Annotated in this window: 36 protein-coding genes (2 of these 36 cut by a window edge); 10 read left to right on the top strand and 26 right to left on the bottom strand. The window is 55.9% G+C overall.

What is annotated here, in order from left to right:
- The 4 genes from RCI20_RS03830 to icmF form a co-directional block, all read right to left on the bottom strand.
- Window positions 1-3,427: the 5' portion of an EAL domain-containing protein gene (locus tag RCI20_RS03830; protein WP_306603224.1), read on the bottom strand. Its footprint begins 605 nt before the window's first position; only the first 3,427 of its 4,032 coding nucleotides appear in the window; its start codon is at window positions 3,425-3,427; its stop codon lies beyond the left edge, outside the window.
- Window positions 3,428-3,433: 6 nt separating this feature from the next.
- Entirely contained in the window at window positions 3,434-4,582 is a 1,149-nt protein-coding gene (locus RCI20_RS03825) for an ABC transporter substrate binding protein (protein WP_306603223.1), read from the bottom strand.
- A 7-nt stretch (window positions 4,583-4,589) separates the two neighbouring features.
- The gene (locus RCI20_RS03820; protein WP_306603222.1) at window positions 4,590-6,677 is read right to left on the bottom strand and encodes a TonB-dependent siderophore receptor; all 2,088 of its coding nucleotides are present in this window, start codon (window positions 6,675-6,677) and stop codon (window positions 4,590-4,592) included.
- 171 nt (window positions 6,678-6,848) lie between these two features.
- Complete coding sequence (icmF, locus tag RCI20_RS03815) at window positions 6,849-10,112, bottom strand: fused isobutyryl-CoA mutase/GTPase IcmF (protein WP_306603246.1); 3,264 nt, start codon at window positions 10,110-10,112, stop codon at window positions 6,849-6,851.
- Between the two features lie 209 nt (window positions 10,113-10,321).
- On the opposite strand from icmF, the gene RCI20_RS03810 reads away from it, so the two are divergent.
- From RCI20_RS03810 to RCI20_RS03800, 3 genes are all read left to right on the top strand, one after another.
- Complete coding sequence (locus RCI20_RS03810) at window positions 10,322-11,338, top strand: AraC family transcriptional regulator (protein WP_306603220.1); 1,017 nt, start codon at window positions 10,322-10,324, stop codon at window positions 11,336-11,338.
- A gap of 119 nt (window positions 11,339-11,457) precedes the next feature.
- On the top strand, window positions 11,458-13,182 hold the full coding sequence (locus RCI20_RS03805) for a bifunctional diguanylate cyclase/phosphodiesterase (protein ID WP_306603219.1): 1,725 nt from the start codon (window positions 11,458-11,460) through the stop codon (window positions 13,180-13,182).
- Window positions 13,179-14,822, top strand: coding sequence for a PAS domain S-box protein (locus tag RCI20_RS03800; RefSeq protein ID WP_306603218.1), 1,644 nt, complete (start codon window positions 13,179-13,181; stop codon window positions 14,820-14,822). The genes RCI20_RS03805 and RCI20_RS03800 overlap by 4 nt, the downstream gene beginning before the upstream one ends.
- On the opposite strand, the gene gpmI is transcribed toward RCI20_RS03800, so the two are convergent.
- On the bottom strand, window positions 14,819-16,474 hold the full coding sequence (gene gpmI, locus RCI20_RS03795) for a 2,3-bisphosphoglycerate-independent phosphoglycerate mutase (protein ID WP_306603217.1): 1,656 nt from the start codon (window positions 16,472-16,474) through the stop codon (window positions 14,819-14,821). The two genes, RCI20_RS03800 and gpmI, sit on opposite strands and share 4 nt — an antisense overlap.
- 163 nt (window positions 16,475-16,637) lie before the next feature.
- On the opposite strand from gpmI, the gene RCI20_RS03790 reads away from it, so the two are divergent.
- Genes RCI20_RS03790 through RCI20_RS03770 form a run of 5 tightly spaced genes read left to right on the top strand, consistent with a single transcriptional unit; the run spans window position 16,638 to window position 25,823 of the window.
- Window positions 16,638-19,595, top strand: a complete 2,958-nt coding sequence (locus RCI20_RS03790; protein ID WP_306603216.1) for an EAL domain-containing protein — start codon at window positions 16,638-16,640, stop codon at window positions 19,593-19,595.
- Window positions 19,592-21,862 carry a PAS domain S-box protein gene (locus tag RCI20_RS03785; protein WP_306603215.1) on the top strand — a complete coding sequence of 757 codons (2,271 nt, stop codon included), beginning with the start codon at window positions 19,592-19,594 and terminating at the stop codon, window positions 21,860-21,862. Before RCI20_RS03790 ends, RCI20_RS03785 begins: the two co-directional genes overlap by 4 nt.
- Window positions 21,859-23,175 carry an HD domain-containing phosphohydrolase gene (locus RCI20_RS03780; protein WP_306603214.1) on the top strand — a complete coding sequence of 439 codons (1,317 nt, stop codon included), beginning with the start codon at window positions 21,859-21,861 and terminating at the stop codon, window positions 23,173-23,175. Before RCI20_RS03785 ends, RCI20_RS03780 begins: the two co-directional genes overlap by 4 nt.
- The gene (locus RCI20_RS03775; protein WP_306603213.1) at window positions 23,172-23,729 is read left to right on the top strand and encodes a response regulator; all 558 of its coding nucleotides are present in this window, start codon (window positions 23,172-23,174) and stop codon (window positions 23,727-23,729) included. Before RCI20_RS03780 ends, RCI20_RS03775 begins: the two co-directional genes overlap by 4 nt.
- Before the next feature lie 48 nt (window positions 23,730-23,777).
- Complete coding sequence (locus RCI20_RS03770; RefSeq protein WP_306603212.1) at window positions 23,778-25,823, top strand: ATP-binding protein; 2,046 nt, start codon at window positions 23,778-23,780, stop codon at window positions 25,821-25,823.
- On the opposite strand, the gene RCI20_RS03765 is transcribed toward RCI20_RS03770, so the two are convergent.
- The 3 genes from RCI20_RS03765 to RCI20_RS03755 all read right to left on the bottom strand — a co-directional run bounded on the left by RCI20_RS03765 (window position 25,799) and on the right by RCI20_RS03755 (window position 30,481).
- Window positions 25,799-26,875 carry a diguanylate cyclase gene (locus RCI20_RS03765; RefSeq protein WP_306603211.1) on the bottom strand — a complete coding sequence of 359 codons (1,077 nt, stop codon included), beginning with the start codon at window positions 26,873-26,875 and terminating at the stop codon, window positions 25,799-25,801. The two genes, RCI20_RS03770 and RCI20_RS03765, sit on opposite strands and share 25 nt — an antisense overlap.
- Before the next feature lie 180 nt (window positions 26,876-27,055).
- The gene (locus RCI20_RS03760; protein ID WP_306603210.1) at window positions 27,056-28,699 is read right to left on the bottom strand and encodes an electron transfer flavoprotein-ubiquinone oxidoreductase; all 1,644 of its coding nucleotides are present in this window, start codon (window positions 28,697-28,699) and stop codon (window positions 27,056-27,058) included.
- 3 nt (window positions 28,700-28,702) lie between these two features.
- A complete protein-coding gene (locus RCI20_RS03755; RefSeq protein WP_306603208.1) occupies window positions 28,703-30,481 on the bottom strand; it encodes an acyl-CoA dehydrogenase in 1,779 nt (592 codons plus the stop codon).
- 275 nt (window positions 30,482-30,756) lie between these two features.
- On the opposite strand from RCI20_RS03755, the gene RCI20_RS03750 reads away from it, so the two are divergent.
- Window positions 30,757-32,421, top strand: coding sequence for a PAS-domain containing protein (locus RCI20_RS03750; protein WP_306603207.1), 1,665 nt, complete (start codon window positions 30,757-30,759; stop codon window positions 32,419-32,421).
- Window positions 32,418-33,155, top strand: coding sequence for a response regulator transcription factor (locus RCI20_RS03745; RefSeq protein WP_306603206.1), 738 nt, complete (start codon window positions 32,418-32,420; stop codon window positions 33,153-33,155). Before RCI20_RS03750 ends, RCI20_RS03745 begins: the two co-directional genes overlap by 4 nt.
- A 71-nt stretch (window positions 33,156-33,226) precedes the next feature.
- Here RCI20_RS03745 and fusA read toward each other — a convergent pair whose 3' ends face one another.
- The 18 genes from fusA to RCI20_RS03655 form a co-directional block, all read right to left on the bottom strand.
- Window positions 33,227-35,278 carry an elongation factor G gene (gene fusA, locus RCI20_RS03740; protein ID WP_306603205.1) on the bottom strand — a complete coding sequence of 684 codons (2,052 nt, stop codon included), beginning with the start codon at window positions 35,276-35,278 and terminating at the stop codon, window positions 33,227-33,229.
- Window positions 35,279-35,395: 117 nt separating this feature from the next.
- Window positions 35,396-39,382 carry a pilus assembly protein gene (locus RCI20_RS03735; protein ID WP_306603204.1) on the bottom strand — a complete coding sequence of 1,329 codons (3,987 nt, stop codon included), beginning with the start codon at window positions 39,380-39,382 and terminating at the stop codon, window positions 35,396-35,398.
- 20 nt (window positions 39,383-39,402) lie between these two features.
- Complete coding sequence (locus RCI20_RS03730; protein ID WP_306603203.1) at window positions 39,403-39,951, bottom strand: hypothetical protein; 549 nt, start codon at window positions 39,949-39,951, stop codon at window positions 39,403-39,405.
- The gene (locus RCI20_RS03725; RefSeq protein WP_306603202.1) at window positions 39,948-41,159 is read right to left on the bottom strand and encodes a PilW family protein; all 1,212 of its coding nucleotides are present in this window, start codon (window positions 41,157-41,159) and stop codon (window positions 39,948-39,950) included. Before RCI20_RS03725 ends, RCI20_RS03730 begins: the two co-directional genes overlap by 4 nt.
- A complete protein-coding gene (locus tag RCI20_RS03720; protein ID WP_306603200.1) occupies window positions 41,134-41,565 on the bottom strand; it encodes a hypothetical protein in 432 nt (143 codons plus the stop codon). The genes RCI20_RS03725 and RCI20_RS03720 overlap by 26 nt, the downstream gene beginning before the upstream one ends.
- A 1-nt stretch (window position 41,566) precedes the next feature.
- Window positions 41,567-42,223, bottom strand: a complete 657-nt coding sequence (locus tag RCI20_RS03715) for a GspH/FimT family pseudopilin (RefSeq protein WP_306603199.1) — start codon at window positions 42,221-42,223, stop codon at window positions 41,567-41,569.
- Window positions 42,223-42,654, bottom strand: a complete 432-nt coding sequence (locus RCI20_RS03710; RefSeq protein WP_306603198.1) for a type IV pilin protein — start codon at window positions 42,652-42,654, stop codon at window positions 42,223-42,225. The genes RCI20_RS03715 and RCI20_RS03710 overlap by 1 nt, the downstream gene beginning before the upstream one ends.
- A gap of 140 nt (window positions 42,655-42,794) precedes the next feature.
- Window positions 42,795-43,109: a hypothetical protein gene (locus tag RCI20_RS03705; protein WP_306603197.1), complete on the bottom strand. Its 315-nt coding sequence runs from the start codon at window positions 43,107-43,109 to the stop codon at window positions 42,795-42,797.
- A complete protein-coding gene (glmU, locus tag RCI20_RS03700) occupies window positions 43,109-44,467 on the bottom strand; it encodes a bifunctional UDP-N-acetylglucosamine diphosphorylase/glucosamine-1-phosphate N-acetyltransferase GlmU (protein WP_306603196.1) in 1,359 nt (452 codons plus the stop codon). The genes RCI20_RS03705 and glmU overlap by 1 nt, the downstream gene beginning before the upstream one ends.
- A gap of 4 nt (window positions 44,468-44,471) precedes the next feature.
- The gene (locus RCI20_RS03695) at window positions 44,472-45,215 is read right to left on the bottom strand and encodes a YEATS-associated helix-containing protein (RefSeq protein ID WP_306603195.1); all 744 of its coding nucleotides are present in this window, start codon (window positions 45,213-45,215) and stop codon (window positions 44,472-44,474) included.
- 90 nt (window positions 45,216-45,305) lie between these two features.
- On the bottom strand, window positions 45,306-46,775 hold the full coding sequence (locus tag RCI20_RS03690) for a glutamate synthase subunit beta (RefSeq protein WP_306603194.1): 1,470 nt from the start codon (window positions 46,773-46,775) through the stop codon (window positions 45,306-45,308).
- Window positions 46,775-51,412 carry a glutamate synthase-related protein gene (locus RCI20_RS03685; protein ID WP_306603193.1) on the bottom strand — a complete coding sequence of 1,546 codons (4,638 nt, stop codon included), beginning with the start codon at window positions 51,410-51,412 and terminating at the stop codon, window positions 46,775-46,777. Before RCI20_RS03685 ends, RCI20_RS03690 begins: the two co-directional genes overlap by 1 nt.
- A 153-nt stretch (window positions 51,413-51,565) precedes the next feature.
- Window positions 51,566-52,648, bottom strand: coding sequence for a 3-dehydroquinate synthase (aroB, locus tag RCI20_RS03680; RefSeq protein ID WP_306603245.1), 1,083 nt, complete (start codon window positions 52,646-52,648; stop codon window positions 51,566-51,568).
- A complete protein-coding gene (locus RCI20_RS03675) occupies window positions 52,648-53,160 on the bottom strand; it encodes a shikimate kinase (protein ID WP_373691468.1) in 513 nt (170 codons plus the stop codon). Before RCI20_RS03675 ends, aroB begins: the two co-directional genes overlap by 1 nt.
- Before the next feature lie 81 nt (window positions 53,161-53,241).
- On the bottom strand, window positions 53,242-54,702 hold the full coding sequence (locus tag RCI20_RS03670; protein ID WP_306603192.1) for a hypothetical protein: 1,461 nt from the start codon (window positions 54,700-54,702) through the stop codon (window positions 53,242-53,244).
- Between the two features lie 30 nt (window positions 54,703-54,732).
- Window positions 54,733-56,967, bottom strand: coding sequence for a type IV pilus secretin PilQ (pilQ, locus tag RCI20_RS03665; protein WP_306603191.1), 2,235 nt, complete (start codon window positions 56,965-56,967; stop codon window positions 54,733-54,735).
- A complete protein-coding gene (locus tag RCI20_RS03660; RefSeq protein ID WP_306603190.1) occupies window positions 56,964-57,497 on the bottom strand; it encodes a pilus assembly protein PilP in 534 nt (177 codons plus the stop codon). The genes pilQ and RCI20_RS03660 overlap by 4 nt, the downstream gene beginning before the upstream one ends.
- Before the next feature lie 8 nt (window positions 57,498-57,505).
- Window positions 57,506-57,671: the 3' portion of a type 4a pilus biogenesis protein PilO gene (locus RCI20_RS03655; protein WP_306603189.1), read on the bottom strand. 545 nt of this gene lie beyond the right edge of the window; 166 of the gene's 711 nt are visible here — the last part of the coding sequence; its start codon lies beyond the right edge, outside the window; the stop codon is at window positions 57,506-57,508.

Genomic DNA, 57,671 nt, shown 5'->3' with positions numbered 1-57,671 from the left:
GGATCAGGCCGGTTTCCTCGGCGACCGGGATGAACTCAGCCGGAGAGACGATGCCGTGCTCCGGGTGGAGCCAGCGGACCAGTGCCTCGACGCCGGCAATCTCGCCACTGGCGGTGTCGACCACCGGCTGGTAGAAAACGGTGATTTCGTCGCGTTCGAGTGCCCGACGCAGATCGTTTTCCATCTTCAGGCGATCCGAAATAGCCGACTCCATCGCCGCTTCGTAATAGCAGAAGCCACTGCCGCTGTGCTTGGCGCGGTACATCGCGGTGTCGGCATGGCGCAACAGGCGGCTGATGTCCGGTCCATCTTCGGGGTAGAGGGCGATACCGACACTGGCAGTGACGACAATTTCCTGACCGGCCAGCATCATCGGCGCCGACACCGTGCGACAGATGTTCTGGGCGACGCTGGCAGCAACGCCTGGGTTGGGCAGTTCGTCAAGCAGCACGGTGAATTCGTCGCCACCCAGGCGGGCGACACAGTCGTCGGTGCGCACGCAGCCCTTGATGCGTTGGGCCATGGCAGCCAGCAACTGGTCGCCGGCTTCATGGCCGAGGGTATCGTTGATGAACTTGAAACGGTCAAGGTCGAGGAAGAGCACGGCCAGCGTGCCGTTACGGGCATTGGCGCGCTCAATCGCGCGATTGAGGAATTCCATGAAGAGCAGGCGATTGGGCAAACCGGTCAAGGTATCGTTGTAGGCCAATTGGCGGACATGGCGTTCGGCTCGGGTCGCATCGATAACCCGGCGCACCCGCTGATTGACCACCGACAGGTGGATCGGCTTGGGGATGAAGTCACTGGCCCCGACTTCGAAGGCACGCTCAATGGACTGGCGGTCTTCGAGCGCGGTGATCATCAGGATGGGGATATCCTTCCAGCGCGGATGACGCTTGAGCTCGGCGCAAGCGTCGAAGCCATCCATGATCGGCATCAGCGCATCCATCAGGATGGCGTCGGCGACGTTGTTTTCCAGCCAGTCGACCACTTCGCACCCATCCCCCGCCTCCTCGACCCGGAAACCACTGCGGTAGAGCGCATGGCGCAACGCCGAGCGGGTGCTGCGGTCATCGTCGACGACCAGCACGACCGGTGCATCGTCGCGCAAGGGCGGCAAACTGGGGGCAGGTTCGTCCAGCTCGCCAAACAGGGCTGGCTCAATGATGGCGAATTCGGTACGCAGGTGCAGCAGCAACTCGTTGGCTTCGCCGAGCGCTCCGGCCTCGGCATGAAGTTCCAGTTCGCGTGCCACGCCAGCTACCGCAACGGCCCCCAGGTTGCTGGCCGCGCCCTTGATCACATGGGCAACCTGACGCAGCGTGCCAGCATCGTTGTTGGCAATGGCACTGTCCAGTTCGTGCAGATAGCGCGGCATGTCTTCGAGGAAGGGGCGGATGGCTTCGCTGACCGAGGCGCCGAGAATTTCCCGCAGGCGGCTGATGATGCCACTATCAAGCGGCTGCTTGCCGAAAGTGTCATCAGGCGCTTCGCTGGGCTGCGGGGTGGGCGGCTGCCAGTTGAGCCATTGCTCAAGGCTGGTCGACAGATTTTCCAGCGTCAGCGGTTTGGCCAGATGCGCGTCCATACCGGCACTTTTGCAGCTCTCAACATCGGCCGGCAAGGTATTGGCGGTCATCGCAATGATCGGCGTATGGCGACCGGAACCGGCCTCCAGGCTGCGAATCGTGGCGGTGGCCTGAAAACCGTCCATTTCCGGCATCGAGCAATCCATCAGGATCAGATCCCAATCACCGTCGCGCCACAGGCTTACCGCTTCGACACCATTCCGGGCAATGCCACTAGTGCAGCCGAGCAAACGCAACATACCGGCGGCGACCAACTGGTTGGTCGTGTTGTCTTCGGCAATCAGAATGCGGCCGCTCCGGCTGATCGCATGCTCGCTGGCCGGACGAACTGCCGGCAAGCTGTTACCTGGCGTACAAGGTGTGGTGAACCAGAAATGGCTACCCACACCCGGCGTACCATCGACGCCGATTTCACCGCCGAGCAAACGGACGATCTGCTTGCAGATGGACAGGCCCAGGCCACTGCCACCGTAACGGCGGGTGGTCGAGGTGTCAGCCTGGGTGAAAGAGTCGAAAATGACCGACTGCTGTTCCGGGGCGATACCGATGCCGGTATCGCGCACACCGAAACACAACTGGCGCCCACCATCAATACACGCAACACTCAGGCTGACCGAGCCGCGCTCGGTAAACTTGAGCGCATTGCCAAGCAGATTGATCAGCACTTGCCGGATACGTGCCGGATCGCCGTTCAGGACCTTCGGCACGTCCGGGGCGATGTCGGCGCTCAGCAACAGTTTTTTGCCGACAGCCTGCGCCAGAAACATATTCATCACGCCGTCGACCAATGACTGCAGGGAGAAATCACCGGCATCGACCTCCATGCGCCCGGCCTCCAGGCGCGAGAAGTCGAGGATGTTATTGATCAGTTCGAGCAGGTATTGCGAAGAATCCCAGGCCAGGCCGAGCAACTCCTGCTGCTCACGTTTCAATTTGCTGGCCTTGAGCATGTCCAGCGTACCGATGACGCCATTGAGCGGCGTGCGGATTTCGTGACTGACCGTAGCCGCAAAATCCGCTTTCAACTTGGCAAAGCGCAGGGCGCTATCGCGCGCCGTGCGCAATTCCTGCTCACGCAGTTCCAGCGCCTCCATCATGCTATTGAAGGCATGGGCCATGTCGACCAGGTCGCGCGGACCGGAGAGTTCGGCGCGCAAACCATTTTCGCCTTTCTCCGCGCGAGCCATGGTGGCCGACAGCCTGGCCAGTGGCTGGGTCAGACGCCGGGCAAGCAGGCGCAGGCCAAAACCGAAGAAAGCGGCGAAGGCAATGCCGGCGGCAAAGTTAACGAGGAAAACCTCCTGCACCAGTGCCTTTAACGTAGCTTTGCTCTGCTCAATGACGACGAAGCCGAGCAGGATGTCCTGAGGCTCCGTCGTTTCGAACTGCGAATCCGGACCGGCAACTGACCAGACCGGTGCAACGAAGCGCCAGCCGGCACTGGTTTCGCTGTCGAGGTAAGCCTCGCGCACTTGGCGCAAATTACTGCGGTCAACCGTGTCAATCGACGGATTTCCCTTTTCGAGCAGCACCCGGCCGTTGGTATAGCGGATTTCAACCCGGGTCACATCGGGGACAGCCGACGTGGCAGCCAAGGCTTCTGCGACATTTTCGCCGGAACCGAATGCCAAGGCCAGACGACTCTGGGCTGCGAGGTTGCGGGTAATGCGCAAACCGTCGTTGAGTTTGCTGGTGTGCAACTGGCGGCTACCCTGCCAGGAGGTGGCCAGTGCGGCAAGGAGCGACATGCACAGTACCCCCACCGAGAACAGGATGGCCAGTTGACGGCGGAAAGTGGTTTCCCTGAACCGTTGTCGCAAGTCGGGCAACCGGCTCATGTCGCGCTAGCGCTCCGGGAACAGCAGGTCGAAACCCTGTTGCTGAGCCGGCGATAGTGCCAGACCGAGATGGCTGGCCGTGCGGGTGTTGAAGGCGGTCAACACGTCGCGCAACGGCAGCAGCCCGCGCACGGCGGGATTGCCGACAGCCAGACCGAGCGCCGTGGCAGCAAGATTGCGGCCCAACTCCATATTATTGGGGTAGAGCGCAAAGAGCGCGCCACGCTTGACGTGCGAAACGTTGCTGGAAAAGACGGGAAGACTCTTGCTCCACGACTCCTGCAACACCAGCGGCAGGACCAGGGATTCGTCGACGGTGGCGCTGTCCTGCGGCAGCCAGAGTGCATCGCGCCGGGCATCCGCATTGGCAAAGATGTTCTGGTAGATGCCCAGTGCACTTTTCAGGTCAGCGGCTTCCTGGGCGATCAGTTCGATCCCCTCGTGACGAGCCGCTTCTCTGGCCAACTTGATCAGCCAAGCGTTCTGACGGGGTTCGAAGACGACAAAGACCCGCTGGGTTTTCGGCGATAGCACCTTGAGGCGGGAAAACAGCAGGGCCGGGTCCGGGGCCAGGCTGAGAATGGCACCGCCACGAGCATCGGCCTCAGGGACGGAAACCACGCCGCCGGCAATGACACCGATTTCCTTGTCGAGGGTACTGGCAGCCTTCAGGCCATTGCGGCCGAGGGCGATGACGACACGGATATCCTGACGCTTCAATTCGCCGGAAATAGCCTCGGCATTGAAATTTTTACCGACTGCATAGCTGGTAACCTTGGCCTGAGCGTTTTCCTCGATACCTTCGATGATTTTCGAGAAAACACTGCGGTACGGTTCACCGATATCCGGGTAAAGCACGGCAATCGGGCCAATCGACGCACCGCCAGCGGCCGCCAACCGGACGGGAGTACCACGCTGAGCCGCCGCCAACAACAACTGACTGACGCGGGGCTCGGCTAGGTCTTTCAGGCTGAGCCGGATGACTTCGACACCGGGCGTTGCTTCGATACCGCCGAGCAGACCGGCAAAACCACTCGGGCTAGTGTCATCCGCTTCGGCAAAGATGACGGCAATACGCGTCACATCGGCTTCGGCCCGAACCATGCCCAGAGCCAGAAGCAGCGCCAACAGGAAATGCTTGAAACGCGGTGTCATAGAAGCATTATAGGCTGTAACGCCCCTGAAGCCAGAAGGTTCGACCGGGCATCGGCAAGTCGTAAATGATACCGGAGCCGCTTTGGCTGGGTTCGCGCACGTCAGCATCGAAAACATTGCGTACCGATGCGGCAAAATCCCAACCTTTTTTGGTCTGCTGGGTACGCAGGGTCAGGTCTACGGTGGTGTAGTCGGGAATATTCGGACGATTGTCACCCCAGGCACGTTTGCGGTCGGCGATGTAGTTAACTTGTCCATGAAGCTGCCAACCTGGGGTAAAGCGCCAGTCAGCCCGGGCATAGAGCATGTGGTGCGGCGCGTAGCCGGCATCCTGTTTGGTCGCCTGGTCGATATTCTTCTGGTAGGCATAGTTGCCGGAAAGACGCAGTGTTTTAGTTGCCTCCCAGATGAGTTCAAGCTCCCCACCATTGCCGGTTTGTTCACCGGTATTCTGGTAGGTTTTCCCGGTGGCAGCCACCGGGTTGGTGGTCAAGCGGATGATGTCGGTCAACCGGTGGGTGAACAAGCTCAGGTTAACCTGGGTATCCTGGCGAGGCTGCCATGAAATGCCGGCTTCCAGTGTTTCGATCGTCTCGGCCTGGAGACTGGGGTTGCCTACAGCAACCGGGTTGTTGATTGAGGCAGATTCGCTGATCGAAGGCGCCCGGAAAGCAGTGCCGTACATCAACTTGGCCGTCAGGTCGTGCCGGGCATTCCAGACCAGGGCCAGACGTGGATTGGTGGTGGCACCGAAATCGGAATAGTGGTCGTAACGAACCCCGGCAGTCAGGGCCCAGTCTTGGGCAAAAGTCCATTCATCCTGAAGGTAGACGTAGTTCAGGCGGCGCTTGTGGGGGAAGACATACGGACTACTGTCGGACACATCGACAACCGAGGGCAAGGGGCTGGGCACCAGCCCGACGAAAGTGAAGTTTTTCGCCTCCCGGGTTTTGTAGAGATCGAGGATGTCGTGGCCGGCCCCCATGCGCAGAATGTGATTTTTGAATCCAGTGTATTGCGCAGTACTGGAAATTCCATACTGCTTTTCCCAGCGGGATGGCGTACCGATCATCCCATTGGGAAATATTCCTGTCGCCAGTCTGGTCCCAGGAGGATAGATGGTCAGACTGGTTTCTTCGGAAAGATGCAGGAAACGGGTATCGAACGACAAGCTCCAGTCCTTGGCGAAACGGGGGTCATGCCAGGAAAGCTCAGCCGTCAGCCGGCGACTCTCATTGGTGCCATATGGGTCCAGTGCATGCGAAACACCAGCCCCGGTTTCCATGTTCAAGCGATTCTTGACACCCAGGCGCACTCGCCATTTGTCGTAACCAAGATCGAGCCCGGCATCCAGTGACTCACGACCAAGATTGACCGATCCCGGAGCAAGGGAAGCATTCGTGCCAAAGGCCCGGTCAAGCACCGAGGATTGGTAATCCTGGCGGATGATTCGACTCTGTCCGTTGGTCGCACCTATCTGGACATAGGCAGCAACATCGACAGGACCGACGTTGCCACCACTCTGCACCCAGCTTGTCCAGGTATCGAAGGAACCCGCACGGACACCAAATTGCGTACCGGCGAGTTCGGCCGCTGTCTTGGTGACCAGATTGACAGTGCCAGCATAGGCATCCGCGCCGTAAAGTGCAGAACCGGGACCACGGATCACTTCGATACGGGAAATGTTTTCCAGCGGCAGTCCCCCCCAGAGATTCCCGCGGTTGCCGGTGAATATTTCGGTGACCGGCTTGCCATTGACCAGCATCAACACCTGTGGGTTATAGGTCGAGAAGATGCCGCGGAATATATAAATAGGGGGATAAGTGTTCGGTGAGCGGCTGACATGAACACCTGGAATCGTTTCCATGACCTCATCCAGATCGGTTGCCCCCATTGCCGCGATTTCTTCAGCGGTAATGACGGAGGCGGTCGATGGGGCATGGCGCAGGAGTTGTTTGTTGCCAGTGGCAATATGGACAAATCCTTTGTCGCCGTACGCCAACGCCAGATCCTCTTCCTCCAGCACGGGGTCAGCAGAAGCATAGCCTGCCGAGCAGGCAATCAGGATAGCCAGAAGGCAAGGTGACGAACGCATGGAATCCCCGAGTGATATGTTTTTTTTCGAAGCCTAGGGTAAATGTGCATTTGGAGCAACCAATGCCACATCCAAAATGGAAAAGCGGCGAGGTACATAGCCTCGCCGCGTTGTCGCTCCTCCGCCCCATCGGGTTCAGGCGCGCTTGCCATTCCCCTTGCGGGTCTTGCGTTACATGCTTCTGCGGTACTGACCGCCAACTTCGTACAATGCGCCGCTGATCTGGCCGAGCGAACAGTACTTGACCGCATCGACCAGCACGGCGAAGACATTGCCGTCTTCGATCACCGTCTGCTTGAGCTTCTCCAGCATGGCCGGCGCCTTGTCCGCATTACGAGCCTGAAAATCGCGCAGGCGCTGAATCTGCCCCTGCTTTTCTTCCTCGCTCGAACGGGCCAGTTCGATTTCCTGCTGCGCCATGCCCTTCGGATTCAGGAAGGTATTGACGCCGATGATCGGGTACGAGCCGTCGTGCTTCTTGTGCTCGTAATACATCGACTCTTCCTGGATCTTGCCGCGCTGGTAGCCGGTTTCCATGGCGCCGAGCACGCCGCCGCGCGAGGCGATGGCTTCGAATTCCTTGAGCACGGCCTCTTCGACGAGGTCGGTCAGTTCGTCGATGACGAAGGCGCCCTGATTCGGGTTCTCGTTCTTGGCGACGCCCCACTCGCGGTTGATGATCAGTTGGATGGCCATGGCGCGGCGCACGGACTCCTCGGTCGGCGTGGTGATCGCTTCGTCGTAGGCGTTGGTGTGCAGGCTGTTGCAGTTGTCGTAGATGGCGATCAGCGCTTGCAGCGTGGTGCGGATGTCGTTGAAGTCCATTTCCTGCGCGTGCAGCGAGCGGCCCGAGGTCTGGATGTGGTACTTGAGCTTCTGGCTGCGCTCGTTGGCGCCGTACTTGTTCTTCATCGCCACCGCCCAGATGCGGCGGGCGACGCGGCCGATGACCGAGTATTCCGGGTCCATGCCGTTGGAGAAGAAGAAGGACAGATTCGGCGCGAAATCGTCGATGTGCATGTCGCGCGCCAGGTAGCTTTCCACGTAGGTGAAGCCGTTGGACAGCGTGAAGGCGAGTTGACTGATCGGGTTGGCACCGGCTTCGGCGATGTGGTAGCCGGAGATCGACACCGAATAGAAGTTCTGCACCTGGTTATGGACAAAGAATTCCTGGATGTCGCCCATCATCTTCAGCGCGAATTCGGTGCTGAAAATACAGGTGTTCTGGCCCTGGTCTTCCTTCAGGATGTCGGCCTGGACCGTGCCACGCACGGACTTCAGCACCCATTCGCGAATCTTCTCGGCTTCGTCTTCGGTCGGCTGGCGACCGTTGTCCTTTTCGAACTTGGCCATCTGCTGATCGATGGCGGTATTGAAGAAGCAGGCCAGGATGATCGGCGCCGGGCCATTGATCGTCATCGACACCGAAGTGGTCGGGCAGACCAGATCGAAGCCGTCGTAGAGCACCTTCATGTCGTCGAGTGTAGCAATCGAGACGCCGGAATTGCCGATCTTGCCGTAGATGTCCGGACGCTCGTCGGGGTCGCAACCGTACAGCGTCACCGAGTCGAAAGCCGTCGACAGGCGGTGTGCCGGCATGCCTTCGGAAACGCGCTTGAAGCGGCGGTTGGTGCGGAAAGCGTCGCCTTCGCCGGCGAACATCCGGGTCGGGTCTTCGCCCTCGCGCTTGAAGGCGAAGACGCCTGCTGTGTAGGGGAAGGAGCCAGGAACATTCTCGCGCATCAGGAAGCGCAGGATCTCGCCGTCGTCGGTGAAGGTCGGCAGGATCACCTTGCGGATTTTCGTGCCGGACAGCGACTGGCTGGTCAGCTGGGTGCGGATTTCCTTGTCGCGGATCTTCACGACGTATTCGTCGCCGCTATAGGCTTCGACAGTCTGCGGCCACATGTCGAGCAGCTTCTTCGCCTTCGGGTCCTGCTGGGCGTCCTTGGCCGCGGCCATTTCGTCAAAATCTGCGGTCGACTTGTCGCAGGCGGCAAAAATACCCTTGGCGATGCGCAGCGACTGACGTTCGCGGGCAATCTTCACCTGTTCGCCGGTATGCGCGTGGTAACCGCGGACGGCGTCGGCAATTTCGGCCAGGTAGCGCACGCGCTGGGCCGGCACGATGGCGCGCTGGCTGGACGACTGTTTGACGGTGACCAGCGGCAGCTTGCCCTGGCCAAGTTTCAGGCCCTTTTCCGAGAGCGCCGGGACCAGTGCCTGATACAGCGCAGTCACGCCATCATCGTTGAAGCGGGCGGCCTGCGTGCCGAACACCGGCATCTCATCGGTCGACTGGTTGAAAGCTTCGCGGTTGCGCTGGTACTGCTTGCGCACGTCGCGCAGCGCGTCCTCGGCACCTTTACGGTCGAACTTGTTGATGGCGACGAAATCGGCGAAGTCGAGCATGTCGATCTTCTCGAGCTGTGATGCGGCACCGAACTCTGGCGTCATGACGTACAGCGACAGGTCGACGAAAGGCACGATGGCGGCATTGCCCTGACCGATACCGGAGGTTTCGACGATGACCAGATCGAAACCGGCCAGCTTGCTGGCGGCGATGACTTCCGGCAAGGCGACGGAAATTTCGCTGCCGGTATCGCGGGTGGCCAGCGAACGCATGAAGATGTTTGGATGTTCGATGGCATTCATCCGGATGCGGTCGCCGAGCAGCGCGCCGCCGGTCCGTTTGCGCGACGGATCGATGGAAATCAGGCCGATCTTGACGCTGTCGTTCTGGTCCAGACGGAAACGGCGGACCAGTTCGTCGGTCAAGGACGACTTGCCGGCACCACCCGTACCGGTAATGCCGAGGACCGGCACCGACAATTCGGCTGCCGCCTTGAGCAAAGGCTCCTTGAGCCCCGGCGCTTCGCCATTTTCCAGCAACGTGATGACGCGGGCCAGCAGGCGACGGTCACCGGCCTTCAAGCCGGCCAGCACCTGCTCGACACTCGGTACACCTTCGCTGGCCACATCGAAGTCGGATTTCTCGACGACTTCGTTAATCATGCCCTGCAGGCCCATATGCACGCCGTCTTCCGGTGCATAGATGCGGGTCACGCCATAGTCGTGCAGTTCGCGGATTTCCGCCGGCACGATGACGCCACCGCCGCCGCCAAACACCTTGATGTTCTCGCCGCCATTGGCCTTCAGCAGATCGATCATGTACTTGAAGAACTCGACGTGACCACCCTGGTAAGAGGTGATGCAAATGCCCTGCGCATCTTCCTGCAACGCGGCATTGACGATTTCCTGCACCGAGCGGTTGTGGCCGAGGTGAATTACTTCGGCGCCGGTCGATTGCAGGATGCGCCGCATGATGTTGATCGAGGCATCGTGGCCATCGAACAGCGAGGCTGCGGTGACGAAACGCACCTTGTTCTTCGGCTTGTACGGGGACAGTTTTTTGGCAATGGAAAGATCGGTCATGACGTCTGCCTTGTCGTTAGCGGTATCGGTTAGCGGGATAAGTCCTGCCATCGTAAACCCCGGGCGAGATGCCGCGATTGCCCTGCATGACGACAATCGTGCAAATTCCGCCAGAATGTTAAGCTACTACGGTCAACCGCCCCCGCGAGGCAAAAATGCTGCACCGCACCACAAACCATTCAGCAAATAGAACGCAAACCACTGTTGCAATGGGGTTTGTTACCGGCATGCTGGCCGGCATCGCCCGTCACGGCGGTGATCCCGGCCCCCTTCTCAGCGCCACCGGCATTGATATTGCAGACACTGCCAAGCGCGTTCCCATCGAACGTTACGCGGCACTGTACAACCGGATCAATCACGAACTCGACGACGAAGCCTTCGGGCTGTTCGGCCAGCCGATGCGCTGCGGCAGTTTTGAATTCCTCTGTCGGGCCTGCATCAGCGCGCCGACCTTGGCCGAAGCCCTGCAACGGGCCAGCCGTTTCCTGCGTCTGGTGCTGCCGGAAATGGTGATCAGCGTGCGCCGCACGCAAGGCCGGGCCGAATTGCGCATCGCCGAAAACCGCCGGGCGCCCGACAATACCGACGATCCGGGGCGCATCTTCGCTTTCGAGTGGCTGTTGCGCCTGCTGCACGGGCTGTCCTGCTGGCTGGCTGGGCGCGGCATCGCGCTGGACAACGTGATTTTCCCCTACCGCCGGCCGGCACACGCCACCGACTACGCGCTGATTTTCACCGAGGATTCACGTTTCGCGCCGACCGTACCGGGTGGCACCGGCACGCTAGTCGCCAGTTTCAACGCCAACCTGCTCGACCTGCCAGTACGCCGAGATGAGGCAGCATTGAGCAGCTTCCTCGATGGCGCCCCCGGCAAGCTGACCACGCTGTACCGGCGCGACCGGGAAATGGTCATCCGCGTGCGCGACCTGCTACGCGCCGCACTGCCCGATACACTCACCCTCGATGACATTGCCGACCGCCTGCACCTGTCACCGCGCACGCTGCACCGCCGACTGGACGAAGAAGGCTCAAGCTTTCGCGCCATCAAGGATGCGCTGCGCCGCGATCTGGCACTGGCCCGCCTGAGCAAGAGCCAGGACCCGATTGCCCGGGTCGCCGCCGATCTCGGTTATGCCGACACCTCGGCTTTTTACCGCGCCTGCATCGAGTGGACCGGCATGGCGCCAGCGCATTACCGGCGCCAATGGGAAGCCAGCCAGCAATAGACCAAGCAAATACCGTTGCAAGCAAAATTTGCTACCTCGATGGTCGACATATGCATAAAATAAATCCCACTTCAATAGCATGGGATTTATCGACCTAGCCCGGTCGACCGCAAGAAGAGATGAAAAAAATTCTGGTGGTAGAAGATGAAACAGCCATTCGCAACAACCTGCAGATCATGCTGCGGGTCGAAGGCTATGAAGTGTTCACGGCAGCAAACGGCTTGGCCGGACGCATTGCAGCCCTGGAACATCAACCCGATCTGATCATTTCCGACATCATGATGCCGGAGCTGGACGGTTTTGAATTGCTGGCTGCGTTACGTAACGAAACCTTGACCATGCATACCCCGGTCATCCTGCTGACCGCCCGAACCGAGCGGCAGGATTTCCGCCAGGGCATGGCCTTGGGGGCAGACGACTACATCCCGAAACCTTTCGAGCACCAGGATTTGCTCAATGCAGTGCGCACCCAACTCGACAAGGCCGAACGCCATCGCCAAACCACCGCGCGCCTGGCCGCTCAAGCGCAGCGCCTGCTTCATTACGACAAACTGACTGGCTTACCCAACCAGAACCTGCTCAAGGAACGCCTGCAGGTAGCCATGGCCTCGGCACGTAGCCAGAACCTGCGTCTTGCCGTCATTCTCATCGGGCTGGATGGCTTTTCCCGGATCAACGACAGCCTCGGTCGCGCCCGTGGAGATGAGCTGTTAAGCCAGGCCGCCCAGCGACTTCGCCATCACCTCGAACAGACCTTCATCGTCGGCGTCCACGACTCGCTGGCCCGTCCGGAAAGCGACGTTTTTGCCCTGCTGATCAGCGAACTGGCCGATCCGGAATATGTTGCCGAACGGGCATTGATTCTGTCAGAACTTTTTTCTCAACCTTACATGACCCCCGCCGGAGAACAATTTGTCGGCGCCAGCCTGGGCATATCCCTCTATCCCGGCGATGGGGACGACGCCGAAGCGCTGCTGACCTCGGCAGGTACAGCATTGCGCGCCGCCAAATCCGCTGGCGGCGGTCAGACCCGTTTCTACGAACAGGCAATGAACGTGGAGGCCAGCGAACGACTGGCCCTGCACAACGATCTTTTCCGGGCACTGGAGCGTGGCGAAATCTCGCTTTTCTATCAGCCGCAGATTGCCTTGCACAGCGGACAAGTTGTCGGTTTCGAAGCCCTCATGCGCTGGCAGCACAGCACGCGCGGGTTCGTTTCCCCCGCCAGGTTCATCCCGATCGCCGAATCCGGCGGGCACATTCTGCAACTGGGCGCCTGGGCCATTGATGAGGCCTGCCGGCAACTCGCCGAATGGCGGGAACATGGCTACGCCCCGGTGCGTGTTGCGGTCAACCTGTCGGCCCGGCAATTTTTGCAACCCGGCCTGACCGATTGCGTCGCCGCAGCACTGGCCCAGTACAAGATCCCGCCCGCCTGCCTCGAACTCGAAATCACCGAAGGCACCGCGATGCAGAACGGTGAAGGCACTATCGATATTTTGCACAAGCTCAAACAACTTGGCGTCAAGCTGGCACTTGATGACTTTGGCACCGGCTATTCCTCGCTAGCCTACATCAAGCGCTTCCCGCTGGATGTCCTGAAGATCGACCAGGCCTTCGTCCGCAACCTGCTGACCGACCCCGGCGATGCCGCCATCGTACGGGCGGTTGTCGCGCTGGCCAACAGCTTCGGCATGTCGGTCATCGCCGAGGGGGTTGAATTACCGGAACAACTGGATTTCCTGAACGCACTGGACTGTGCCGAATACCAGGGCTTCCTGTTCAGCAAACCACTCCCGGCACACGAGGCTGCACGCTTTCTCTTCAAAGAGATCGCCCGATGACCACAGTCGATGAACTTTTTTCGGCAATTCTCGAGGTCAGCCCGGTGGGTATTGCAATTGCCGACGATTGCGGTCGCTACATCGACGTCAATCCCGCCTACTGCGAGATGTTCGGTTACACCCGGGAATTTCTGCTCGGCAAGACCTTCGGCCTGATCCTTCTGCCCGAGCAAAAAGCGCTGGAAAGCGACATCCTGGCCATGGCACTGGCCAACGACGGCGGCGCACCGAACGAATGGCAGGTGATGGCCAGCGATGGCACATACCTCACCGTACGCTCGAACTTCCGCACCCTGGAACTGGCCGACGGAAGGCGCCGGATCATTACCGCCCTGCACGACATCACGGCACTGCACGACACGATCAAGCAGTTGAAAGATAGCGAAAGCCGGCTGCAACAAACCAACGAAAGTCTGGAATCCATCGTTGTCGCCCGCACGGCCTCGCTCGCCGCGGCCAACCAGGAATTGCTCGAGGCCATCGGGCAACTGGAAGATACCCGTCGAGCGCTGGAAGAAAGTGAGCGCAGTCATCGTCGGCTGATCGAGACCGCACATGATGCAGTAGTCACCATTGACGCCAATGGCGCGGTCCTTAGCTGGAATCAGGCAGCCGAACAAATGTTTGGCTGGAGCACCGAAGAAGCCATGGGTGGCAATCTCGGCGACATGATCATTCCGGAAGGCTATCGCCAACGGCATGCCCAGGGACTGAGGAATTTCCAGAATGGCAAACCCTCGCAAATTCTCAATCGCACGGTGGAGATTTTTGCCTTGCGGCGGCATCGCGGCGGTTTCCCGGTTGAGTTGTCGATCTGGAACCATCAACGCGATGGACAAACCGTGTTCTCCGCTTTCATTCGCGACATTACCGCGCGCAAACAGGCTGAGCAGGAGGTTCTGGAAGCGCTGGAACGCGCACAGGAACTCGCCATGTTGAAGAGTCGTTTCGTTTCGATGACCTCGCACGAGTTCCGCACACCGCTCACCATCATCAAATCCTCGGTAGACCTGCTGCGTGACTACCGCGAGCACCTCGATCCGACTGAATACTGCCGCATCATCGACGATATCGATTCAGGCATCCGGCGCATGGCGAACATGCTCGATCAGGCACTGACCCTCGGCCGCACCGACGAGAACCCGGGCGGCATGAATCCTGCAGCGCTGAGTGTCACGAAGTGGGCCCATGCGCTTGTTGATGAACTCCACCTGGGCAATCTCGGCGGCGAACGTATCCGCCTCGAAATTCAGGGAACGCAGGATTGGCGCATGGTCGACGAGCGCCTGCTCCGCCAGGCCACAGTAAACCTGCTAACCAATGCCTTGAAGTATTCCCCTGACAACAGCAGTGTCGAATTCACCATCGCGCTGCAAGCCGACGCGCTACTGGTCGAGATCGAGGACCACGGCATCGGCATCCCGGACAAAGACCAGGCAAAACTTTTCCAGTCTTTCTTCCGCGCCAGTAATGTCGGCCAGATCGCCGGCACCGGGCTGGGGCTGTCGATCGTGCAAAAATCAATCGAGTTGCACGGCGGTCGTCTGGACTTCCGCAGCATCCCCGGCACCGGCAGTCGCTTCTGGTTCAACGTCCCGGCGCTGGCCGCGGTCGACGCCCCCCCGGCCGAGCCCGCTTAAGCGCGCAAATCCAGCACGCTGTCGTCCCAAGCGGCGTGTTTTTCATAGCCCAGCAAGTTGGCCACGGTTGCCGCGATGTTCGACAAACCGGCCGTTTCCGTCTGTTTCAAGGCCAACCGACCGCCAGTCGCGCTATCAAACAGGATCAAGGGCACCGGGTTCAGCGTGTGCGCCGTCTTGGCCTTGAACGAACCATCCTTGTTCTGGGCCGGTTGCTTCGTTTTCTTGTCCAGCTCGAACATTTCATCGGCATTGCCGTGGTCGGCCGAGATCAGCGCCACACCGCCGGCCGCCTCGATGGCCTTGAGCACGCGCCCGAGCGACAGATCGACGGCTTCGACGGCAATGCGTGCGGCCTCGAAATTACCGGTATGGCCAACCATGTCGCCATTGGCGAAATTGCAGCGCAGCAGTTTGTACTGGCCGGACTGGATCGCCGCAATCATCGCATCGGCAATCTCGGCGGCCTTCATCCACGGCCGCTGCTCGAAAGGCACGACGTCGCTCGGCACTTCCTGCCAGGTTTCACCGTCGAACTTGCCGGAGCGGTTGCCGTTCCAGAAATACGTGACGTGGCCGAACTTCTGCGTTTCCGAGCAGGCAAACTGGGCAATCCCCATCTTGCTGAACCATTCGCCGGACGTGTCCTTGATCGCCGGCGGCGCGACCAGAAAGCGTTTCGGCAACTGCAGGTCGCCGTCGTATTGCAGCATGCCGGCATAGGTCACTTGCGGATAACGCACGCGCTCGAACTTGTCGAACTCGGCTTCGACGAAGGCACGAGTGATTTCGATGGCACGATCACCACGGAAATTGAAGAAGACGACCGAATCGCCATCCTCGATGGTGCCAACCGGTTTTCCATTTTCGGCAATGACGAACTCCGGCAAATCCTGATCGATGGTGCCTGGATTTTGCTCGCGCAGGCCGTTGACCGCAGCAGTGGCATTCGAAAACTGCGCCCCTTCGCCCAGCACATGGGTTTTCCAGCCTTTTTCCACCATCGCCCAGTTGGCATCGTAGCGATCCATCGTGATGTACTGGCGGCCGCCGCCGGAAGCGATGCGGGCGTCAAACGCGGCGTCGCTGATCTCGGCGAGGAAGGCCTCGAACGGCACGACATAATCCAGCGCGCTGGTTTCCGGCACATCGCGCCCGTCGAGCAACACATGGATGCGCACGGTCGTGATTCCCTCGTCCTTGGCACGTACGACCATCGCTTTCAGGTGGTCGATATGGCTGTGCACATTGCCATCCGAAAACAGCCCCAGGAAATGCAGCACGCCGGCCTTGCCTTTCTCTCCGGTCTTCGCCCCGGCAACAATCTGCTGCCAGGCCTCGCCTTGCCAGATAGCGCCGGAGGCAATGGCATCGGCGACCAGTGCAGCGCCCTGGCTGTAAACCTGACCGGCGCCAATGGCATTGTGGCCAACCTCCGAATTGCCCATGTCGTCATCCGAGGGCATGCCAACCGCTGTACCGTGGGCGCGCAGGCGAATGTTCGAACAGGAGGCAAACAGCCGGTCAAGCGTGGGCTTCTGTGCGGCGGCAATGGCGCTGCCGACATCCGATTTCGGCAAACCGTAGCCATCCATGACGATGACAACGACAGGGCCTGACACCCCGGAAAAAGAAGATGATTTTTGCAGCATGGGCCGCTCCCCGCAAAGAATGGAACAAGCGTATCGTTAAGCCAGGTAATCACCGGGCATGTCCGGACACAGAAATTCCAGACATTTTAACCGTTAGCGCTTGCCTCACCTTGAACACGGTGCCAAGATTCGAAATCTGACAAATTTGCAAGGCGGCCAAAATATGGCGAACCTGGATTATTCAAACGACACACCGCAGCGCCCTGTCGTCCTTGCGGTTGATGACCAACCAATCAATCTAGGAGTTGCTTCGGCGATGCTGGAAGCACTCGATGTCGATGTCCGGCTGGCCGAAAATGGCCCCGAAGCGTTGCGTTACGCTGAGTTGGCACCACAACCCGACCTCATCCTGCTCGATGTCATGATGCCGGACATGGATGGTCACACCGTACTCGCCAAATTACGGGCCAATCCCCGTACCAGCAACATCCCGGTCATGTTCGTTACGGCACTCAATTCAATGAGCGACGAACGCACCGGACTGCTCGAAGGTGCGGTCGATTACATCACCAAGCCCCTGCAGGCTGACATTTTCCGGGCGCGTGTTCAGACGCACCTCGCCCTGAAACTAACCCGTGACCGCCTGGCCCGGCAGAATGCCAACCTGGAACAGGAAGTCGAGCGCCGCCTGGCCGAAAACACCCAACTTGCTGCCCGCCTGCAAATGACGCTTTCAGCATCCGGCCTCGGCATCTGGGAATACCACCACGCGAAAGACCGCATGGAATGGAACCAGGATCTCTGCCTGATGCTGGGTCTCTCCAGCGCACCGCCTGACCTGGCCAGCACACTCAAGCTGATCCATCCAGAAGAACGCCCCAAAATCGAACAGATCCTGCAATCGCCACCGCCCCCCGGCGCCGATATTGCTGTAGCCGAATTCCGCATGCACCATGCCGATGGACACTGGCTCTGGCTGGAAGGACGAGGCCAGGCGCTATCGCTGGATAGCCACGGACAAGCGGTAACGACCGCCGGTACACTGGCTGATATCAGCCGACGCAAACAGGTCGAAATCGAACAGCAACTCGCTGCGGTTGTCTTTACCGGCATCAACGACGGCATCTGCATTACCGATCCGGAAGCCCGCATCCTGCTGGTCAATGATGCGTTCTTGCGGGTCACCGGCTATTCTTCCGAAGAAGCCATTGGCCAAACGCCAGCCTTCCTGAAATCGGGAATACATGGCGATGCGTTTTACCACACGCTCTGGGACACCCTGATCCGCCAGAACAACTGGCAGGGCGAAATTACCAACCGGCGCAAAAATGGCGAACTGGTCACCGAATGGCTGACCATTTCGGCCGTGCACGACAAAGCCGGCCGCCTGACGCACTACGTCGGACTGTTCAGTGATCTGTCAGAACGCCATGAGGCGGCGGAACGCATCCAGTACCTCTCCAGTTTCGATCCGCTGACCGACATGCCAAACCGCAATTTACTCGCTGACCGGTTGGCACAGGCACTGATTACCGCCCACCGCTTCGAGCGTCAGACCGCGCTCATCCTGCTTGACCTTGATCGTTTCCGCATGGTCAACGAAAGTTTCGGTCCTCCGACGGGCGATGCACTGCTGCAGGAAGTGGCCCGCCGCCTGAAATTGCAGGTACGCGATGGCGATACGGTAGGACGGCAATCAGGCACCGAGTTCGGTTTCGTAATGGCCAACCTGGGACAAGAACAGGACGCCATCTCGCTCGCCCAGCGCATACTCGAATCAATCGCCGTACCATTCACGCTCAACGAACAATCGCTGGCCCTGACGGCCAGCATCGGTATCAGCCTGTCGCCACGCGATGGACAAACGGCCGATGAATTGCTGAAATCTGCGGATATTGCCTTGGCCCGTGCCAAACAAGCCGGACGCAATACCTTCCGGTTCTATTCGCCAGAAATGGATGCCAACGCCGCCCGTCGACTCGGCCTGGAATCTGCCCTGCGCGAAGTCTTGCAACGCGACGAACTGGCGGTCTACTACCAGCCGCAAGTCAGCCTCGACAGCGGCAAAATCATCGGCATGGAAGCGCTGTTACGCTGGAACCACCCGCAGTTCGGCAATATTTCACCGGCTGAATTCATCCCGCTGGCGGAAGAAAACGGCCTGATCATTCCGATTGGCGAATGGGTACTCAATACCGCATGCCAACAGGCCCGACGCTGGCACGACCTGGGCATTGCCTCGCCCTTGCGTCTTGCGGTCAACCTTTCCGCCAGGCAATTTCGTCAAGCCAACCTGGAACAGATGGTCGCCAGCGCACTGGCCAACAGTGGCCTGCCGGCCAACGCACTGGAACTGGAAATTACCGAAGGCGCCTTCATCGACGATGCAGAGCAAGCGATCACCATGTGCCGCAGCCTGAAAAAGCTTGGCATCAAGCTATCGCTCGATGACTTTGGCACGGGGTACTCTTCACTCTCCTATGTGTCGCGCTTCCCGTTCGACAAAATCAAGATTGACCAGAGCTTCGTGCACGACATCATCGAGAACCCGGTCAATGCAGCCATCGCCACTTCGGCCATCCTGATGGCGCGCAGCCTGAATCTGTCGGTGCTGGCCGAAGGGGTTGAGACCGAAGCACAAGCCAACTTTCTGCGCGGTCGTCGCTGCGATGCGATGCAGGGCTTCCTGTTCAGCCGAGCCTTGCCGGCCAGCGATTTTGAACAACTGCTGGCTGGCCGGACCAGCCTGCCGATGAGCGCCCTGCCAAGCGCCGGGACTCAAACACTGCTCATCGTCGATGACGAGCCAAACATTCTCAACGCCCTGTCCCGCCTGCTACGTCGTGAAGGCTTCCAGATCCTGACCGCAACTTCACCGCTGGACGCCTTCGAACATCTTGCCAAGCAACCCGTTCAGGTCATACTTTCCGACCAGCGCATGCCGGAAATGTCAGGTACCGAATTCTTCTCGCGCGTCCGCCAACTCTACCCGGATACCATACGCATCGTGCTCACCGGCTACACGGATCTCGACTCGGTAACCGGCGCCATCAACCGTGGGGCCATCTACAAGTTCCTGACAAAACCCTGGGATGACGATCAGTTGCGCGAAGAAGTACGCGACGCATTTCGCCTGGCCAAGGACAACCAGTTACGCAACCGTGGAGCGGAAACCGGATGACCCTGCCACACTTGTCCGCCTTTGGTTTCGAACATCCCTGGCTCGACCCGGTGTTGGTCGCACTGTTGCTGATCGGCCTGCTGGCCGGTTTGTTCCTGGTCACCAAATTACTGATACGCCTGCAACGCGAGCAACGTCGCTTCCGCACGGTATTCGAACATGCCATGGTCGGCATGGCCCGAGCCTCGGTAGACAAGCGCTGGATCGAGGTCAACCCGGCCCTGTGTCAAATGCTGGGGTATTCTGCTGATGCCCTGCTCCAGCACTATTGGGACGAAATAACCCACCCCGATGACAAAGACATCAGCAACCAGTTATACGATTCGGTACTGCGCGGTGAGCGGGATGGCTACACGCTGGAAAAACGCTATTTGCGCCAGGATGGCAGCGTGCTCTATGCGAATCTGGCCATTCAGGCGATTCGTTTGAATAACGGTCAGGTCGACTATTTCGCTGCCGTTATCGAAGATGTAAGCCAGCGGCAACTGGCCGGCAAACAATTGCAAGATCAAGTGAATCGCTCCATGATCCTGATCGATTTGCCGAAAAAAGCCGAACTGCTCGGCGAGCACGATTTCATGCAGCATGCCCTCGAACAGGCAGAGGCACTGACCAAAAGCAATATCGGCTTCATGCACTTCATCAACCAGGATGGCGACAGCCTCGAATTCATCACCTGGTCACGAAAAACGCTGGAGAAATACTGCACCGCCGTTGCCGATACGCACTATCCGATCAGTCAGGCTGGCCTGTGGGCCGAAGCAGCACGAACCCGTGAACCGCTGGTCGTTAACGACTACACAAACGAACCACGACGCGGCGAATTACCTGCCGGCCACTCCCTGATGACGCGTCTGCTCTGTGTGCCGGTGGTTGAAGCGGACAGTGTGCGCATGCTGACCGGCGTCGGTGACAAAGCGGAGAATTACTCGGCATACGATATTGAAACGCTGCAACTGATTGGCAACGAAACCTGGCGCATTGTTTGCCGGCAACGCACCGACAAGGCGCTTCGACTGGCCATGCAGGTGGTGAATGCCAGCCCCGTCGTGTGCTTCCGCTGGGCAGCAACGGATGGCTGGCCGGTTATTTTCGTTTCAGAGAATGTCCGACAGTGGGGATACACACCGGAGCAACTGCAATCCAGCCAGCCAGCTTTCGCCAGCATCGTTCATCCGGACGATCTTGCCCGGATCGCCGAAGAGGTCCTGAAAAATGTTGCCGCCGGCATGACTGGCTACGAGCAGGAATATCGGCTGATCACGGCGGAAAACAAGGTGATTTGGGTCGTCGACCGGACCCAGGTCACCCGCGACCAATTATTACTGCCAATCTTCTATGATGGCGTACTCACCGACATCACCGAGCGCAAACGACAGCAATTGCTGGTAGCAGACACACTGGCCCACCAACAACAATTGAACAAACGCCTGGAAGAGGCAAACAACCAACTGCTGCAATCGGAAAAAATGGCCTCCATCGGTCAACTGGCAGCCGGCATTGCGCACGAACTGAATAACCCGATTGGCTTTGTTCATTCCAATTTAGGCACCCTCGACGGTTACCTGCACGACCTGATGACGATCATTGATGCCTACGATGCCGCCACCTCAAGCCAGGGCGAAAGCTGTCCACACCTGAAATCCATCCAGCAACTGCGCGAAGAACACGATTTTGAATTTGTCCGCGAGGATATTTTCAAATTGTTGAGTGAATCCAAGGATGGCCTCAGCCGGGTGCGCAAGATCGTGCAGGATCTGAAAACTTTTTCGCGTGTCGGCGAACAGGAATGGCAGGAGGCCGACCTGCATCAAGGCATCGACTCGACGCTGAACATCGTCTGGAACGAGTTGAAATACAAATGCCAGGTCATCAAGGAATACGGCGACATTCCGCCGGTTTACTGCCTGATTTCCCAGCTCAACCAAGTGTTCATGAATTTGCTGGTCAACGCCGGACACGCCATCGACGTAAAAGGCACGATCACCATTCGCACCCGCCGCCTGGGGGAAGACAAGGTTTGTATCGAGATTGCCGACACCGGCAAAGGCATTCCGCCGGCCAACCTGAATCGTATTTTTGAACCATTTTTCACCACCAAACCCATCGGAAAGGGGACCGGCCTCGGCCTGTCTGTCTCCTACAATATCGTACGGCGCCACCAAGGCGAGATTACCGTTGAGAGCGAACCCGACAAGGGCACGACTTTCCGGTTGATATTGCCCATCCATCCGGTTGCCCAGACTGCCCTGGAGAATTCACCATGACCGAGGCGAACGACGCGCCTACCCTGCTGCTTGTCGACGACGAACCGAGCATCCTGTCCGCCTTGCGCCGCCTGTTCCGCCCGCACGGCTATCGCATCTTCGTTGCCGAAAGCGGTGCCGCCGGGCTGGCGGTACTGGCCGAAGAACACATCGACCTGGTGATTTCCGACATGCGCATGCCGGAAATGGACGGCGCCACCTTCCTGCAGCAGGTTCGCGAACGCTGGCCCCTGGTCATGCGCATCCTGCTCACCGGTTATGCCGATATCACGTCCACCGTCGCGGCAATCAATCAGGGCGAAATCTACCGCTATATCGCCAAGCCCTGGAACGACACCGAAATGCTGACCCTCGTTCGGGAAGCGACGCAACGTTTGCGCCTTGAAGCCGAGAACCGGCGACTGACCGAGCTTACCCAGACGCAGAATGAAGCACTGAAATCACTCAATGCCAGCCTGGAACAAAAAGTGGCCGAGCGAACCAGCGAGTTGCGCAAGGCCCTGAGCCAGGTAGAGCTAGCGCATGGCGAATTGAAAAAATCCTTCGTCACCAGCGTCCAGGTCTTTGCGGGTCTGATCGAATTGCGTAGCGGCCCGGTCGGCAAACAACTGGCCGGTCATGGCCGGCGCGTTGCCGAACACGCGCGCAGCACTGCCCAGCGCATGGGACTGCCCGATGCCGAAGTACAGAACATCATGCTGGCCGGCCTGTTGCACGACATCGGCAAGATCGGCCTGCCCGACGAATTGCTGGGCAAACCCTATAACATGCTGAGCGCCGAACAGCGGGCGCTGGTCATGAAGCACCCGAGCATCGGCCAGAACATTCTGATCGGCATCGACAAATTCAAGGACGCCGCACTGATTGTTCGCCACCATCATGAGTGTTATGACGGCAGTGGCTACCCGGATCGTCTCAGCGGCATCACCATTCCGCAAGGAGCGCGCATCCTGACCGTTGCCAACGACTATGACGCCCTTCAGATCGGCACGCTGGTTCAGCGTCCGCTTAAGCCGAACGAGGCACTCGATTTCCTGATCGAGAATCGGGGCAAACGCTACGACCCTGCTGCGGTCGACGCCTTCGTACGCCTGATTTCCGAAACCCTGAAAACCGGCCCGATCGAACTGCCGCTACGCACCATGCACCTCAAACCGGGCATGGCCGTCAGCCGCGACTTGATGCATCGTGACGGCTATCTGCTACTCGCCACCGGTAGCATCCTGAATGCCGAAATCATCGGCCAGCTACTCCGCATGGAGCAGGCTGAACAACAAAATCTTACGGTCTACATCCGCCAGGAGGAAAAATGAACCGAATCCTGATCGTCGATGACGAAGCCTCCATTTTAAAATCCCTGCAGCGCCTGCTACGTGCAGCACCTTGTGCCTATGGCGGCAAGCAATTTTCCCTTGACGTGCGTGTCAGCAGCTCGCCGACGGAAGCACTGAGAATGGCGCAGCACGAAGACTTTGATCTATTCATCAGTGACTACCGCATGCCGGAAATGGATGGCATCGAGTTCCTCAAGGCCGCAAAAACCATCCAGCCTGATGCAGCCCGGCTGATTCTCTCCGGTTACGCCGACTTGAATGCACTGGTCCGCGCGGTCAACGAAGTCGGTATCGAACGTTTCATCGGCAAGCCGTGGAATGACTACGACTTGCTGTCCGCCATCGGTCAGGCGCTCTCCCATCGCGAGTTACTCCTGGAAAACCGTCAGCTGGCCGATCTGGTACGACTGGAAATGGGTGACAAGACGGCCGAGGAACTTGAAGCCGAGCGACTGGAGCGCATCGAACCGGGCATTACCAAGGTTGACTGGGGGCCGGATGGCTCGGTCATCCTCGACCCGACACTGGACTGAACCGTCACGAACCAGAAAGCCTGAGCGGCAGGCAAGAACAGGACAATCATGGATGCATTCATCTGGGACCAGCGCTATATGACCGGCGAATTGCTCGTCGATAGCGAGCATCAGGAACTGGTGCGCATGATCAACTCGGTCATCGACCCTGGCGATGGGCAATTCGATAAAAACCAGATTCCCGAGGTGCTGAATCGACTTGTTGAATATGCTGCCGTGCACTTCAAGCACGAAGAAATCTTGATGGCCGACGAGGGCATCGATCCACGCTTTCTGGCGCAGCACACAAAAGTACATCAGGATTTTGCCGCGCAGGTCACACAGATGCTGGCGGACGGCGAGCAGAACAGCGACCTCGAATACCTGCTGAATTTCCTTACCACCTGGCTGGCCCAACATATTTTGGGCATGGATCAATCAATGGCTCGCCAGATTCGCGCCATCCGCTCGGGACAAGCCGCCAGCGCTGCCCTCGCGACCGAGCGTCAGCTATCCAGTGACTCGGCGACATCCAGCTTGCTCGAAGCAATGGGTTCGCTGTATCGCATCATCTCGGCCCGCAACAATGCTTTGGGCGAGTTGAACCGCTCACTTGAAACCCAGGTAAAGACCCGCACACAGGAATTATCGACAGCAAACGATCGCCTGACGCAGGAGCAAAACCAGTTGCGGCAGGCAATACAACAACTGGAAGTGACACAGAAAAAGCTGCTGGAATCGGAGCATCGACGTTCGATGGAAGCCAAACGCAACCTCGAACGCTTTCTCAACCAGATCATTGACGGCGACCCGGTTCCCACACTGGTGATCGACGAAAAACATCGCATCACCCACTGGAACCGGGCTTGCGAGGCAATCAGCGGATTATCCGCCGAAAAAATGATCGGCACCGATGAGCAGTGGCGAGCCTTCTATCCGGCGGCACGTCCCATCATGGCCGACCTGATCGTCAATGGCAGCCTGGAAAACAGCTTCGAAACCTACTATCGCAACATTTTTCACCGTTCACTATCGATTGCCGATGCCTTTGAAGCAGAAAGTTTTTTCCCGCACCTTGGAGGTACGGGACGATGGCTCTTTTTTACGGCCGCTCCGATCCGCAATAGTGACGGCAAAATCATTGGTGCGATAGAAACCCTGCAGGACGTGACCGAGCGACACAAAGCCCAGGAAGCATTGCTGCAGCACCAGGAACAACTGGAAGCACAAGTTGCGGCACGCACGCAGGAATTGGCGCGCGCCAACCACGAACTGGAAAGAGAACAGCAGGAACTGACCTTGCTGTTGAAAAAAGTAGAGGAAGCACAGCAACAACTGCTGCAGTCGGAAAAAATGGCTGCCATCGGCCAGTTGGCGGCGGGCGTGGCCCACGAAATCAACAATCCGATCGGTTTCGTCAATTCCAACCTGGGTTCGCTGAAAACCTACATCGCCCACCTAATGCAATTAATCGATGCGCTTGAAAGCAGAGAACCGGAGGCCATTACCCAGGCCCGGAAAATTGCCGATCTGGATTTTCTGCGCGAGGATCTGCCTTCCCTTCTCGCCGAATCCCAGGATGGCTTGAACCGGGTGACCCGGATTGTGCAGGACCTCAAGGATTTCTCTCGCGTCGATCAAGCAGCACACCAGTACGCAGACCTCAATGCGGCAATGAACAGCACCCTGAATGTCGTGCGCAACGAGTTGAAGTACAAAGCGGATGTCATTGTCGAACTGGGGGAAATTCCGGAGATCGAGTGCGTCCCGGCCCAGTTGAATCAGGTATTCATGAACCTTCTGGTCAACGCGGCACAAGCCATTCCGGAGCGCGGCAAGATTTACGTTCGTTCAGGGGTTGACCGCAATAATGTCTGGTTTGAAATCGAGGACACCGGCTGTGGGATGAGCGAGGAAACCCGACGCCATATTTTCGAACCGTTTTTCACCACCAAGCCGGTCGGCCGGGGAACAGGTCTCGGGCTATCGATCTCCTACGACATCATCGTCAAAAAACACCATGGCATGCTGGATGTACGCAGCGAACCCGGCCGGGGAAGCTGCTTCAGGATAACGCTGCCGATCAACGCTCAAAAAAGCTCGGCATCACCATAATTGGTATTCTGGAAAATGCCACGCTCAACCAGTTCGCGGAAGTCATAAACCAGATTTCTGCCATCCTGTTTGGCCTGATAAAGACTGCGGTCGGCCCGACTCAGTACTTCAACCGGCAAGACTTCGGGATCGACTTCGGCGTAACCGATGCTGACCGTCAGATGTTCGACGCGTGGGAACATATGTGCCTCGATCGCCAAACGCACTCGCTCGAAGACATTCCTGGCGATCAACTCATTCTCGGCCGAAATAATCGAAACAAACTCTTCGCCGCCGTAGCGATAAAGCAAATCTGACGAACGGAAGGTTTGCTGCATCAGGCGCGAGACCAGCAGCAGGATTTCATCGCCAACCATGTGACCGTGCGTATCGTTGACCTGTTTGAAGTAGTCGATGTCGATAAAAGCCAGCCAGTACTTTCCATGGTGTGCAGTACGCCGCCCCGAAGTTTTCTCATTGAAACTATCCGGACGAGCCATCGCCGACCATATCCGCTCAAAATTGCTTTCCAGCGCCTGGCGGTTGAGCAAACCGGTCAGACGATCACGCTGGCTCATATCAAGCAGGGCGTAATAATTGGAAAAGACCTCCAACACCCCCCGAATCGTCGCATCTTCGTTGGGCGCAACCTCACGATCCCGACGAAACACGAAATAGCCACAGACCTCGTCGCTGCCCACCAACGGATAACCGATCAGCATTTCACCGTCTATCGACCGCGTGCATGGCTTGCCCAGCAAACGGATATTGTCGGTCAAGGCCGCAACCTCAGGACAAACATCGGACGGACGGGCAATTTCCTCGATGCGCTCGACCATGCGCCCCATGCCCTGAGCGTCAATCTCCTTGGAGCGATGGTAATGAATAATGCGCTCCAGCAACTGCTCGTCATCCAGCCGATAAAGCGAGGTATCAAGCACACCAAGCAACGGCCCCAGCGTACGCAACAGACTCTGCTCAACCAACTCGGTATCGCGTATCGACGTCATGGCGCCCAGCTTGCCGAGCAATCCGGGGGCTCTGAACTGACTGGCGTTATTCAACATACGCATAGGGTTTGCTACGAAGATGATCAGGTCAGCATATTAGCGCCATCCTGCGGCGAGGTGGCAACTTACTGACGACAAAAGAAAATGGATAAAGCTGAATAAAAAGAAGGGGCCAGAAGGCCCCTTGAAGGAAAGAGACACCGGTCGTTTGCTGTTCTCCCAGGTCTCTAACGCAGAGTCGAATTACATATTCGGATAGTTCGGCCCGCCACCACCCTCCGGAACCGTCCACACGATATTCTGGGTCGGATCCTTGATGTCGCAGGTTTTGCAGTGCAGGCAGTTCTGGCCGTTGATCTGCAGACGCGGCTTCCCCTCTTCCTCGCCAAGAATTTCATAAACACCGGCCGGACAGTAACGGGTTTCCGGTGCGCCATAGCGCGCGTAGTTGATGCTGATCGGCACCGACTCGTTCTTCAGGCGCAAATGGCATTGCTGATTTTCTTCGTGGTTGGTCGCCGACAGGAAAACCGACGACAAGCGGTCGAAAGTCAGTTTGCCATCCGGTTTTGGATAGGCAATTTTCGGGTAAGCCGATTTGTCACCCAACTGCGTATGATCGTCGTGATGGGCCAGGGTCCACGGCGCCTTGCCGCGAAAAATGAAGGTATCGATGGCACCGTAAGCCAGACCGGCCCACAAGCCCCACTTGAACGCTGGACGAATGTTGCGCACGCCGTGCAACTCGCTGGACAACCAGCTCTGTTTTACCTGATCGCCATAGCCGACAGCCTCGACGCCCCAGTCTTCCTTGTCGAGCATGGCGAACACGCTGTCGGCAGCCAGCAGGCCGGACTGCATGGCCATGTGTGTTCCCTTGATCTTGGGTACGTTCAGGAAACCGGCCGTATCCCCGACCAGCAGACCGCCGGGGAAGGAAAGCTTGGGCAAGGACTGGAAGCCACCTTCGGACAACGCTCTGGCACCGTACGAAATACGCCGGCCACCTTCGAAGAAGCCGCGAATCGCCGGATGCGTCTTGTAGCGCTGGAACTCTTCATAGGGCGACAACCACGGATTCTGGTAATCGAGGCCGACCACGAAGCCGACAGCCACCAGGTTGTTTTCCAGGTGATAAAGAAAGGAACCACCGTAGGTATCGCTCTGCAACGGCCAACCGACGGAATGGACGATCAATCCCGATTGATGTTTTGCCGGGTCGATTTCCCACAACTCCTTGATCCCGATGCCATAGGTTTGCGGATCGACACCGTCACGCAGATTGAAACGCTCGAACAATTCGCGCGTCAGCGAACCCCGGCAGCCTTCGGCAAAAATCGTTTGCTTGGCCAGCAACTCCATGCCCGGCTGGAAATTATGGCCGGGCTGGCCGTCCTTGCCGATACCCAGATCACCGGTTGCCACACCTTTGACCGAACCATCTTCGTGGTAAAGCACTTCGGCTGCCGCGAAGCCGGGATAGATTTCGACGCCCAGCGCCTCGGCCTGCTCACCCAGCCAGCGACAGAAATTACCCAGGCTGACGATGTAATTGCCGTGGTTCGACATCTGCGGTGGCGTCGGCAGCTTGGTCGAGCCATTTTCCGTCAGGAACAGGAAACGATCTTCGCCGGCTGGCGTATTCAGTGGCGCACCACGTTCCTGCCAGTCGGGGAAAAGCTCGGCCAGTGCCCGGGTCTCGATGACGGCACCCGACAGGATATGGGCACCAATTTCCGAGCCTTTTTCCAGCAGGCAGACCGAAACTTCCTTGCCAGCCCGCTCAGCCAGTTGTTTGACGCGGATCGCCGCCGACAGCCCCGAAGGGCCGCCGCCGACGATCACGACATCGTATTCCATCGCATCGCGATCAGTACGCATGGTCATGCCTTAGAACAGGTTTTCCGGCAGGGCAAAAGTAGCCGCGCTGCCGCCGGTCACCTCGGCTGCATAGGCTGCAGCGAAGGGCAACTGGTGGGTCGCAAAGTACTCGGCAGTTGCCAGCTTGGCCTTGTAGAAATCATCGCTGCTACCTGCCGCCAGATGCTGTGCGGCCAAAGCGGCCGACTTGGCCATCAGCCAGCCGCCAACGACAATGCCGGTCAACTTCAGGAAAGGCACGGAACCCGCGTGAACATCCTGCGGTGCGCTTTCGTAATTGGCCAGAATCCAGGCAACTGCGGTCGACAAGGATTCGATGCCATTTTTCAGGTTGACCGCAATATTGGCCGTTTGTGCGTTGCCGGCAACCGCGACAGCATCAGCCGACATCTCGGCCAACAAGGCCTGCATGGCTGCACCCGGAACTTTTTCGCGGGCCAGCTTGCGGCCGACCAAGTCGTTGGCCTGGATCGCCGTCGTACCTTCGTAAATGGTCGTGATGCGTGAATCGCGGTAGTACTGTGCCGCACCGGTTTCTTCGACAAAGCCGACACCACCGAACACCTGCAGCGCGGTCGACGACAACTCGACACCCTGCTCGGTGCTCCAGCCCTTGACCACCGGCGTCAGCAAGTCGATACGCGCCTTGGCCACGGCATCGCCGGCGTGTGCCTTGTCGATCTGTGCGGCGGCGTAATAGGCCAGCGTACGCATGGCTTCGGTCCGCGACTTCACTTCCATCAGCAGACGGCGAACATCCGGATGATGCAGGATAGGCTTCTTGACGCCGGACTTGTCACCGATGATCGCCCCTTGAACACGTTCGCGGGCATACCACAGCGCATGCTGGTAAGCGCGTTCGGCAATGCCGACGCCTTCGAGGCCGACGTTGACGCGGGCATGGTTCATCATCGTGAACATGTAGCCGACGCCCTTGTTTTCTTCACCGATCAGGTAGCCGACAGCACCTTCGTTTTCACCGAAGGACATCACGGCCGTCGGGCTGCCGTGAATACCCAGCTTGTGTTCGATCGAGGCGCAGATCAGGTCATTGCGTTTGCCCAGCGAACCGTCATCATTGACCAGGAACTTCGGCACCAGGAACAGCGAAATGCCCTTCAGTCCCGGCGGCGCATCCGGCAGACGGGCCAGCACGAGGTGAATGATGTTCTCGGCGCAGTCGTTCTCGCCCCAGGTAATGAAAATCTTGGTCCCGCTGACCAGGAAAGTGCCATCGCCAACCGGCTTGGCTTTGCTGATGATCGCGGCGAGGTCGGAGCCGGCATTCGGTTCGGTCAGGTTCATCGTGCCGGACCAGGTGCCTTCGACCATTTTCGGCAGGTACTTCTGCTTCAGTTCGTCAGACGCATGGTGGGCGATGGCTTCAATAGCGCCGCCGGTCAACATCGGGCACAGCGCGAACGCCATGTTCGACGACTTCCACATTTCGTTGACCGCCATCGTAACCACCGCCGGCAAGCCTTGACCGCCGTATTCCGGGTCGAACGGCATGGCGTTCCAGCCGGTTTCGCAGAACAGTTTGTAGGCATCCTTGAAACCCGGCGCCGTGGTGACCACGCCGTCCTTGCAGACGGAACCGACGGTATCGCCAGCCCGGTTGATCGGGTCAAGCACGCCGGTGGCAAATTTGGCCGCTTCGTCGAGAATCGACTCGACCAGATCGACCGAGCATTCTTCATTACCTGGCAGGGCGCAAATTTCATCCAGGCCGGCAATTTCGTTGAGAACGAACTGCATGTCGCGCAGAGGGGCGATGTAAGTACTCATTTACAGCTTTCCTTTCACAATGGACGGCACCCGGCGAACAGGCGCCTCAAAGCCCGCCAGTGCGGACATGGCAACGACAATGGAAAACGGGAAGGCCGGCCCACAGGGCCGGCCGATCTCCTCGCGATACTTGCCGGAGTGCTGTTCCCCTTTTACGCAAGCATTCTTTTTTATTGACAACAAGCATAGCGGAAGACTTTTGCGTAACCATTGGCACAATGTAACGAATGATTGCAAACCTGATTCAATGAGCCGGCATGTTCTAGAATCTGCCGATGCCGTATTCACCAATCAACGCCAATGATGCCCGCTGTCAGGACATGCTGCAAACCGGTCTGGATTTACTCGACCAGGGAATCAGTGTCTTCGACAGCGAATTGCGATTGGTTGCCTGGAACCGTCCATTCCTTGATCTTCTCGGCTTTCCCGAACCTCTCGCCCGGGTAGGCACACCCTATACAGACTTTATTCGTTACAACGTCGAACATGGTGAATACGGCCCGGGCGACCCGGAAGAACTCCTCGCCGAGAGACTGTCCGCCGCACAACGCTTCCAGCCAGAAATTCGCGAACACCGGCGCCCCAACGGCAAGCTCTTGCTACTCCGCGCCGAACCGCTGCCTGGCGGCGGCTTCGTTACTTTGTACAGCGACATTACCGAGCAACGCTACCTCGAACATCTGACCGAACATCAGAATATCCAGCTCGATGAACGCGTCCGCCGCCGCACCGCCCAGTTGGAGAATGCCAACGCCAACCTGCGGCGGGCGCTGGCTGAAAATGAACGGATGCAAGCCGCATTGCTACAAGCCCAGAAAATGGAGGCGATCGGGCAGTTGACCGGTGGACTGGCGCATGACTTCAATAACCTGCTGACCGTCATCATCGGCAACCTGGCCGCCCTGCAGGACCACAGCCCGAAGCATTCGGCAATCGGCGAATACGTTGAACCGGCATTGCAGTCGGCCCGCCGTGGCGTCCATCTGATCAAGCGCCTGCTGACCTTTTCCCGGCAACAGGCGCTCGAACCGCAGGCCGTGGACATCACCCAACTGATCAACGAATTGGCCCGCCTGACCCGACGCTCATTACCGGAATCGATCCGAATCGATCTTAGTGCGGTCCACGCCCCGCGCGATGGAAATTCCCTTCACGCACTGGTCGACCCCGCTCAATTGGAAAGCGCCCTGCTCAACTTCGCACTGAATGCCCGGGATGCCATGCCGGATGGTGGCGAACTGCGCGTTGCCGCACGCGCCATCGCGCTGCAAGGCGATGCACTGGATTTCGATGTTGCACCCGGCGATTACGCGCTGATCGAAATCATCGACAACGGGTGTGGCATGGATGCGACAACACTGGCTCGGGCATGTGAACCTTTCTTCACTACCAAGCGACTCGGCCTGGGCAGCGGGCTGGGGCTGCCGATGGCCTACGGTTTCGTCCGCCAATCCGGCGGTGGCATGCTGATGCACAGCAAACCGGGCCTTGGCACCCGTGTCCAGATCGTTCTGCCACTCACCACAGCGCCGATCATTGGCGATTCGGCCAATGAACCCGATCTGCCTGCCGCAAGTGGCGAACTGGTCTTGCTGGTCGAAGACGAACCCAATGTCCGGCGTGTCGTACGCCAGCAATTAGTCGATCTCGGGCACCCGGTCATCGAAGCGGAAAACGCAGCCCAGGCAATTGAAATGGTGGCGCAGATTCCGGATATCGCCATCGTGGTCAGCGATATCCTGATGCCTGGCGAATTGAATGGCCGGCAACTGGCCGAACACATATTGCACAAACACCCCCGCATGCAGATTATCTTGATGAGCGGTTACACCGACGAGAGTGACGACGCTAACAATGAACGTCTGCCGGTTTTGGCCAAACCCTTTATCCGCCAGGATCTAGCCAGGGCATTGCAATTCGGCAAGAAGGAGAGGTCATGAAAGAGCACGACAACGGCAAACTGATTGCCATCGTCGAGGATGATCCCGATGTCGCCAAAATCATCGAGCAGGTGCTGGCTGATTTCGGCTTTCGCACCGTCTGGTGCCGCAGTGCCAGCGATCTGCTGCGCCGATTGCGTACCCTGGCCCCCGAGCTTTGCATCATTGACCTCGGACTACCGGACATGGACGGCATCGAGGCCATGCAACGAGTTCGCAGCCAAACCCCTTGCGGCATCATGATCCTGACCGGTCGCGCCCATGTCAGCGACCGCGTCATGGGATTGGAAATGGGGGCCGACGACTACATGCTCAAACCCTTCGAGCCGCGCGAACTGGTCGCCCGCGTGCGCAGCATCCTGCGCCGCCGGGAAAACGTGGCGGATAACCCGCCGCAACAGTTGGCCTGTTTTGCTGGCTGGCAATTCAATCTGGCCAACTACACATTGCTCGGACCGGGTGGCGCCGAACAGGTGCTGAGTACCGCCGAGGCCGAATTGCTCAAGGTCTTCGTACACAATCCGAACCGGATTCTGCAGCGTGAGAAACTGATGGGCAGCCGGGACGTCAGTCCGAGCGACCGGGCCATCGATGTGCGCATTTCGCGCCTGCGGCGAAAGCTGGAGCCGGATGCACAAAGTCCTTCGTTGATCAAAACAGTTTATGGCGCCGGCTACCTGTTTCTTTCTGCGGTCGACTGGTCTGGCGAAGAAAATAAAGCACCACAGAAATAGCCGTCAGACGATGTAAAAAAGGGCTGAAATTCAGCCCTTTTTGCTTGTCGACCGGAGAAATCCGCCGTTCGTTATTCGTCCTCGTCGTGTAACTGGAACTTGCTGGCCAATTGCTGCTGAATGTTCGGCGGCACAGCAGCATAACGGGAGAATTCGATGCTGTAGCTCCCCAGGCCGCCGGTCAGCGACTTCAGGCGCGACTGGTAATCATTGAGTTCAGCCAGCGGCACTTCACCACTGATCGCCGCCATGCCGCGCCCTCGTCCGTCGGTGCCGGTAATGTGGCCACGTCGGCTGGAAAGATCACCGGACAAATCACCAATGGAAGCTTCCGGTACAACAATCTCGATATTGACGATAGGCTCCAGCACAATCGGCTTGGCGTTACGAATCGCGTCAATCGTGGCCTTCCGGCCGGCAATGGCAAACGCAATATCCTTTCCATCGACTGCATGCGTTTTACCGTCAAAAACCGTCACTTTCAGGTCGTCGACCGCATAACCCGCCACAACACCACCCTCCAATGCCTGGCGCACCCCCTTTTCAACCGCCGCCATGAAAACCCCTGGGATGACGCCGCCCTTTACTGCATCGACAAATTCAAATCCTGCACCACGATCCTTCGGCTCAATACGTAGATGTACCTCCCCAAATTGACCGGCACCACCGGACTGCTTCTTGTGGCGATGCCCCCCCTCAGCCGAAGTGGTGATGGTTTCACGATAAGGAATGCGCGGTGGCTTGGTATCCACTTCCAGCTTGTACTGGCTGCTCATCTTGGCCAACTTGGCTTTCAAGTGGATTTCACCGAGACCGCGAATAACGGTTTCGTTGCTGCTTGGATGGCGCTCGACAATAAAGGTTGGGTCTTCAACGGCCAGTTTGCCGAGAATTTCGAACAGGCGCTGCTCGTCACCCTTCTTTTTGGTTTCTACCGCCAGACCAGCCATCGGACGCGGAAACACCAGCGGCACCAGATGAATGTGATCTTCATCATGCGAATCGTGCAACACACAGTCAAAATCGATTTCTTCAACTTTGGCAATAGCCCCGATATCGCCCGGCAGCAAGGTATCAACCTCAACGCTCTCCTTACCCTGAAGCTGATACAAATGCGCCACCTTGAACGGCCGCTTGCCATCACCCACAAACAGTTGCATGTCCTTCTTCAACGTCCCCTGGTGCACCCTGAAAATCCCAATCTTGCCCATGTAAGGATCAGAAACCACCTTGAAAACATGGGCCAGCACATGCTTTGTCGCATCGGGCACGGACTGAAAAGCTTCGGAAACATCACCTGGTGCCCCCTTGTAGAAAGCTTGCGGATTGCCTTCAAGCGGGCTGGGTGCCAGCGAGCTCAGCACATGCAATAGTTCCTTGATACCAGCACCGGTCTTCGCCGAAGTAAACAAAATGGGAATCAGGTGGCCTTCGCGCAAAGCTTTTTCGAAAGGGGCGTGCAGGTCGGTAACTGCGGGATCGCTACCGTCCTCCAGATAGCGGGCCAACAGGTCCTCATCCTCCTCGACGATCTGATCAATCAGCGCACGATGTGCCTCGGCCACCGAAGCAAAATCGGCATCACCCACCTCATGCTCCAACACCTCAACCACATCCGCCGAACCATGGGCCGGCAGATCCAGCAACATGCAAGCCTTGCCGAAACGCTCGCGAATTTCCGCTACCAAGCCAGGCAAGTCGATATTCTCAGCATCAATCTTGTTGATGACAATCATTCGACATAATTTTCGCTCGGCAGCAAGGTGCATCATGCGCTCGGTCATTACTTCAACACCGGCCTGCGCGTTGATCACGATCAACGCCGTATCTACAGCGGCCAAGGCCGCAATCGACTGACCGGCAAAATCCGGATATCCAGGCGTGTCGAGCAATTGAATTCGGGTTTCGTCGTAAGTCAGATTAGCCATTGCAGAGTTCAGTGAATGACCTGCGTCTTTTTCCTGCGCGTCGAAGTCGGAAACCGTATTTCCACGGTCAACACTGCCTTTGGCGGAAATTTGACCGGCGGCATGCAGCAACGCCTCAACCAAGGATGTTTTCCCGGCAGCACCATGGCCTACCAGAGTGACACTACGGATGGATTCGATCGATTTGCTGGACATGACGCCCTCTCCTGTTTCAATAAGCTATAAATCTATGGGACTTCGCACGCCAACTCAAGAAAATTACGCCCCTTTCGGGGCGTAATCTCGATAAGACCAGTTCAGCGTTATCGGTACTTAATCACGAATCAACTCGCGCCAATTGACGCGTCGTGCACCATAGGGTGGCGTTGTCTGCTGTCCGCTATCCGATGTCTTTAAGGTACCGTCGGAACCCGTAACCAAAATCTTGACTTTGCCATCCGGCAGCTTGATTCGCTGAATACCCACCACCAGACTGTTACCCAGCGAGGTCAATGTCCCTGCATGAATCTTTGGCGTCGTATCATTAACGGTACAGGTACCAATCGGCAACTGATAAATATTGCTTCGACCGCTTGCAAGGCAGATACCGCTTTCCGGGATATTGGTAGCAAAAGTCAAAATATTCCCTTCCAGAACCGGGTCCACCAAGGACACCCGTTCAGCGCCACCATCGGCGGGAATATCCGGAAAATCCAGGTACCAACCCAATTGCGCGTCCGATACCGAGCTAGCAGAAACCGAACTTCCCGAGACCGTCAATTTCTGCAACTTGCTCTTGGGTGAGCTCAGCGTCCCCTGCTCTTCGTAATCGTCGATGATTCCATAAAACGACTGTCCAGTTTTATCCGTCATATCAGCCGCTTCGATGAATTTTCCGCTGCCGATATAGACGGTAGTCTTGTCGTTACAAACAGTCAGTTCAGGTTCGGTAGTAAAAGGCTGTCCCATATTGGCAAGCTTTACGACATCCCCAGTATTCGGGTTGATACGCCACAGATTGCCATCCAGGTCGCCACCGTACACTTTGAGAATGGTATGGTCATACCCCCCTTTGACCACCTGCGGCGAGAAGCGGGAGAAACCATTGGCAGTGCTACTGACCGCAATATCTCGAATCACAGCCCCTGTGTAGGCATTAAGGACAATCAACTTTGAGCTACCGCCCGCCGGATTGATACCGGAGGAAATCAGGGCCGCCCAAGTTGAATTACCGGAAGCATCAAGCACCTTGCCCAACCAGGGCCGAGCCAGCGCATAACCAATACTGGAACCGACAGAGGCTGTTTCACTAGTTACTTCCCACAACAACGATGGAGAAGCCGGTGAAGTAACATCCAGCGCAAAAAATCCGGAGACAGGAATCAGCGCATCCACATCATCGCCTTTAGCAACACCACCACCGAGCGCGGCAACCAAGATTGTTTTCCAGACCGCTGCATCAGTATCGCAAGCGCTGACACAGATATCATCAACGGTAATAGAACCATCAACGAAGAAGCGGTGGTTATTACCGTAAGTCGTATCAGCCAAACGCCACATTTCACGCAGCGCTGGCGTCGGTACAAAGGCCCACAACTCATCACCTGTGTTTGCATTGAAGGCGTGCAACATGCCATCGTTAGCACCCACATACAGAACAGGCGTACGCGAACAACTCGTACCAGACTTCAAACCATTCGCAAAAGTTTCGTACCCAGGATCACTATAGTTCCCACTGGCCTTGCAAACGAATTTTGGCGCAGAACCAACAAAATCCCCCAAGACGGCCTCGCGCTGACGGAACAGGCGAAACTCATTAGCATCACGGGTATCAAACCCGGTTTGCCCGCGCAAGTAGTCGATCAAGCGAGCCGTCGTAGCCTGCGCTTTATAATCGGTGGACCATGTCGGATATTGATTTAATTTCGTGACATCAAATTTGCTGGCATGCGAAGAGAGGTTGCCACTGCTAAAAGCTGTCAGCGCGCCGCCATTGTTAAAATAAATCGTTCGGGTATCGGTCGTTGCATCAACCTTGTCGGCCATTTTTCCGGTACAAGCAGTAATATTTCTCGCCGGATCAGCCAGTATGCTTTCTGCACACCAAGTCGCTTGCAAACTGACATTACCGGTATTGATATCAATCTGCCGAGCTTCCATATTGCCCGTCCATTTACCCGTGGTATAGGTTGCAACGTAAGCGTAATTGTCGCCATTCACCGGCTCCGCAGTACTGGTCGCTGCAGCAGAACCGGAACCATATTGAGCGGAAATATTCGCCAACGCATCCTTCAAACTGGAAACCAGAACAGCAGGATCTTGTGCCGAAAAATACTGCCCTCTGCCGTTGACCGCAGCATGCCAAAGGTCATCGATTGCCGTCGGGGAATCGTTGGTTGGTGCTGTCCAATTAGCAGAAGCATTCTTGATATTGAAAAAATCACCACTGGTTGCTGTTTTGTAATCCCGGCGATAGCGCAAATCGCCATCAATGCCCAAACCCAGCGTGAAAGTACTCATATGCTGCGTGCTGTTTTTATCATCCGCAGATACTGGAACATTATTTTCACACACGTCCGCCCCTGTTAGCGGCGAGGTGCAATTACCCAAATCAGTCGTACGCAAATCGGTGTTGTAGTAATACATGGCAACGTCGGCCAATGAGGGAACGGTCCCAGCAGAAGTTCCCTGGTAGTAGGGACGTGGCGTGTTACCACCATCCTGATCACCAATCACGCTTCCTTCGAGGTCAGTTACGCCACTACCACTGGAATTACCATTCCAATAACCATCAGTCGTCAGCAAGGCAAAATTTTGCTGGCAAGAATACTGCATTGGATCATCGATACTTTCCTTGCCGGCAAAAACCCGCCCGGCAAATGCCAAAGCACCGCGCAATGGCGTCCCCCCCGATGTCTCGGCTGCCAATAACTTTGAATACCAAGTGGTACGCTGACTGGCATTGAAATCACGAATCTTCACGTAAGTGGACGTGCTGGATAATTTATTGATCTGTGTATAACCAACCCGGAAGCTGCTATCAATATCCTTGAATGCTTGAGATGCGGCTGTTTTCATCATTGCTAGCCGCGTTCTGTAATAAGCATACCAGTTCGAAAAGTTGGTCATTTCCTCGTCATAAGAACAGCCATCAGTATAGGCGGAACAATCGGTACGAGTGGTCGGTTTATCACCGTTAACCTGGTATTTTGATTGGCCGGACTGAATATTTACCCGACTAAATAGTGTTTCGCCATCAACACCGGCAGTTTCGATTATCTTATTTGAAAACGAAAGCGTTCCACTCAACACCAATTTAGCGGCATCATTCGCCCAAATGCCCGAATCTTTGGCAGTAAGATAAACCGTACAAGAACTTCGACTAAGCACGAATTTATTAGCGCTAGTCGTAATCTGATTATCGACAATCCTCTGCGCCATTGCCCGACAATTATCTGTGCTATTACCCACATCACTTTGGGTCAATGTCAAATTCTTCAACAACTCTACGTCATCAAATTTCAATGAGCTGACTGTTTTACTTCCACTATTCCAACCAGTTACAGTGAAACGCAGAACTGCCGCAGATCCAGTCTCTACCTTATTGAAACTAGGATATTTATACGTCGATGTCTTTTTTGCTTGGCAAGTCGTCAGCGCAGAATTGCTGCACCAGCGATAAGGGACTTCGACAACATAAGATCCACTTTTTGTCGAAGCGCAATCAGTTGCATTGTCATTTGTACAATACAAAGGTTTTAAATTATAAAAATAAGGAGTGCTGTTGTTAACAGTACTAGTCGTGGTGTAGGTTGCATTCGGATATTGGTAACTGCTATTGGTCACACAGTTGCTACTACTGTCACACCATCTACGATCAGTATATTGTTGGAGCAGATTTTTTTTGGTGCTGGAAGTGTCGTAGCCATCTTCAGGAACCTCCTTCCAGGCGCCCGAATTGGCCGAGGTCATTTCTGGATAACTGCTACCATCCGCTTTGACCCCCGGCGAATAACGAATTCTTGGATCATAGTACTGCTTGTTAAATGCACTGCTGCTAAATGGCGGCATGCCGATTCGGCACCCCGTCAGGCTGCTCGTGGAATTATTCTGGCGGCACAAACTATCATCGACAAAATCCGGGGTGTAATCCCAAGCCATAGACCCTGAATCGTCCAGAATAAACAGCAGATTCGGGGGGACACGTTGAGCAGAAGCCTTGGCCAAAGGCACTTGTGAAAGTTTGACATCGGCTGCGTGCGCAAGCACGGACGAAAGCACGATACACGATGCCAGGAGGACGATTTTCTTTTGGACCATGATGATTCTCCTCACCGGATTCAATACGTAATAACTTGCACGATCGATTCGGAACGTCTGGGTCCCAGAGCCCGCACCGTAATTCTATAAAGCGCCGATATGCCGCCTGTTGCCAGCGACCCCGGACCAATTTTTACCGATTCTTGATTAATCGTATTACCGCTTTCCGGACAACGCCCTGGTGTTGGTGGGCCAATCTCGTTACAAAGGCGGTGTATTACCAACCACATCTGAAAACCATTTTGATCAGCCAGCTTCAATGCATTGGCATCCCAATTCAGAGTGAGAATATCGCCATCCGTCAAACCAAAACTGTGCGTCGCATAATAACCATTGCCAGCATGGTTATTTTCCAGATCAGCAGCCCCAGCAAGCCAATTCATTGCTACCTCGACCCCTACGTCGGTTACAGCGACACCTTGTTGCCTGAAGCCAATATTGCCGGCAACCCCTGTTGCAGAGTCCAGACTGCGAAACATGGACAAAGCACCAATAACCATCGCAACCAAAGCGATCAGTGCCAAAAGCAGCACAGCACCTTGCTGTCTTTTTTTGCCGGCTAATCTCATGACGACATCCCCCAGACAATATTTCTAAGAGGAATGACAACCTCTGTCGTGCTATAGCGGTAGCGCTGCCAGTTATCAACACCGTCCAGCGTTATTGCCGTTTGTCCGTTCCATTGAGGCACCGTCGTTGTCGTATCCGCCGCGCCGGATTGCTGGGAACGCGCAACGACTGCAATTCGAATGACTCGCAAATTTGTCCAGTCATCTTGCGATGGAGTGCAGCCACCGGCATCACATATTTCCGTGCGCCAAGTATCTACTGCACTATTCTGTCCTCCGCTGGCAATACCAAACTCGGCACGCAACATGACAACACCATCACTGACGGGTTCCCATACAAGCGTATCGTTCTCATTGCCTGCGCAGTTATTCAACTGATGATTGCAACGAACCAAGCGACCACCACGCACTGCGTAATAAACATGACTCAACCCATTTCTATGTCCGAGATTGAATAGGCGGCCATTTGTGTAGTTCGCTGTTGCTACGCCGAATCCTCCCGGTTTGTTCCGCGTGGGCGTCACATTGGCGCAACTCGCCCGGCGACTTGGATAGGCAGCATCCCCATACACAAGGGAAGCCGCAGTTCCGGAACCGTTGCAAGCAACCGCTCCTGGACCATCGGTAATTTCATAAATGCTGCACGAAGTACCCGCACCTGTCGGCACAGCTAAAACGAGATCGCCAGCACTGACCCCCCCCGTGTTGCCAACCGTAATATTGCCGGCACCATTGTCAGTGCCAAGCAAGGTTCCTTCTGCAGAAACGCCAATATCACTGGAGCCGAAGGCAACGCCAACAACATCGGTATTCGGATCTCCTGCCGGGATACCCGGAGGATTAATTGATACGGGGAAAAATGGGACATCATCAACAGCAAATGTAATATCGGTCGGTGTTCTCTCACTGTTGTAGCCCAAAACCGTGCCACCAATGCAGTTATCGATAAGTCCGGCATGGTTTGCAAAAACACCATACCCGGCCATTCGTAGATCACGTTCCATCATGTAGACAGAGAAGGCTGCATTGGATTGCGCATCGGCACCTGTCGTTGTTCCTCTACGCATCGTTTCGAAGAAATACATCGATTGCGTTACGGCCAATATGGTCAGCATGCCAATGACCACCGCAACCATCATTTCCACTAACGACATACCCCGTTCGCGCATTGAATTTCGCATTTCAGTTTCTCGCGACGGCTGCCACATGCACATATTGATGCTCCTCTTCAATCCCGGGGCTGCGCCACGTCAAAGTAACTGTGGCTTGCGTGTTGTTTATTTCAATGACAGCCTGACCACCGGGCAAGCTCTGCGCTATCCGATCCCCCCAAGCCGCGCCATTACATCCCACATCCCCGGCTGCGTAGGTTCCTGCACAACCACCCAACTCATTTGGCGCTACAGCCCATAAATCTCCAACAATCTGGTTTGCAACAAATGCTGCATCTGCACGTGCCTTTGCCTCTCCCTGTGCCTTGATCGCACTGGCCTGACCTCCTGCCAGTCCCAGCAGGCCCAGTGAAAAAATCAGGACTGCGATGAGCGCTTCAAGCAGCACCATGCCCTGTTGCGCCCCCCCTCTTTGAGCGAGTGGATGTTTGGATGTCAGCATTTCAGCACCCCCTGGGATCATCTGAGCTTGTGATTGAGGGATCACACAGCTTTGCCTGACCAGCTGTTCCAACGGCAATACGCAAACAGCGCACACTCCCGCCATCAGCCATACAAGCCTCGTCGGTATGCCTGACATTGATTGCGAAGCTTCCACCCCCTGATCCGGACGGATCAATCGTACCAGCCGGACAATTTGATGCATTTGCACTGACTCGACCGAGGGCTGAATAACACAATGCTGCACTTCCTCCGAGATCAACTTCAACCCGATCACCAGCTTCAAACGACCCTTTGGCCAATATCACGGGATCACTATCGTTACAGTTCACCGGCGGAACTGCCTGTTTGTCGATTGCGCCACCGCATGCACCAGCCGCAGGACAGTGACTTACAACCCAATGTTTTCCCTGGGCAGTCTCTGCGCAAGAGTTTTCAAGTGAATCAACGATTTGAAGAATGACCGTGTTGTTGCTTCGGATGGCTTCACCGCGAGCAACCTGCAAGCCATTCAAAACACTCTCAGCGGCAGATCTAACACTGAGACCATTCAGATACTTGGCAAGACTCGGTGCAGCGACACTCAGGATAATCGCCATAATGGCCACGACCACCATGATTTCAACTAACGAAAACCCTCGCTGAGCGGAAGATTTCATTAACATTCCTGTCCTTTGATCAACCAGCAGGCTTTGCTGGCACTAGCCCCCTTGAACTGCGTGGTCGACTTCTGATTCCCCTCGCTCAAGGTATAAGTACCTTCGCTGTTGATTTGTGCGGTTGCGGTTAATGTAAAACCCTGTCCACCATTGGTCAGCGCACAAGACAGCGTGTAATGTTGAGCAACTGGTGTGGCAATTCGGCATCCGCCATCACCATAGTTCCGGTTGTCCAGATAAGACTGCTCCATTCGACTTCCCCATGTCGAGAGTTGAGAGACTGCCTCTACCGCTCTGGAACGCCGAACATGATCCATATAACCCGGCACGGCAATTGACAACAAAATGCCTATGACTGCCACTACGAGCATTAACTCAATCAGGCTGAACCCGTGCATGGATCGTGAACTAGCAGGCGGATGGTGATACATGGCTTGTTTCTTTCTCAAGATTTCTGTTTGTAGGATCGTTCTGGGGCTTTAAAAAATCAATGTGCAGCCGATGTACGGCGCATATATACCGCTCAGCGGATTACTGACTCAAGCTTTGCGAAGACCACCGAGCAAGATACTCAAGCGCTGATTTTTATTGTCGCGATGAGTCGTTCAACAAAATAAGGGCCGAACAGAAGCAGCATGACAACGACCACCAGCACCATCACGAAACCGGCAATCAACTGAATTTCGACCCGTGAATACTTGGGTTTTTGGCTGCGTGCAAACAGCCAAGGCCCCAGAACAGGCAATACCAAAGCCAGCGCAAAGCTACGCCACCCGTGCTCAAAGGAAGCAGGCAATAACTGCAGGTAACTAACCAGCAACAAAGCCCCTCCAACCGCAACGAGAAGCGCTGCCAACATGACGAACAGCGTGAACCAGATGTCCATTATTTCGTCGCTTTTACTGGGCGCTGCCAGTTGCTTACGGTTACTTGTTTCGCCCGTGATACGGTCAACGCGTCCGGCGGTGCATTTTTGGTCAACGTCGTTCCTGCACCAAGCGTAGCACCACGACCGACTATTACTGGAGCCACCAGTTGCGTATCGGAGCCGATGAAGACATCGTCCTCGATAATGGTCTTGAATTTGTTTGCCCCATCGTAGTTGCAAGTGATGGTACCGGCCCCGACATTGACTCGCTGCCCGATCTCGGCATCACCGATGTATGCGAGGTGATTGGCCTTCGATTTATCGCCGATCCGGCTTTTCTTGACTTCAACAAAGTTACCAATATGCACTTCGGCACCGAGTTCAGCACCTGGACGCAGACGGGCATACGGACCAATAACGCCATCAGGACCAATACTGGCTTCCTCGATATGGCAATAAGCCGCGATCCTGGTCCCCGGACCGACCCTGACGTTCTTCAAAACACAGTAGGGACCAATTTCTACGGCATCCGCCAGTTCGTTCATTCCCTCAAAGACGCAACCGACATCGATGCTGACATCTCGCCCGCAAGTCAATCGTCCACGAACATCGATACGCGCAGGGTCAGCCAGACGTACTCCGGCATGCAAAAGCCCCTCTGCCAAATTCCGCTGATGCTGACGCTCAAGCTCAGCCAGTTGCACTTTGCTATTAACACCGAGCACTTCCCATTCATTATTCGGCTGCGCAGTTCTGATGGTGACTCCTTCAGCCACCGCCAGTGCAACAATATCTGTCAAATAGTACTCGCCTTGCGCATTGTCATTTTTTAATTGTCCCAGCCATCGGGCCAAGTGTGCTGTCGGAATTGCCATGATGCCAGTATTGACCTCACAGATTGTTTTTTGAGCAGCATTTGCATCCTTCTCTTCAACAATCCGCTCAACCTCGCCCTTGGCATTACGCACGATACGGCCATATCCCGAAGGATTATTCATATTGACCGTAAGAATCCCCAAACCATCGGCAGCGACCTGCAGCAGACGTTCAAGTGTCTCTGGCCTGGTGAGCGGCACATCGCCATAAAGCACTAGTGTTTGCCCCCCAGCGCCCAACATCGGCATGGCTTGCGCCACGGCATGCCCCGTTCCAAGTTGCTGTGCCTGCTCTGCCCAGCAAATATCAGGTGCACTTAGCGATGTCCGCACAACTTCACCGCCATGGCCAGACACGACAATCATTTTGCCCGGAGCCAGAGATCGTGCTGTATCAATGATATGTGCGGCCAGTGACTTGCCTGCCAATGGATGCAACACCTTCGGCAAGTTGGAGTACATCCGTTTGCCTTGACCGGCCGCCAAAATAATTATGTTCATGACTTTACTGAGCTTTCTTCTCTGATTGGGCGCCAACCACGTCGTCCAGCACGGCTTTACCACGCGCGGATACAGACCAATGCAGAACATTCTTGTCATTAATACGAGTTTCAATAATCCCTAGGGACTTCATGACATTCAGACGCTGACTGACGAAGTCACGCTGCAAATCGGTCGCATCGCAAATTGCCGCCAGATTTCCATATACAAATGGCTCAGCAGCCAGGGCACGCAATATCTCTACATCATTGTACGAAAGCACATCGCGTGGATCAGGCTCAGCGGGCTTGCTTGCTTCCGGCTCCACCCTGGACAGGGTTGGCGGCATTTCATCGTGTTTCTGCTTGATCTGGACCACTTCGTGCCTGACTTGCTCGACCTGTCTCAAGAGTCGCTGTACCAGATTTTCAAACAATCGGCGCGATGCAATCACGTAGATCAGGCAAAACCCGGCGAAGGTAAAAAAGTCAACCGGCTTGGTGCGAGCGCCTTCGAGCAAGGTGCTGGAAATCATGTTGAGGAACAATGGTACGGTCAACGCCGCCACTACCCCAAAAATCGGGTATTTGACCCAATCACGTCGAACTGGGCCAGTTGAACGCTCTGCCGCCCGATCTGCCAGAAAATAATTTGCGGCTCCGCCCAGAACGCCGGCCAGAATCATTATCAGCAAGATGAGCAGCATATGAACGTCCAGCACTCCGTTCGGTGCTGTAATTTGAAAAGCAGTTTGAAGCTCATTCGACATTGTGGTCCCCTTGTAACGAAGTAGCATTTTTACATAAACAAAAACCCCGCGGGTCTGAACCGGCGGGGTTTTTGGTATCGTACAAAACGTTCAGCGTGGCAGGGTGCTATTACCCATCAGGAAAATATCCACTTCGCGGGCAGCCTGACGTCCCTCGCGGATCGCCCAGACAACCAGCGACTGGCCACGACGCACGTCGCCGGCAGCAAAAACACCGTCGACGCTGGTGCGGTAGCAGCCTTCGCCATCGGTCGTCGCCTTGGCATTCTGACGGGCATCCTTGTCAACGCCGAAGGCATCGAGCAGGCTGCCGACCGGATTGACGAAGCCCATTGCCAGGAAGGCAGCATCGCACGGCAGTTCGAATTCGGAACCGGCGACTTCGCTCATCTTGCCGTCCTTCCATTCGACGCGCACGCCCTTCAGCGCCTTGACATTACCCTGGCCGTCCTCGACGAAAGCCTTGGTCGCCACGGCGAATTCACGCACCGTCGCACCCTCCTTGTGGGAAGACGAAGTACGCATTTTCAGTGGCCAGTACGGCCAGGTCAGCGCCTTGTTTTCCTGCTCCGGCGGTGCCGGCATCAGTTCGAACTGGGTCACCGAGGCCGCGCCGTGACGGTAGCTGGTGCCGACGCAATCGGAACCGGTATCGCCGCCACCGATGACGATGACGTGCTTGCCCTTGACGCTGATCGGATTCTTGACGCCCTGCTGGACTTCCTTGCTCTGCTGAATGAGGAATTCCAGAGCAGCATAGACACCCTTGTATTCACGCCCCGGGACCGGCAGATCGCGCGGAACTTCCGAACCGGCGGCAAGGATGACAGCATCGAAATCCTTCTTCAGCTGTTCGGCAGAAATGGTCTCGGTCGCATCGTTGTTGATGCCGGCCGGGAGATTCCTGTCACCGACGATGACCTTGGTGCGGAAGACCACGCCTTCGGCTTCCATCTGCGCCACACGACGGTCGATCACCGACTTGTTCAGCTTGAAGTCGGGAATGCCAAAGCCGAGCAGACCGCCCACCCGGCTGCTCTTCTCGAACACCGTAACGGCGTGCCCGACGCGTGCCAGCTGCTGTGCCGCAGCCATGCCTGCGGGGCCGGAGCCGACGATGGCAACCTTCTTGCCGGTCTTGGTCTTGGCCGGTTGCGGCACGACCCAGCCCATCTCCCAGCCCTTGTCGATGATGAAATGCTCAATCGACTTGATACCGACCGGCGCTGCATTGATGCCCAGCGTACAGGCAGCTTCGCAGGGGGCCGGGCAGATGCGGCCGGTGAAATCCGGGAAGTTGTTGGTCGAGTGCAGGACATCCAGCGCCTGCTTCCAGTTGCCCTTGTAAACCAGATCATTCCAGTCCGGAATGATGTTGTTCACCGGGCAACCGTTGTTGCAGAACGGAATGCCGCAATCCATGCAGCGCGCGCCCTGTGTCTTGGCAGCGTCGTCGGACAAGGTCTGGACGAACTCCTTGTAGTGCGTCAGACGCTTCTCAACCGGTTCGTAAGCCTCTTCGAGACGTTCGAACTCCATGAAACCAGTCGGCTTGCCCATTATGCGGCCTCCTTCCGTGCAGCAGCGGCCATTTCGGTCAAGGCGCGCTTGTATTCGTGCGGATAGACTTTGACAAATTTCTCGCGATAAGCATCCCAATCGGCAAGAACTCGCTTGGCAGTTTCACTGCCGGTGTACTCGACATGCCGGGTAATCAATTCGCGCAATTGGGTTTCGTCAGCCTCACCGCAATGCAATGGCTCCCCAGCCACATGACGGTTGGCCAAGACAACCTTTTCCAGTGCCACTTGGGCAAGATTGCAGCGATGCTTGAAGCTGCCATCCTCGTCCAGCACGTAGGCAATACCCCCCGACATGCCGGCAGCGAAGTTCCGCCCGGTCATGCCGAGCACGACCACGGTGCCGCCGGTCATGTATTCGCAACCGTGATCGCCAACACCTTCGACCACCGCTGTACCGCCGGAATTGCGCACACAGAAGCGTTCGCCACCGACCCCGGCAAAGAAGGATTCGCCATCCGTCGCACCATACATCACGGTGTTGCCACAGATGATGTTTTGCTGCGTATCACCACGGAAATCCGGGCTCGGCTTGATGATGATCCGGCCACCCGACAAGCCCTTGCCGACGTAGTCGTTGCCTTCACCGGTCAGTTCCAGCGTCACGCCTCGCGCCAGGAAGGCACCGAAAGCTTGGCCTGCTGTACCGGTCAACTTGATGTGGATGGTGTCATCCGGCAAGCCAGCGTTGCCATACCGCTTGGCGACTTCACCCGACAACATCGTTCCGCAGGTGCGATTGACATTGATGATCTTTGTTTCGATCTGGACCTTCTGGCCCTTTTCCAAGGCCGGCTTGGCCTGCTCGATCAGCTTGTGGTCGAGCGCCTTGTCGAGGCCATGATCCTGACCTTCGGTATGACGACGCGGCACATCGGCTGGTACGTTCGCCTGATGGAAGACCTTGGAAAAATCCAGCCCTTTCGCTTTCCAGTGTTCGATACCGTGACGGGTATCGAGCAGGTCAACCCGACCAACCAGATCGTCGAACTTGCGGATGCCCAACTGGGCCATGATTTCGCGTACTTCTTCGGCAACGAAGAAGAAATAATTGACCACGTGTTCCGGTTGACCGGAGAAGCGCTTGCGCAGCTCGGGATCCTGCGTCGCAACGCCGACCGGGCAGGTGTTCAGATGACACTTGCGCATCATGATGCAACCTTCGACAACCAGCGGCGCCGTGGCAAAGCCAAACTCGTCGGCACCAAGCAAGGCACCGATGACGACATCGCGACCGGTCTTCATCTGACCATCGACCTGCAAGCGGATACGCGAACGCAGGCGATTCAGCACCAGCGTCTGCTGCGTTTCGGACAGCCCGAGCTCCCACGGCGTACCGGCATGCTTGATCGACGACACCGGCGAAGCGCCGGTACCACCGTCAAAACCCGCGATCACGACGTGATCTGCCTTAGCCTTGGCTACACCAGCGGCAACCGTGCCAACACCGACTTCCGAGACCAGCTTGACTGAAATAGACGCCGTGGAATTGGCGTTTTTCAGGTCATGAATCAGCTGCGCCAAATCTTCGATTGAATAAATATCGTGATGCGGCGGCGGCGAGATCAGGGTCACGCCCGGCACTGAGTGACGCAGCTTGCCGATGTACTCGGAAACCTTGGCACCCGGCAACTGGCCGCCTTCACCCGGTTTGGCACCTTGCGCCATCTTGATCTGGATCTGGTCGGCATTGACCAGGTATTCGGCTGTCACGCCAAAACGCCCCGAGGCAACCTGTTTGATCGCCGAACGCAGGGAATCACCTTCCTGGAATACATAGTCACGCTCAATGCGCGACGCGCCAATGATTTCCGACAACGTCTGCCCGGCCTTCAGTGGCTGGAAGCGCTTGGCATCTTCACCGCCTTCACCGGTATTCGACTTGCCGCCGATACGGTTCATGGCGACGGCCAGCGTGGTATGCGCTTCGGTCGAAATGGAACCGAGCGACATCGCGCCGGTCGCGAAACGCTTGACGATTTCCTTGGCCGACTCGACTTCTTCCAGCGCAATCGCAGCGCCCTGCGGCTTAAACTCGAACAGACCACGCAGCGTCAGGTGACGCTTGGTCTGATCGTTGATCAGCTTGGCGTATTCCTTGTAAGTCTCATACTTGTTCGAGCGCGTTGCATGCTGCAACTTGGCAATCGAATCTGGCGTCCACATGTGGTCTTCGCCACGCGTACGGAAGGCGTATTCGCCACCGGCATCCAGCATGCTGGCGAGCACCGGATCAGCCGAAAAGGCCTCCTTGTGCATGCGAATGGCTTCTTCTGCCACTTCGAACAGACCGATACCCTCAATGTTCGACGGCGTACCGGTGAAATACTTTTCGACGAAGTCCTTTTTCAGACCGATGGCTTCAAAAATCTGCGCTCCGGTATAGGACATGTAGGTCGAGATGCCCATCTTGGACATAACCTTGCATAGGCCCTTGCCAACCGCTTTGATGAAGTTCTTGACGTACTTCTCGGCTTTCTCGGCATCACCCTTAGCCAACGACTGGATCGTTTCCAGCGCCAAGAATGGATGCACGGCTTCGGCGCCAAAACCGCCGAGCAGAGCAAAGTGATGCACTTCACGCGCAGAACCGGTTTCGACAACCAGGCCCGCGCTGGTACGCAGACCTTGCTTAACCAGGTGTTGATGAATGGTCGATGTGGCCAGCAATGCCGGAATCGCGACATTTTCGGCATCCAGCTTGCGATCAGAAACGATCAGCACATTGGCACCGGAACGTACCGCATCCTCAGCATCTGCCGCCAACGAAGCGAGACGTGCTTCGATGCCATCTTTGCCCCAAGCTACCGGATAGCAAATATCGAGCTCGAAAGAGCGGAATTTGTTCGACGTATATTTGTCGATATTGCGCAGCTTTTCCATATCAGCACAGGTCAGCACAGGCTGTGCAACCTCGAGACGGATCGGCGGATTGATATCGTTGGTATTCAGCAGATTCGGTTTCGGACCAATGAAGGAGACCAACGACATAACCAATTCCTCACGGATCGGATCGATCGGTGGATTGGTCACTTGAGCGAACAGCTGCTTGAAATAGGCGTATAGCGTCTTGTTTTTCGCCGACAGTACCGGCAAAGCAGAATCGGTCCCCATCGAACCGGTCGCTTCTTCGCCGTTCTGGACCATCGGCTCCAGGATGACCTTGATATCTTCCTGGGTGAAGCCGAAGGCTTGCTGACGATCAAGCAGGCTGGCATTTGTTGCATTGCACGACTCAATCGCGGCTGGCACTTCGTCCAGCTTGATACGGATCTTGTCGATCCACTCACGGTAAGGCTTGGAGTTAGCCAGGGAGTCCTTGAGTTCCTTGTCATCGATGATCCTGCCCTGTTCCATGTCGATCAGGAACATCTTGCCCGGCTGCAGACGCCACTTCTTGACGATCTTCTTCTCGGGAATCGGCAACACGCCGGATTCGGAAGCCATGACAACGAAATCATCATCCGTCACCAAATAGCGAGCCGGACGCAAGCCGTTGCGATCAAGCGTTGCACCGATCTGGCGGCCATCGGTGAAGGCTACGGCAGCAGGACCGTCCCACGGTTCCATCATCGCAGCATGGTATTCGTAGAAGGCACGACGATTCTCGTCCATCGTCGAGTGCTTTTCCCAGGCTTCAGGGATCATCAGCATGACTGCCTGAGCGAGCGAGTAGCCGCCACCCATGACCAGCAGTTCGAGCGCGTTGTCGAATGCGGCGGAGTCGGACTGACCCGGATAATGCAACGGCCAGACCTTCTTCAGATCGTCGCCGAGGATTGGCGAAGAAATCGCCTGTTCACGGGCCTTGAACCAGTTAACGTTGCCACGCACCGTATTGATTTCGCCGTTGTGGGCGATATAACGAAACGGATGCGCCAGGTCCCAAGTCGGAAAGGTATTGGTCGAGAAGCGTTGGTGCACCAGCGCCAGTGCCGAAACAGTGCGCTTGTCCTGCAAGTCAAGGTAATAAACGCCAACCTGATCGGCCAACAACAGACCCTTGTAGTTAACCGTACGAGCAGAAAATGATGGAACGTAAAATTCTTGTCCGTGCTTGAGGTGCAATGACTTGATGGCATTTGCGGCGCGACGACGGATGATGTAAAGCTTCCGTTCAAGCGCATCAGTCACGAAGATGTCCGGACCACGACCAACGAAAACCTGGCGGATTACCGGCTCTTTGGCACGCACCGTCGGAGACATCGGCATTTCGCGGTTGACCGGCACATCACGCCAGCCCAATACGCGCTGCCCTTCCGCAACGATGGAGCGCTCAATTTCTTCCATGCAGGCATGCCGAGATGCGGCTTCTTGCGGCAGAAAAACCATCCCAACGCCATATTCACCGGCAGGCGGCAACTCAACCCCCTGAGTCGCCATTTCTTCCCGATAAAACAGGTCCGGAATCTGGATCAGCAGACCGGCGCCATCGCCTTGCAACGGATCGGCCCCTACGGCGCCACGGTGATCAATATTTTTCAGGATCAACAGACCCTGCTCAATAATGCCGTGACTCTTCTGACCCTTGACATGGGCAACGAAGCCCACGCCACAGGCGTCGTGCTCGTTGGCGGGGTCGTACAAACCCTGCCGATCAGGTACAGCCGATTCCATCACACGCGTTCCTTCACTTAGTTCGGCCTTTTTGCTGGCCAATCATGAAAAAAGCCGAGTGACGTTTTATCACTTCGGCCTGCATAAAAACAAAGGCAACCGCAGATTTTAACGGACAAAGCCCTTTCTACTCAAGCAACCAAGACGCACCAATCAGGTGCATGCATTATCAATTGCGCAAGCTATTTGAGCGTCAGAAGCAACATCCGACAACTCTGCACTTCCAATTCCCTTTTGCAATACAAGTCGCAAACGCCCATCTTGGACCTTTTTGTCGTGACGCATCAATTCCAAATAACGTTGCGCACCCAGTTTTGGCCCGGCAACAGGCAAACCCCCACGAACAAATAGAGCCTTGATCCGTAACAATTGATCCTGCGTCAGCCACCCCAAGCTACGCGAAAGCTCACAAGCAATCATCGTACCCGCAGCGACAGCCTCACCATGCAGCCATTCTCCGTAACCCAAACCAGTTTCGATAGCATGCCCAAACGTATGACCAAGATTAAGTAGCGCACGCTCGCCTGTTTCTCGCTCATCGGCTGCGACAACCGCCGCCTTGTTCGCACAGGAACGATGAACGGCATACGCCAGCGCACCGCGATCACGCGCCAACAAGTTTTCGAGATTAATTTCCAGCCAAGCAAAAAACTCAGGGTCGCGAATTAGCCCATACTTGATCACTTCCGCAAGACCCGCCCTCAATTCCCGATCCGGCAAGGTATCCAAGCTCGCAATATCGGCAAGCACAAGTTTTGGCTGATAAAACGCACCAATCATGTTCTTGCCTAGCGGATGATTTACTGCCGTCTTCCCCCCCACGGACGAATCGACCATCGCCAACAACGTCGTCGGCACCTGTATGAAGGGCATTCCCCGCTGGTAGCACGCGGCGGCAAACCCGCCCATATCACCAATCACCCCGCCACCCAAGGCAATCAGTGTGGTATTGCGCTCACAGTGCGCACCGAGCAACGCGTCAAATATCTTATTCAAACTCGCCAGGGTTTTATAAGCCTCACCATCAGGCAAAACGATGGGCAGTACGGCAATACCCGCCTTTTCCAAGGTCGACCGCAACATTCCAAGATATAGCGGTGCAACCGTCGTGTTGCTCAACACAACAACTTTTCGGCGATTTATATAGGGCAACAATAAGTCAGCACGACTGAATAAGTCGCAACCGATATGAATAGGATAGGAACGCTCACCGAGCGCCACCTCCAAGGTTTGAATCATTGTGTATGTGCCAAATGCAATTGCGAAAACTCCCGCAAGATATATTGAACAATTCCGGAAGCAACCAGACGCCCGCCATCAATAACCAAGTGCGCAGTCTCCCTGTATAGAGGGTCGCGGGCCGCATGAAGTTCCTCCAAGCGCGCCAAGGGATCATTGACCTGCAACAATGGACGGTTACGATCATTGCGGGTGCGCTGGTAGAGATAAAAAGGAGGGACGTTCAGGTAGACCACCCAGCCCGTTTCACGCAGACATTGACGGTTTTCTGGATCAAGCACCACACCACCGCCCGTCGCCATGACAATTTCCGGCATGACCGAAAGCTCAGCGATGGTCTGAGACTCACGCCGCCGAAAACCCGGTTCACCTTCAATTTCGAAGATCGTCGGGATCGGCACACCGGTCCGTTCGACGATTTCATGATCGGAATCGTAGAACGGACGATGCAAGCGACGCGCCAACTGTTTACCGACAGTGGTTTTGCCGGCCCCCATCAGGCCAATCAAATAAATGTTTTTGCTAATGATTTTTAAACAGCGATAAATATTTGAACATCAATGCCGCGCGCTCTCACATGCACCAAACGATCAGGTTGAGTATGGCGCAGCGAAAGTAGCGTTAATGACATTGCCCGTGAGATCCCTTACACCAATAACCACGATGTCATCATTGGTATCATAGGTGATCGGAGTTACCCCTGGAGCCGAAGTAACTTCACTATAGGTATGCCCAGCACTCATCTTCAGTGTCAATTGATTGTCGTAATAACTAACCACCGTCGGAGACGCGCCAAGCATATTAACCTCTGAGGTACTAATAATGAGCTCAGCACCAGAACCTATATAACCCAGTGACAACACACCGTTGCCATCCTTGTCCATGGCATCCCAATCGATAATTTCATTAAAACGCAAGATAACTGCCTCACCGACCACTCTTGCCTTACCCGCTGGCTCTGTTACCGCCAAAGGTGCTGAACTATCTGTTATTGATGAGGATGCCGGATTGCCGGTAAGCGAAAACAAAACCGCACCAGAATTACCTTGATAATCACTCACTCCAACAAAGGTTACGAAGTCCCCCAACACCAGTTCACCTGCAGCATTAGAGCCACTGAACAATGGCGAACTAGCATTTGCGCCAATGTTAATGACTACCGAATTAACACCTACCTCTGCTTTGATTGTTGGATTGTCGCCAAACAATCGGGGATTGCTCAAAATCAAATCCAGTTCCGTAAACAACTCCAAGCGCCCATCTCGATTTTTGTCAAGAGCAGACCAATCAACCGGTTCATTAAAGCTGAAAAGCACCCGCCCAAAGCCGGCAGCGGAAGGTGGCTCATAAAAAGCAACACCCACCGTATCCGCATCGGTATAAAAATACCTTTTATCAGGAGGCTCGATATCCGTCTGAGCACCTTCTGGCTTTTTGATTACCCTTCCCCATTCTGCAAGAAAATCACCCATTTCCCTAACAGCATCACTAACCAAATCCTGCGCATCAACACCGGCTTTCAAGGTCAGCAACTGCTCTTTCGCCTTCATCGCAGGCATGCCGTAGGTAAGGGGAATATTTGTTGCCTGATAATAATCCTTGATTGCTTGCGCCCCGTGCAAACGCAGATACATGGTTTCTGCATCACTACCAGTAGCTTCTAATGCAACCAGTCCCGGAATTAGCGCCGTGTCTACCGATGAATAACGTGCTGCTTCGCCAGCGGTAGGCGATCTACCAAACAGAGTGGTGAAGGCATTATTGATCGAAGCCTCTCGCCCCGCACCGAAGTACATCGATGAATTATCACTTCGCATTATGGAAGCAACCAAATCAACCGAAACCCCACTACTCAGATACTGGGTCCACTCGGTCAGTTTTTCATCGCTTGCGCGCTGCAAGGTATAGGCAAAGAAAACCTTATCAACACTGTTTTTCAATGATTGAAATTCAGCCTGTTTACGAGCTTGCTCGGCGGCCTGTTGGGCCATCGACTGCTCAACAGCATTAACCAAGGCCTGATGCTGCTCCAGAATACTTGTGTAGTCCATATTATCTCTCCGTGCACCAGTGGTACACAATCAGTTCAGTGTTGAGATATTAGAAATAATGCGAGGCGTTATAAATATCAACAGCTCCCGGCGACTGGTTTTTTTCTTCGTATTTTTAAACATGTGTCCCAGCATGGGGATATCACCCAGCAATGGAATTTTGTCCACGTTATTTTCTTGGGAGTTCATGTAAACCCCGCCAACAACGATTGTTCCGCCGTTATCAACGATTACATTGCTTTTGACAATCGAGCTTTTAATCGGTGGCACCCCTTGGACGCTACGCGACCAATCCGGTTCAGCCTTTTCAACGGCGACAAGCATCTTGACCGTTCCATCCGGGGTAATCTGGGGCGTCACCTTCAAGGAGAGTTTTGCCTTCTTGAATTCAAGTTTTGCCGCATCATTACCGGAGGCCGGTTTCCAATAAGGCACTTCAGTACCATCTTCAATTAACGCTTCTACGTTATTGGCAGTAACCACGCGCGGCGTTGAAATCACCTTGCCCAAACCATCAGACTCAAGCGCAGAAACTTCCAGATTGAGAATATTTGTTAGCGAAGAATTGAATAGTGAAAATGCAAATGTACCAGCCCGCTCTGTGGTCGTCGGCAAATTAAAACCAGTCACACCAGAACTCGTTTGACGCCCTGCAACATAAGTGGAACTGCTACCAACCTGGTTGGTAAAACCATTTGTTACGGTAGTTCCGTTCCCGGTCAAAGTAGAGATCAGTTCACTGGTGGTCGACGAATTATTCAAGTAGGGATTGCTATACGTCCCACCCCCAATATTCACGCCACTACCAAGCCGACGTGTTGCACTACTGAGGAAATTCAACTTCATACCGATATCACTCAGGAACGAATCACTGGCCTCCACGACACGGGCTTCAATCAACACCTGACGAGCGCCAATATCTATCGTTTTTATGAATGTCCTTATTTCATCCAGCTTGGATGGAATATCATTAATAAACAATATATTGGACTGCGGATCCGCCACAGCGTTACCACGTTTACTCAGAATTCGCTGAGTGGAATTGATCACTCCGCTCCCACCCCCGGTGGCCGGAGCACCAATCAGCAATTGAGCGACTTCGACTGCTTTTTGGTAATTCAAAACAAACTGCTCCGTGACCAATGGCTCCAGCTCACTGATTTGTTGCCGAGACTCAAAGTCCAGTTTTTCGCGCGTCGCAATTTCATCGCGAGGCGCAATCATGATGATGCTACCCTTCTTGCGCATATCCAGCCCTTTTTGCTGGAAAATGATGTCGATCACTTGGTCTGCCGGGACATCCTTTAGTACGAGCGTCGTATTACCCGTCACCGTTTCACTGATCACCGCATTAAGACCCAATTCTTCGGCCATCAAACGCAACAAGGCACGCACGTCACCATTCTGGTAATTGATGCTGACACGCGGCCCCTGATATCCCACCTTGCTGCCCTGAACCAATTTATTGGGGTCTTCGATGACTTTCTTTACTTCAACGATGAATTGGTTATCGGTTTGGTAGGCGTTATGCTCCCACAGCCCTTTTGGTGAAATGATCATTCGAACATTTTCACCCATTGCCCGGGTTTCCACGCCAACGATGGGGGTGGCAAAGTCTGTAACATCAAGTTTGCGACGCAAGTGTTCCGGAACACTGGTCTTTACGAAATCAACGACCAAATTAGGGCCTTGCTGCCGAATATCAATCCCCGTTCCTGCGTCCCCCAACTCGACGACAACGCGCCCCTCGCCATCTTTGCCACGGCGAAACACAACGTCGCGCACGACGTGCTTGGCGCCGACCAGACTTTCTTCAGCGAAACGGACGGAACGCTCGGCCGCAACATCACTCAAGCGCTCGATAGGCGACAAAACCACATAGAGCGACTTGCCATCGATGCGTGTCGTGTAATTCATGTTGCGAACCAGATTTAGCACCAAGCGGGTACGGTCCGCTACTTGAACCACGTTCATGCTGCGCAAATCGCCTTGATTCAGCACCTCGGTGGTTTTGCCAAGGGCATTTGCGGTCAACGGGAAATCAAATGCAATTTTTGCAGGGTTTGCCACAGCAAATCCTGCGGGAGGGGAGACAAGTCCTTCGCGGAGATCAATTTTAACGGCGACCTCATTGCCTTGGCGAGCCACATTTACCGACTCAATGGCGTTCGCCGGAACGGATGCCGGCGTTGTCTCTGCACATACTGGTGCCAATAGCGACCAACAGGCCGCACCGATAACCAGCGCATGGTTGATTAATTTCATTTACTGCCCCCCTCCGTGGTCTGCAGATGCAGCGAGCTTTGTCGCTCGCTCCAGTCACCAGCAGAGTCTTGAATCAATTCCCGCAACTTCAGTTCATTTTCACCAATTTCGGTCACCATACCGAAATCCAGCCCCAGGTAATCACCTACCCTGACCTGCTTGACGTTGCCATCGTATTTAATGACTGCCATAGGAATTTTGTTGATGTTGATACGACCAATCATCATCAATGATTCCAGTGGATATTTTTCCAATTCACTATTGCGCATTTCACGCGCCTCGAAATCCGGCTGAAACTGCCCGGATTTTCCACCACCTTGTTTGTATTTTGAATCAGGTTCGATTTTGCTTGAACGGAAAGGGTCAATTTGCCCCTCAACTTCATAAGGCACAGGCTCGTAGGGTTTTACCTCGGGTAACTGCGTCACCTTACCCCGCAAATTGCGCGTATTTTCGTCCATCCACTGCCGCAAATCCTCATGCTCACCACCACCGCAGGCGCAGAGCAAGGCGCTAAGGACGACAAGCATTACTCGCTTCACTTGCCACCTCCTTTTGCTGGTTTTTTGTTTTTAGCCGCAGCAATTTCCTTCGCCTTTTGATCTGCCACTTCCTCTTCGTCAAGATAGCGGAACGTCTTAATCGTCGCATCCAGTGTCATTGCACTATTGTCCTTCAGCGGAACGACTGAAATACCGTTCAAG

It is taken from the genome of Azonexus sp., assembly GCF_030824335.1.
GTDB lineage: Bacteria > Pseudomonadota > Gammaproteobacteria > Burkholderiales > Rhodocyclaceae > Azonexus.
This window is presented reverse-complemented; position numbering and strand designations above follow the sequence as displayed.

Bases quoted from the DNA above. Each gene is read 5' to 3' on its own strand.
- RCI20_RS03825 (WP_306603223.1), bottom strand. From the start codon at position 4,582: ATGACACCGCGTTTCAAGCATTTCCTGTTGGCGCTGCTTCTGGCTCTG.
- RCI20_RS03820 (WP_306603222.1), bottom strand. From the start codon at position 6,677: ATGCGTTCGTCACCTTGCCTTCTGGCTATCCTGATTGCCTGCTCGGCA.
- icmF (WP_306603246.1), bottom strand. From the start codon at position 10,112: ATGACCGATCTTTCCATTGCCAAAAAACTGTCCCCGTACAAGCCGAAG.
- RCI20_RS03810 (WP_306603220.1), top strand. From the start codon at position 10,322: ATGGGGTTTGTTACCGGCATGCTGGCCGGCATCGCCCGTCACGGCGGT.
- RCI20_RS03805 (WP_306603219.1), top strand. From the start codon at position 11,458: ATGAAAAAAATTCTGGTGGTAGAAGATGAAACAGCCATTCGCAACAAC.
- RCI20_RS03800 (WP_306603218.1), top strand. From the start codon at position 13,179: ATGACCACAGTCGATGAACTTTTTTCGGCAATTCTCGAGGTCAGCCCG.
- gpmI (WP_306603217.1), bottom strand. From the start codon at position 16,474: ATGCTGCAAAAATCATCTTCTTTTTCCGGGGTGTCAGGCCCTGTCGTT.
- RCI20_RS03790 (WP_306603216.1), top strand. From the start codon at position 16,638: ATGGCGAACCTGGATTATTCAAACGACACACCGCAGCGCCCTGTCGTC.
- RCI20_RS03785 (WP_306603215.1), top strand. From the start codon at position 19,592: ATGACCCTGCCACACTTGTCCGCCTTTGGTTTCGAACATCCCTGGCTC.
- RCI20_RS03780 (WP_306603214.1), top strand. From the start codon at position 21,859: ATGACCGAGGCGAACGACGCGCCTACCCTGCTGCTTGTCGACGACGAA.
- RCI20_RS03775 (WP_306603213.1), top strand. From the start codon at position 23,172: ATGAACCGAATCCTGATCGTCGATGACGAAGCCTCCATTTTAAAATCC.
- RCI20_RS03770 (WP_306603212.1), top strand. From the start codon at position 23,778: ATGGATGCATTCATCTGGGACCAGCGCTATATGACCGGCGAATTGCTC.
- RCI20_RS03765 (WP_306603211.1), bottom strand. From the start codon at position 26,875: ATGCGTATGTTGAATAACGCCAGTCAGTTCAGAGCCCCCGGATTGCTC.
- RCI20_RS03760 (WP_306603210.1), bottom strand. From the start codon at position 28,699: ATGACCATGCGTACTGATCGCGATGCGATGGAATACGATGTCGTGATC.
- RCI20_RS03755 (WP_306603208.1), bottom strand. From the start codon at position 30,481: ATGAGTACTTACATCGCCCCTCTGCGCGACATGCAGTTCGTTCTCAAC.
- RCI20_RS03750 (WP_306603207.1), top strand. From the start codon at position 30,757: ATGCCGTATTCACCAATCAACGCCAATGATGCCCGCTGTCAGGACATG.
- RCI20_RS03745 (WP_306603206.1), top strand. From the start codon at position 32,418: ATGAAAGAGCACGACAACGGCAAACTGATTGCCATCGTCGAGGATGAT.
- fusA (WP_306603205.1), bottom strand. From the start codon at position 35,278: ATGTCCAGCAAATCGATCGAATCCATCCGTAGTGTCACTCTGGTAGGC.
- RCI20_RS03735 (WP_306603204.1), bottom strand. From the start codon at position 39,382: ATGGTCCAAAAGAAAATCGTCCTCCTGGCATCGTGTATCGTGCTTTCG.
- RCI20_RS03730 (WP_306603203.1), bottom strand. From the start codon at position 39,951: ATGAGATTAGCCGGCAAAAAAAGACAGCAAGGTGCTGTGCTGCTTTTG.
- RCI20_RS03725 (WP_306603202.1), bottom strand. From the start codon at position 41,159: ATGTGGCAGCCGTCGCGAGAAACTGAAATGCGAAATTCAATGCGCGAA.
- RCI20_RS03720 (WP_306603200.1), bottom strand. From the start codon at position 41,565: ATGCTGACATCCAAACATCCACTCGCTCAAAGAGGGGGGGCGCAACAG.
- RCI20_RS03715 (WP_306603199.1), bottom strand. From the start codon at position 42,223: ATGAAATCTTCCGCTCAGCGAGGGTTTTCGTTAGTTGAAATCATGGTG.
- RCI20_RS03710 (WP_306603198.1), bottom strand. From the start codon at position 42,654: ATGTATCACCATCCGCCTGCTAGTTCACGATCCATGCACGGGTTCAGC.
- RCI20_RS03705 (WP_306603197.1), bottom strand. From the start codon at position 43,109: ATGGACATCTGGTTCACGCTGTTCGTCATGTTGGCAGCGCTTCTCGTT.
- glmU (WP_306603196.1), bottom strand. From the start codon at position 44,467: ATGAACATAATTATTTTGGCGGCCGGTCAAGGCAAACGGATGTACTCC.
- RCI20_RS03695 (WP_306603195.1), bottom strand. From the start codon at position 45,215: ATGTCGAATGAGCTTCAAACTGCTTTTCAAATTACAGCACCGAACGGA.
- RCI20_RS03690 (WP_306603194.1), bottom strand. From the start codon at position 46,775: ATGGGCAAGCCGACTGGTTTCATGGAGTTCGAACGTCTCGAAGAGGCT.
- RCI20_RS03685 (WP_306603193.1), bottom strand. From the start codon at position 51,412: ATGGAATCGGCTGTACCTGATCGGCAGGGTTTGTACGACCCCGCCAAC.
- RCI20_RS03670 (WP_306603192.1), bottom strand. From the start codon at position 54,702: ATGGACTACACAAGTATTCTGGAGCAGCATCAGGCCTTGGTTAATGCT.
- pilQ (WP_306603191.1), bottom strand. From the start codon at position 56,967: ATGAAATTAATCAACCATGCGCTGGTTATCGGTGCGGCCTGTTGGTCG.
- RCI20_RS03660 (WP_306603190.1), bottom strand. From the start codon at position 57,497: ATGCTTGTCGTCCTTAGCGCCTTGCTCTGCGCCTGCGGTGGTGGTGAG.